The sequence below is a fragment of the Pseudomonas sp. Nvir genome (assembly GCF_963778085.1).
Classification (GTDB): domain Bacteria; phylum Pseudomonadota; class Gammaproteobacteria; order Pseudomonadales; family Pseudomonadaceae; genus Aquipseudomonas; species Aquipseudomonas juntendi.
In genome coordinates, this window is sequence record NZ_OY970405.1 from 4,551,288 (window position 1) to 4,608,141 (window position 56,854).

50 protein-coding genes (1 of these 50 running past the window's edge) are annotated in these 56,854 nt (G+C 63.2%); 34 read left to right on the forward strand and 16 right to left on the reverse strand.

Annotated features, from left to right (window positions below; all coding sequences use genetic code 11):
• Window positions 1-124 carry the end of an LEA type 2 family protein gene (locus tag AACG97_RS21950; RefSeq protein WP_009684591.1) on the forward strand. It extends 353 nt beyond the left edge of the window, so 124 of the gene's 477 nt are visible here — the last part of the coding sequence; its start codon lies off the left edge, out of view; the stop codon is at window positions 122-124.
• Window positions 125-131: 7 nt separating this feature from the next.
• The gene (locus AACG97_RS21955; RefSeq protein ID WP_009684590.1) at window positions 132-329 is read left to right on the forward strand and encodes an SEC-C metal-binding domain-containing protein; all 198 of its coding nucleotides are present in this window, start codon (window positions 132-134) and stop codon (window positions 327-329) included.
• An 84-nt stretch (window positions 330-413) separates the two neighbouring features.
• Here the strand turns inward: AACG97_RS21955 and AACG97_RS21960 are convergent, their stop codons facing one another.
• From AACG97_RS21960 to AACG97_RS21975, 4 genes are read right to left on the reverse strand one after another with little or no spacing between them, the layout of a single operon-like run.
• On the reverse strand, window positions 414-1,316 hold the full coding sequence (locus tag AACG97_RS21960) for a pyridoxal-phosphate dependent enzyme (RefSeq protein WP_029886591.1): 903 nt from the start codon (window positions 1,314-1,316) through the stop codon (window positions 414-416).
• Window positions 1,313-2,524 carry an MFS transporter gene (locus AACG97_RS21965; protein WP_009684587.1) on the reverse strand — a complete coding sequence of 404 codons (1,212 nt, stop codon included), beginning with the start codon at window positions 2,522-2,524 and terminating at the stop codon, window positions 1,313-1,315. Before AACG97_RS21965 ends, AACG97_RS21960 begins: the two co-directional genes overlap by 4 nt.
• Window positions 2,521-3,309 (reverse strand): alanyl-tRNA editing protein, encoded by a 789-nt coding sequence (locus AACG97_RS21970; RefSeq protein WP_029886592.1) that lies wholly within the window; start codon window positions 3,307-3,309, stop codon window positions 2,521-2,523. The genes AACG97_RS21965 and AACG97_RS21970 overlap by 4 nt, the downstream gene beginning before the upstream one ends.
• Window positions 3,306-4,010: a serine O-acetyltransferase gene (locus tag AACG97_RS21975; RefSeq protein WP_009684584.1), complete on the reverse strand. Its 705-nt coding sequence runs from the start codon at window positions 4,008-4,010 to the stop codon at window positions 3,306-3,308. Before AACG97_RS21975 ends, AACG97_RS21970 begins: the two co-directional genes overlap by 4 nt.
• A 180-nt stretch (window positions 4,011-4,190) precedes the next feature.
• On the opposite strand from AACG97_RS21975, the gene AACG97_RS21980 reads away from it, so the two are divergent.
• The 7 genes from AACG97_RS21980 to pdeM all read left to right on the forward strand — a co-directional run bounded on the left by AACG97_RS21980 (window position 4,191) and on the right by pdeM (window position 15,299).
• Window positions 4,191-5,531, forward strand: coding sequence for an aminotransferase-like domain-containing protein (locus AACG97_RS21980; protein WP_009684583.1), 1,341 nt, complete (start codon window positions 4,191-4,193; stop codon window positions 5,529-5,531).
• 103 nt (window positions 5,532-5,634) lie between these two features.
• A complete protein-coding gene (locus tag AACG97_RS21985; RefSeq protein ID WP_054881157.1) occupies window positions 5,635-8,076 on the forward strand; it encodes a penicillin acylase family protein in 2,442 nt (813 codons plus the stop codon).
• Between the two features lie 108 nt (window positions 8,077-8,184).
• A complete protein-coding gene (locus tag AACG97_RS21990; protein WP_009684579.1) occupies window positions 8,185-9,201 on the forward strand; it encodes a ligase-associated DNA damage response exonuclease in 1,017 nt (338 codons plus the stop codon).
• A complete protein-coding gene (locus AACG97_RS21995) occupies window positions 9,198-10,856 on the forward strand; it encodes an ATP-dependent DNA ligase (protein WP_009684578.1) in 1,659 nt (552 codons plus the stop codon). The genes AACG97_RS21990 and AACG97_RS21995 overlap by 4 nt, the downstream gene beginning before the upstream one ends.
• Before the next feature lie 159 nt (window positions 10,857-11,015).
• Window positions 11,016-12,131 (forward strand): succinylglutamate desuccinylase/aspartoacylase family protein, encoded by a 1,116-nt coding sequence (locus tag AACG97_RS22000; protein ID WP_009684577.1) that lies wholly within the window; start codon window positions 11,016-11,018, stop codon window positions 12,129-12,131.
• Between the two features lie 67 nt (window positions 12,132-12,198).
• Entirely contained in the window at window positions 12,199-14,646 is a 2,448-nt protein-coding gene (locus AACG97_RS22005) for a ligase-associated DNA damage response DEXH box helicase (protein ID WP_054881158.1), read from the forward strand.
• Entirely contained in the window at window positions 14,643-15,299 is a 657-nt protein-coding gene (pdeM, locus tag AACG97_RS22010) for a ligase-associated DNA damage response endonuclease PdeM (RefSeq protein ID WP_047149549.1), read from the forward strand. Before AACG97_RS22005 ends, pdeM begins: the two co-directional genes overlap by 4 nt.
• A 7-nt stretch (window positions 15,300-15,306) precedes the next feature.
• Here the strand turns inward: pdeM and AACG97_RS22015 are convergent, their stop codons facing one another.
• Together AACG97_RS22015 and dcd are read right to left on the reverse strand one after the other, a co-directional pair.
• Window positions 15,307-15,534: a hypothetical protein gene (locus tag AACG97_RS22015; protein ID WP_009684572.1), complete on the reverse strand. Its 228-nt coding sequence runs from the start codon at window positions 15,532-15,534 to the stop codon at window positions 15,307-15,309.
• Window positions 15,535-15,626: 92 nt separating this feature from the next.
• A complete protein-coding gene (dcd, locus tag AACG97_RS22020) occupies window positions 15,627-16,193 on the reverse strand; it encodes a dCTP deaminase (RefSeq protein WP_009684571.1) in 567 nt (188 codons plus the stop codon).
• Window positions 16,194-16,520: 327 nt separating this feature from the next.
• Here dcd and AACG97_RS22025 point away from each other — a divergent pair, with 327 nt between their 5' ends.
• Window positions 16,521-16,730, forward strand: a complete 210-nt coding sequence (locus AACG97_RS22025) for a cold-shock protein (RefSeq protein WP_003254922.1) — start codon at window positions 16,521-16,523, stop codon at window positions 16,728-16,730.
• A gap of 181 nt (window positions 16,731-16,911) precedes the next feature.
• Here the strand turns inward: AACG97_RS22025 and apbC are convergent, their stop codons facing one another.
• Window positions 16,912-18,006 (reverse strand): iron-sulfur cluster carrier protein ApbC, encoded by a 1,095-nt coding sequence (apbC, locus tag AACG97_RS22030; protein ID WP_009684570.1) that lies wholly within the window; start codon window positions 18,004-18,006, stop codon window positions 16,912-16,914.
• Between the two features lie 157 nt (window positions 18,007-18,163).
• Between apbC and metG the strand changes: the two genes are divergently transcribed.
• The 3 genes from metG (at window position 18,164) to AACG97_RS22045 (ending at window position 21,216) form a co-directional block, all read left to right on the forward strand.
• On the forward strand, window positions 18,164-20,203 hold the full coding sequence (gene metG, locus AACG97_RS22035) for a methionine--tRNA ligase (protein WP_009684569.1): 2,040 nt from the start codon (window positions 18,164-18,166) through the stop codon (window positions 20,201-20,203).
• 93 nt (window positions 20,204-20,296) lie between these two features.
• Window positions 20,297-20,935: an endonuclease III gene (nth, locus tag AACG97_RS22040; protein WP_009684568.1), complete on the forward strand. Its 639-nt coding sequence runs from the start codon at window positions 20,297-20,299 to the stop codon at window positions 20,933-20,935.
• A 104-nt stretch (window positions 20,936-21,039) separates the two neighbouring features.
• Window positions 21,040-21,216, forward strand: coding sequence for a PA3496 family putative envelope integrity protein (locus AACG97_RS22045; protein ID WP_009684567.1), 177 nt, complete (start codon window positions 21,040-21,042; stop codon window positions 21,214-21,216).
• A gap of 46 nt (window positions 21,217-21,262) precedes the next feature.
• Here the strand turns inward: AACG97_RS22045 and AACG97_RS22050 are convergent, their stop codons facing one another.
• Window positions 21,263-21,886, reverse strand: a complete 624-nt coding sequence (locus tag AACG97_RS22050) for a response regulator transcription factor (protein WP_009684566.1) — start codon at window positions 21,884-21,886, stop codon at window positions 21,263-21,265.
• Window positions 21,887-22,250: 364 nt separating this feature from the next.
• Between AACG97_RS22050 and AACG97_RS22055 the strand changes: the two genes are divergently transcribed.
• Window positions 22,251-22,724: a hypothetical protein gene (locus AACG97_RS22055; RefSeq protein WP_009684565.1), complete on the forward strand. Its 474-nt coding sequence runs from the start codon at window positions 22,251-22,253 to the stop codon at window positions 22,722-22,724.
• A 247-nt stretch (window positions 22,725-22,971) separates the two neighbouring features.
• Here the strand turns inward: AACG97_RS22055 and AACG97_RS22060 are convergent, their stop codons facing one another.
• Both AACG97_RS22060 and AACG97_RS22065 read right to left on the reverse strand, forming a co-directional pair.
• Window positions 22,972-24,189: an argininosuccinate synthase gene (locus AACG97_RS22060; RefSeq protein ID WP_009684564.1), complete on the reverse strand. Its 1,218-nt coding sequence runs from the start codon at window positions 24,187-24,189 to the stop codon at window positions 22,972-22,974.
• Between the two features lie 171 nt (window positions 24,190-24,360).
• Window positions 24,361-25,290 (reverse strand): flagellar protein MotY, encoded by a 930-nt coding sequence (locus tag AACG97_RS22065; RefSeq protein ID WP_009684563.1) that lies wholly within the window; start codon window positions 25,288-25,290, stop codon window positions 24,361-24,363.
• 129 nt (window positions 25,291-25,419) lie between these two features.
• On the opposite strand from AACG97_RS22065, the gene pyrC reads away from it, so the two are divergent.
• Together pyrC and rnt are read left to right on the forward strand one after the other, a co-directional pair.
• Window positions 25,420-26,466: a dihydroorotase gene (gene pyrC, locus AACG97_RS22070; RefSeq protein WP_009684562.1), complete on the forward strand. Its 1,047-nt coding sequence runs from the start codon at window positions 25,420-25,422 to the stop codon at window positions 26,464-26,466.
• Window positions 26,467-26,525: 59 nt separating this feature from the next.
• Window positions 26,526-27,137, forward strand: coding sequence for a ribonuclease T (gene rnt / locus AACG97_RS22075; RefSeq protein WP_232108621.1), 612 nt, complete (start codon window positions 26,526-26,528; stop codon window positions 27,135-27,137).
• 101 nt (window positions 27,138-27,238) lie between these two features.
• Here the strand turns inward: rnt and AACG97_RS22080 are convergent, their stop codons facing one another.
• Entirely contained in the window at window positions 27,239-27,841 is a 603-nt protein-coding gene (locus AACG97_RS22080; protein ID WP_009684560.1) for a peroxiredoxin, read from the reverse strand.
• Window positions 27,842-28,064: 223 nt separating this feature from the next.
• Here AACG97_RS22080 and AACG97_RS22085 point away from each other — a divergent pair, with 223 nt between their 5' ends.
• Window positions 28,065-28,283, forward strand: coding sequence for a bacterioferritin-associated ferredoxin (locus AACG97_RS22085; RefSeq protein WP_009684559.1), 219 nt, complete (start codon window positions 28,065-28,067; stop codon window positions 28,281-28,283).
• 199 nt (window positions 28,284-28,482) lie between these two features.
• Window positions 28,483-28,956: a bacterioferritin gene (gene bfr, locus AACG97_RS22090; RefSeq protein WP_009684558.1), complete on the forward strand. Its 474-nt coding sequence runs from the start codon at window positions 28,483-28,485 to the stop codon at window positions 28,954-28,956.
• Between the two features lie 55 nt (window positions 28,957-29,011).
• Here bfr and grxD read toward each other — a convergent pair whose 3' ends face one another.
• Together grxD and AACG97_RS22100 are read right to left on the reverse strand one after the other, a co-directional pair.
• Complete coding sequence (gene grxD / locus AACG97_RS22095) at window positions 29,012-29,347, reverse strand: Grx4 family monothiol glutaredoxin (protein WP_009684557.1); 336 nt, start codon at window positions 29,345-29,347, stop codon at window positions 29,012-29,014.
• A gap of 91 nt (window positions 29,348-29,438) precedes the next feature.
• The gene (locus AACG97_RS22100) at window positions 29,439-31,547 is read right to left on the reverse strand and encodes a molybdopterin oxidoreductase family protein (RefSeq protein ID WP_009684556.1); all 2,109 of its coding nucleotides are present in this window, start codon (window positions 31,545-31,547) and stop codon (window positions 29,439-29,441) included.
• A 382-nt stretch (window positions 31,548-31,929) separates the two neighbouring features.
• Between AACG97_RS22100 and argF the strand changes: the two genes are divergently transcribed.
• Together argF and AACG97_RS22110 are read left to right on the forward strand one after the other, a co-directional pair.
• Complete coding sequence (gene argF / locus AACG97_RS22105) at window positions 31,930-32,850, forward strand: ornithine carbamoyltransferase (protein WP_009684553.1); 921 nt, start codon at window positions 31,930-31,932, stop codon at window positions 32,848-32,850.
• Window positions 32,847-33,956 carry an ABC transporter ATP-binding protein gene (locus AACG97_RS22110; protein ID WP_009684552.1) on the forward strand — a complete coding sequence of 370 codons (1,110 nt, stop codon included), beginning with the start codon at window positions 32,847-32,849 and terminating at the stop codon, window positions 33,954-33,956. The genes argF and AACG97_RS22110 overlap by 4 nt, the downstream gene beginning before the upstream one ends.
• A 36-nt stretch (window positions 33,957-33,992) precedes the next feature.
• On the opposite strand, the gene ybaK is transcribed toward AACG97_RS22110, so the two are convergent.
• Window positions 33,993-34,463, reverse strand: a complete 471-nt coding sequence (gene ybaK / locus AACG97_RS22115) for a Cys-tRNA(Pro) deacylase (protein WP_009684551.1) — start codon at window positions 34,461-34,463, stop codon at window positions 33,993-33,995.
• Window positions 34,464-34,761: 298 nt separating this feature from the next.
• Here ybaK and AACG97_RS22120 point away from each other — a divergent pair, with 298 nt between their 5' ends.
• The 4 genes from AACG97_RS22120 (at window position 34,762) to glpD (ending at window position 39,835) form a co-directional block, all read left to right on the forward strand.
• Window positions 34,762-35,613: an MIP/aquaporin family protein gene (locus AACG97_RS22120; RefSeq protein ID WP_009684550.1), complete on the forward strand. Its 852-nt coding sequence runs from the start codon at window positions 34,762-34,764 to the stop codon at window positions 35,611-35,613.
• Between the two features lie 51 nt (window positions 35,614-35,664).
• The gene (gene glpK / locus AACG97_RS22125; protein WP_009684549.1) at window positions 35,665-37,164 is read left to right on the forward strand and encodes a glycerol kinase GlpK; all 1,500 of its coding nucleotides are present in this window, start codon (window positions 35,665-35,667) and stop codon (window positions 37,162-37,164) included.
• A 144-nt stretch (window positions 37,165-37,308) separates the two neighbouring features.
• On the forward strand, window positions 37,309-38,064 hold the full coding sequence (gene glpR, locus AACG97_RS22130) for a DNA-binding transcriptional repressor GlpR (RefSeq protein ID WP_009684548.1): 756 nt from the start codon (window positions 37,309-37,311) through the stop codon (window positions 38,062-38,064).
• A 232-nt stretch (window positions 38,065-38,296) separates the two neighbouring features.
• Window positions 38,297-39,835 (forward strand): glycerol-3-phosphate dehydrogenase, encoded by a 1,539-nt coding sequence (gene glpD / locus AACG97_RS22135; protein ID WP_009684547.1) that lies wholly within the window; start codon window positions 38,297-38,299, stop codon window positions 39,833-39,835.
• A 20-nt stretch (window positions 39,836-39,855) separates the two neighbouring features.
• Here glpD and AACG97_RS22140 read toward each other — a convergent pair whose 3' ends face one another.
• A complete protein-coding gene (locus AACG97_RS22140) occupies window positions 39,856-40,737 on the reverse strand; it encodes an NEL-type E3 ubiquitin ligase domain-containing protein (protein ID WP_009684546.1) in 882 nt (293 codons plus the stop codon).
• Window positions 40,738-41,019: 282 nt separating this feature from the next.
• Between AACG97_RS22140 and AACG97_RS22145 the strand changes: the two genes are divergently transcribed.
• The 7 genes from AACG97_RS22145 (at window position 41,020) to metR (ending at window position 48,614) form a co-directional block, all read left to right on the forward strand.
• Complete coding sequence (locus AACG97_RS22145) at window positions 41,020-41,937, forward strand: glutamate/aspartate ABC transporter substrate-binding protein (protein WP_009684545.1); 918 nt, start codon at window positions 41,020-41,022, stop codon at window positions 41,935-41,937.
• A 143-nt stretch (window positions 41,938-42,080) separates the two neighbouring features.
• Window positions 42,081-42,827, forward strand: coding sequence for an amino acid ABC transporter permease (locus AACG97_RS22150; protein WP_009684544.1), 747 nt, complete (start codon window positions 42,081-42,083; stop codon window positions 42,825-42,827).
• Window positions 42,828-43,499, forward strand: a complete 672-nt coding sequence (locus AACG97_RS22155) for an amino acid ABC transporter permease (protein WP_009684543.1) — start codon at window positions 42,828-42,830, stop codon at window positions 43,497-43,499.
• Window positions 43,496-44,230: an amino acid ABC transporter ATP-binding protein gene (locus AACG97_RS22160; RefSeq protein WP_009684542.1), complete on the forward strand. Its 735-nt coding sequence runs from the start codon at window positions 43,496-43,498 to the stop codon at window positions 44,228-44,230. The genes AACG97_RS22155 and AACG97_RS22160 overlap by 4 nt, the downstream gene beginning before the upstream one ends.
• A gap of 73 nt (window positions 44,231-44,303) precedes the next feature.
• The gene (locus tag AACG97_RS22165) at window positions 44,304-46,208 is read left to right on the forward strand and encodes a sensor histidine kinase (RefSeq protein ID WP_009684541.1); all 1,905 of its coding nucleotides are present in this window, start codon (window positions 44,304-44,306) and stop codon (window positions 46,206-46,208) included.
• On the forward strand, window positions 46,205-47,533 hold the full coding sequence (locus tag AACG97_RS22170; protein ID WP_009684540.1) for a sigma-54-dependent transcriptional regulator: 1,329 nt from the start codon (window positions 46,205-46,207) through the stop codon (window positions 47,531-47,533). The genes AACG97_RS22165 and AACG97_RS22170 overlap by 4 nt, the downstream gene beginning before the upstream one ends.
• Window positions 47,534-47,696: 163 nt before the next feature.
• On the forward strand, window positions 47,697-48,614 hold the full coding sequence (gene metR / locus AACG97_RS22175) for a transcriptional regulator MetR (RefSeq protein WP_009684539.1): 918 nt from the start codon (window positions 47,697-47,699) through the stop codon (window positions 48,612-48,614).
• On the opposite strand, the gene AACG97_RS22180 is transcribed toward metR, so the two are convergent.
• A complete protein-coding gene (locus AACG97_RS22180; RefSeq protein ID WP_047149550.1) occupies window positions 48,598-49,011 on the reverse strand; it encodes an NUDIX hydrolase in 414 nt (137 codons plus the stop codon). The genes metR and AACG97_RS22180 overlap by 17 nt on opposite strands.
• 133 nt (window positions 49,012-49,144) lie before the next feature.
• On the opposite strand from AACG97_RS22180, the gene AACG97_RS22185 reads away from it, so the two are divergent.
• From AACG97_RS22185 to AACG97_RS22195, 3 genes are all read left to right on the forward strand, one after another.
• Window positions 49,145-53,419, forward strand: coding sequence for a DEAD/DEAH box helicase (locus tag AACG97_RS22185; RefSeq protein ID WP_047149551.1), 4,275 nt, complete (start codon window positions 49,145-49,147; stop codon window positions 53,417-53,419).
• Between the two features lie 160 nt (window positions 53,420-53,579).
• A complete protein-coding gene (locus AACG97_RS22190; RefSeq protein WP_047149552.1) occupies window positions 53,580-55,199 on the forward strand; it encodes an FMN-binding glutamate synthase family protein in 1,620 nt (539 codons plus the stop codon).
• A 200-nt stretch (window positions 55,200-55,399) separates the two neighbouring features.
• Window positions 55,400-56,772 (forward strand): IS3 family transposase gene (locus AACG97_RS22195; protein WP_115294863.1). Its coding sequence is split into 2 segments (ribosomal slippage): window positions 55,400-55,873 and window positions 55,876-56,772, totalling 1,371 coding nucleotides; the frame shifts between segments, so codons are not numbered across the junction.
• Window positions 56,773-56,854 lie beyond the last annotated feature (82 nt).

A 56,854-nucleotide genomic window follows, 5' to 3' on the forward strand; every position in this document is an offset into this window, starting at 1 on the left:
GAAAAGTGGGCAGCCGCTGCATTACACCCTGCAGGGCGACCTGGCCACTGGCCTGCTGATTCACCGGGACCTGCACTTATCGCGCAGTGGTGAGATAATCCCCGGCGATCACATCCCGGAGTAACCCTGCAATGTCCCAACAACCCCACGTTCATGGCCCTGACTGCAACCACGACCATGACCATCACCACGACCACGGCCATGTCCACGGCCCACACTGCAACCACGGCCATCAGGAGCCGGTACGCAACGCCCTGAAGGACGTTGGCCGTAACGACCCGTGCCCGTGCGGCAGCGAGAAAAAATTCAAGAAGTGCCACGGCGCCTGATCTAGCGCGTCTGTGGGGGTATGGCCCGCCGCGCCTGCTTCGCGCACCATGCCCCCGGTCCAGCACTGCCCGCCGTGCCTGGCGCTACGCGGCCTTGCGCCGGTTCGCCCCCAGCAAGTCCTGGTACCACAGGCCGGCGTCATAGGCGATTGTCACCAAGGTGGTCCCCGCATAGCGCGGCTGCTGGGCCATGCGCTGGGCAACCGCTAGGCAGGCGGCGGCAGTGTTACCGACGAAGACCCCGCTTTGCATATAGAACCAACGTTGCGCTGCCAACATTTCGGCATGCTGCACCTGCGCCCGTTCGTCCACCAGCGACCAGTCCAGAAATGGCGGGCTGACGCCTACCGCCATGCCTTCGAAGCGGTGATCGGTGAATACGCCAGCCTTGGAGTCACAGCCGTTGGGGTCGACCAGCACTGTCGACACCTCGAAACCGTGATCCTTCAGCCCCAGGGTAATGCCTGTGAAACTGGCGCCCGTGCCCGCGCAGCCAACGAACAGGATGTCCTTGCCGGCGCCCGCGTTGGTCAGTTGCAGCGCCAGTTCACTGGCTGTCTGGTAGCGGTGCGCTTCGATACCCACCGGGTTGTTGAACTGGTCGGTATAGAAGTATGACTTGCCCAGCGCGGCCTGGTTTTCCAGGTGGTGCATCACCACGTCCTTGGGCGTGGCACCGGCCATCAGCATTTCCTTGCCAATCAGCCGGGCGCCGAAGCATTCCAGCAAGTCCCGTTTGGTCTGGCTGAAACTCAGCCCAACCGCCAGCTCGACGGCCACCTGATACGCGTGGCATGCCGCCAGCAAGCCGAAGCCAAAACTGCCGCCGGTTTTTTCGATGACCGTGGTCACCCCTGGGATGATGTCGCCGTTGCGCACGGCGTGCTCAACGATGCGCCGGGCGGCGCGGTACTTGTGGCTGCCACCGGGGTTGTTCATTTCCAGCTTGGTGTAGATGCGCTCGCTGACGTTGATGAGTTCGCTCATTTTCGGCTCCCTTCCATGGAAGTCTGCAGGCAGGCCTTGTTCTGCAACAGGCCAACGGTGGCGATCAGCAGGCCGATGCACAGGGCCATGCAGATGGCGTTGGTGCCGTCCCAGCCCACTGTGCTCAACAGCAGCGCGGGGCTGAACGCACCGATGGTGGCGCAGATGGCAATGCCCAGATCGTTCTTGCCCTGCATCTGCATCGCTGCCGGGCTGTTTTGCAGCGACTGCGCCAACAAGGCTCCGCCACCGACGTAGGTCAGGTTCCAGCCCAGCCCCAGGGCGATCAGCGCCACGGTCATCATGCTGTAGCTGTGCGACCAGATATTCAGCGCCGAGCAGCCGATCAACAGGGCCAGGCCCGCGCAGATGGTAGTCCGGATGCCCAGGCGCTGGATGATCGCCCCGGTGAAGAATGACGGGGCGAACATGGCGATCACGTGCCACTGGATGGCCAGGCGCACGTCGGTAAAGTCTTCGTGCATATGCTTCATGTGCATCGAGGCCTGGATCATCAGCAGGTTCATGATGCCGTAGCCCAGCGCCGCGACCGCCATTGCCACCAACACGCTGGGGCTCAAAGGCTCGCTGCGGCTGCTGGCCGACGTGGCAGCGCTGCCGGTTGCAGCGGCCAGGCCGGTGTCGTTGGGCAGGCACACTGCAATCAACAAAGACAACAGCGCCAGGCCGATGAACGCGGCATAACACAGCGAGAACAGTGGGTAGCCACCCACGTCGCGCAGCCACTCGGTGAGCGTCGGGCCCACCACGGCGGCAATCACGCCCCCGGCCACGACCAGCGACAGGGCTTTTGGCTTGAGGGCCTGGGAAAGGTTGTCGGTGGCGGCAAAACGGTTGAAGTTGGCGAAGGCGATGTAAACACCCAGCGCCGAGTGGCTGAGTACCAGCGTGGCAAAATGCTGGTGCTCCACCGCCAGAAAGCCGCTGACACCAGACACCGCCAGCGGAATGGCCCCCAGCATGAAGGCCTTCTTGCGGCCGATACGGCTCATCAACCTGGAAACCGGGTAGGTTGCCAGCATCAGGCACAGGAACTGGAACCCATACGGCACCGTCGACCATGCGGCGTCGGGGGCCAGTGCGGCGCCAACGATGGCCGCCATGGTCACCGACATCACGGCGGTGGTCAGGTTGATCGACTGGGCGGTGAAGTACAGGTAGGTGCGCCGCGGCAGGGTAGTGTTCATAAGGCATGCTCGTGGTAGGCGCCAAGGTCGATTTCGGCATCCGGGAACACGCAGATCAGGCGTTCCTTGCCTTTGCCCAGCCGTTTGCGCTTCACGCTCAGGCGCCCTATGCGCCTTGGCGAATCGAGGTGGGTGCCACCACACGGAATCTCGATGCCGTTGTAGGTCCACAAGCGTGCGTCTTCCAGCCCCTCGACGGCGTAATGCTCGATGGGCGCGTCGCCACCGATCAGTTCGTTGGCGCGCCGTTCTATCTCGATCACCTCCTCAGCGGTGAAGGCGTCCTCGACCAGAAAGTCGAACCGAGCCGTGTCCTCCTTGATGTGGCAGCCGATGGTCCACTGCTTCAGTTCCTCACGCAGGCCGATGGCAGCGGCATACAGGAAGTGGCTGGCACTGTGAGAGAGTGTTAGCCGCTCGCGCCGTTGAATATCGATGCTCACACGGGCAGGCATATCGACAGTCACTTCATCGAGCAAGTGCAAGTCGTCCGGGTGCACGGTGTGAATGATGATGCCGCCCAGTTTCCCGCCTTTGAAACCTTCCAGGCGAATAGGGCTGCCATAGAGTTTCTTGACCCAGACAAAACGCACCTTGCCGATCGGAAGTTCAATGATTCCATAATCAGCTTCCTGGCCACCGCCTTCTGGATAAGCCACGGTACTTTGCAACTCGATACCGTCGCTGTGCACACGCGTTACTTGCGTATTGGCAGCGGCCAGGTATTGATCCTTGTAATACAGTTTTTCGGTATTGCGCAGAACTTCGTAATTCAGAGCATTCATGACTCGAGTACCACCTGCAATGATGTTTTGACCTGCACCCGGGCGGCGGCAGGGATGTCTTTGGTAACGATGCAGCCCGGCCCGATGAAGGCGCCGTCACCAATGTGGATAGCCCCTAGCACGCTGGCGAACGCGCCGACCTGAACCCGGTCGCCCAGCGTCGGGTGGCGGGGGCTGGAAGGGTTGCCGCTGATGCCGCGGGCCCCCAGGGTGACGCCGCCGAGCACGTAGCAGTCGTCACCGATGGTCGCGGTTTCACCAATGACGGTGCCCATGCCGTGGTCGATGATGAAGCGCGCGCCAATACGGCTGCGGAAGTGGATCTCTGCGCCCGACAGCATCTTGCCGCGGCGCGAGATCATGGCGGCCAGGCACTGCCCACCGGCGCCATATACCGATGCGCCATGGCGGTACACCCAGTGTGCAAGCCGATAATGCAAAACCGCCGAATAGGAAGTATAAGTTCGGGCAATGAATACCAGGTCGCGGCCGGCGGCAGGGTCTTTGCTGGCGAATGCCAACAAGTCGTCATGGGCCTGTTCCGCCACCCGTTCAATAACATCGGTTTGTTTCAGCGCTTCGAATTCTTCAATTGAACAGCACTCCAGTAACGCCGAGGTCACAAGGTTTTTTACAACGTTGAATGACTCCAGTTCTTCAGGCACAGGAAGCCTGGCAATGACGGCTGATTGCATGTCCATAGGGTGCACGGCTCTATATCCAGTTGTCTGGTGTTTACAGACGTTAAACGGGCTGCCAGGGCTGGCAGCCGAAAGTTCCGACGAGGGAATAGTGGCAGGTAATGGCCATGTGCAAACGAACAGTCGACAAGCATTTCCGTTAACTGTTAGGCTTTTTTTTCTAACGGTTGGGAACCTGCCATGAGCACCTGCAGCCTTCATCAATTGCTCAAGCAACGCCTGGATGCAGGGGAATGGTTGCCTGGGCAGCGCATGCCCTCCATTCGCAAGCTCACGGCGGCGGTCGATTTCAGTTACCACAATGTGGTCTCGACCTATGCCCAGCTGGTCAGCGAAGGGGTACTGACCGCCTCGCCAGGGCGCGGCTACTTCGTCGCCAACCGCAGCCGGCAGGCGAACGTGATCCACGAACCCGAGTGCATGGCCGGCGACCCGCTGTTCCGGCTGCTGCAGGGCGGCCAGCACTACACCAAACTTGGCAGCGGCTGGCTGCCCCCGGCGTGGCGCGACACCGAGCTGCTGGCCAAGGCGATTCGGCGCACGGCGCGGCTGGAGCAAAGCTCCCTGGCCGAGTACGGCGATATCCAGGGCTACCTGCCCATGCGCAAACAGCTGTGCGTGCACATGAAACGCCTGACCCGGGTTGAAGTGCGCCCCAACCAGTTGCTGACCACGCTTGGCGCCACCCAGGGCCTGGACCTGGTCGCCCGGTTGCTGATCAAGCCGGGTGACCATGTGTTCGTCGACGAGCCGGGCAACGGCAACCTGATCAAGCTGATACAACTGGCCGGCGGCCAGGTGGTCGGCATCCGCCGAACCCAGGACGGGCCAGACGTAGAAGAAATGCGCAGCTACCTGGCCAGGCACAAGGTCAAGGCGTTTTTCTGCAACAGCACTTTCCACAACCCCACTGGCAGCAACATCAGCCCGCACAACGCCTTCAGCGTGCTGCGCCTGGCCGTGGAACACGAGTTCTACGTGGTGGAGGATGACGTGTATGGCGACTTCAGCCCGGCCGTGCGCCAGACGTTTGCCGAACTGGACAACCTGGACCGGGTCATCTACATCGGCAGCTTTTCCAAATGCCTGTCGGCGTCGTTACGGGTAGGTTTCATCGCCTGCTCGCAAGACCTGATCGAGCCGCTGACCCGCCTCAAGCTGCTGACCTGCGTGGCGGTGCCGGCGTTTTGCGAGCGTTTCGTCAACACCATCCTGTCGGACGGCACCTACGCCCGGCACATGAAAGATGTGCAGCAGCGGCTGATCCGCCAGCAAGTACAGACACAGCGTTTGCTGCTCGAGCGCGGCTGGCAGTTCGAGATCGCGCCGCAGGGTGGCATGTTCCTCTGGGTCTACCACCCGCAACTGCCTGACCTGCAGCCGTTGATGCGCAAGCTGGAACAACACAAGATCCTGCTGATGCCCGGCTCGGCGTTCGCTGTCAGCCGTGATTACCGGCGTTACGCCCGCATCAATTGCACGCATTTTTCCGATGCCCTGGCAGGGCACTTCGAGGTTTGACCCGCCACCGGCAAATAAACCGACCTGGGACCTTGCATGGCGCCTGCGCGCTCACTACCTTAGCGCCTTTGCAAACTCGCCTCGCCCTGCAGGAGCCCTTGCCATGGCCGCCGCCGCCTTTCCTCATTTCCGCCCGCGGTTCACCACCGCTGCCACGCTGCTCGGCCTGCTTGGGCTGGCCGGCTGCCAGACCGGCGGCTACCAGGGCAGCGTGCCACCCGCCAGCGGCGTGCAGCCGCTCAAGGGCCTGGCACAGAACGTCTCGGTGCGGCGCAATGCCATGGGCGCACCGCTGATCGAAAGCAGCAGTTTCCATGACGCCCTTTTCAGCCTGGGCTATGTGCATGCCGGCGACCGCATCGAACAGATGGTCGCCATGCGCTTGCTGGCCCAAGGCCGCCTGGCGGAACTGGCCGGCAGCGACGCGCTCGACATCGACCGCCTGATGCGCGCCGCCAACCTCAAGCAAAGCGCCGCCCAGCAATACGCCGACGCATCGCCACGGCTCAAGCGCTTTTTCGAGGTGTACGCACGCGGGGTCAATGCCTACCTGTTCCGCTACCGCGATAAGCTGCCAGCGGATTTGGCCAACAGTGGCTATCGCCCCGAATATTGGAAGCCTGAAGATTCGGCGCTGCTTTTCTGCCTGTATGCGTTCAGCCAGTCGGTGAACCTGCAGGAAGAACTCAGCGCCCTGACCCTGGCGCAGAAAGTCGGCAGCGACAAACTGGCCTGGCTGCTGCCCGGTGCACCGGACGAGCCCTTGGCCACAAGCGAAGTCGACAAGCTCAAGGGCCTCAACCTGGCCAGCCAGTTGCCAGGGCTGCCGGCGCTGGCGGCCGCCAGCCAGAAGCTGGCCGACCTCGACCTGCTCGGTAGCCCAGGCTCGGCCAACCTGGCCCTGGGCCCGCAACGCAGCCGCAGCGGCAAAAGCCTGCTGGCCAGTGACAGCCGCGCCGCCTGGGCCCTCAGCCCGGTGCAAATCCACACCAGCAAGTACCAGGTTGCCGGCCTGTCGCTGCCGGGCCTGCCGATCGTGTTGGCCGGCTACAACGGCAAACTGGCCTGGAGCAGCAGCGCAGTCATGGCCGACAACCAGGACCTGTTCCTGGAACAACTGCGCCGCCAGGGCAGCCAGCTGAGCTACCTGGCAGATGGCAAGTGGTTGCCGGCCCGCGCGCGCAGCGAAACCTTCTTCGTGCGCGGCCAGCGGCCACAGCGCGAAGTGATGTATGACACCCGCCACGGCACCCTGCTGGCCCAGCCCGACAACGCCAGCCTGGGCCTGGCCCTGAACTTGCCGCAGTTCAAGGGCGACCGGAGCCTGGATGCGCTCTTCGACCTGACCCGCGCCGGCAACCTCGAGCGCGCCTTCGACAGCACCCGCGAGGTCACTACGGCCGCCCTCAACTTCGTGTTCGCCGAGCCCGAGCACATCGGTTGGCAGGTCAGCGGGCGCTACCCCAACCGCCGCGAAGGCCAGGGCCTGCTGCCCTCCCCTGGTTGGGACGGGCGCTATGACTGGGACGGCTACGCCGACCCGATGCTGCACCCGTACGACCAGGACCCCACTGCTGGCTGGATCGGCCATGCCAACCAGCGCAGCCAGCCACGCGGCTATGGCATGCAGTTGTCCAGCACCTGGTACTACCCTGAGCGTGCCGAGCGCCTGGCCCAGCTGGCTGGCAATGGCCGCCATGACAGCCGCAGCCTGATGGCCCTGCAGAACGACCAGGTCACGCTACTGGCCAATCAGCTCAAGCAGATGTTCGACGCCCCCGGCATGGCCCAGCCGCTGAAGCAGGCAATCGACGCCCTGCCAGGCGCACAACGCGACAAGGCCCGCGAGGCATTGGCGCGGCTCAAGGCATTCGACGGTCGCCTGAGCCCGGTATCGGCAGACGCCGCGCTGTATGAACTGTTCCTGCAGGAAGTCGCCAGGCAGACTTTCCTCGATGACCTCGGCCCTGCGTCCAGCCCTGCCTGGCAGGCCTTCGTAAGCAACGCGCGGTTGTCGTTCTCGGCACAGGCCGATCACCTGCTGGGGCGCGACGACAGCCCGTTCTGGGACGACCGCAACACCCCGCAGAAAGAAGACAAGCCAGCCATTCTGGCCCGCAGCCTGGCGGCAGCCGTGGATGCCGGCACTGCGCAGCTGGGCGCCGACCGCCGCGCCTGGCAATGGGGCAAGCTGCACCAGTACCACTGGCCGGCGCCGGCCTACCATGGCTTGGGCGATGCGCTCAGCCGTGCGCCGCAAGCCGCAGGTGGCGACTTCACTACCCTCGCGCTCACCCCGTACGCCTGGGGCAGTGACTTCACCACCCGCCTGCCCGCCTCCGCGCGCATGATCGTCGACTTCGGCCAGGCCGAACCGCTGCAGGTGCTGACCAGCAGTGGCCAGTCCGGCAACCCGGCCAGCGCCCATTACAGCGATGGGCTGGATGCCTGGTTCAAAGGGCGCTTCATGAGCTTGCCGCTGCAACAGCAGAACTTCGCGCGAGCGTATGGCAACCAGCGCTTGACGCTGGTGCCGGGCAAGTAGCGTACCCGGGCATGGAAGCCTGTGACCCTTTCCCTCGAAGAAATGGTTCGAACTCCCAAGCTGGTTCCGAGCTCCTAACAAGTACTCTCGGTAACCAGCGCCTACGCCATGGACCTCGTCATCGCTCGCCCCGAAGGCCTGTACTGCCCACCCGGTGATTTCTACATCGACCCGTGGCGGCCCGTGGACCGCGCCGTGATCACCCATGGCCACGGCGACCATGCCCGCACCGGTAACGGCCACTACCTGACCGCCAGCCCGGGCGCCGGCATCCTGCGCAGCCGCCTGGGCCAGCACATCGATTTGCAGACCCTGCCCTACGGTGAGCGCCTGCAGCACCACGGCGTGACCCTGAGCCTGCACCCGGCCGGGCATGTGCTGGGTTCGGCGCAGGTGCGCCTGGAGTACCAGGGCGAGGTCTGGGTAGCCTCCGGCGACTACAAGGTCGAGCCTGATGGCACCTGTACCCCCTTCGAGCCGGTGCCCTGCCACACCTTCATCACCGAGTCGACCTTCGGCTTGCCGATCTATCGCTGGCCAAGCCAAAGCGAGATCTTCGCCGGCATCAATGCCTGGTGGCGGGCCAATTGCGAACTGGGCAAGGCCAGCGTGCTGTTCTGCTACGCCTTCGGCAAGGCCCAGCGGATTCTGCACGGCCTGGACGCGAGCATCGGCCCGATCCTGGTGCATGGCGCCGTCGAACCGCTCAACCGGGTGTACCGTGAAGCCGGTGTGCATCTGCCCGATACCCGCTATGCCGGCGATATCGCGCGCAACGACCCCATGCTGCGCCGGGCGTTGGTCCTGGCGCCTCCGTCAGCCGGCGGCAGCAGCTGGATGCGCCGCTTCGGTGACTACAGCGACGCGTTCGCCAGCGGCTGGATGCTGCTGCGCGGCACCCGCAGGCGCCGGGGTGTGGATCGGGGCTTTGTGCTTTCCGACCATGCCGACTGGCCAGGCCTGCTCTGGGCCATCAGCCAGACCGGTGCCGAACGGGTGATGGTGACCCATGGCTCGGTCAATGTATTGGTGCGTTACCTCAACGAACAAGGCCTGGATGCCCGTGCCTTCGTGACCGAGTATGGCGACGAAGACGATGCAGCCACGCCCGAGCCTGCGCCATGAAAGCGTTCGCTGCGTTGTACCTGCGCCTGGACGCGACCACTTCCAGCAATGCCAAGCTCGAAGCGCTGCGTGATTACTTCGCCACCGCGCCCGCCGAAGATGCTGCCTGGGCGGTGTATTTCCTGGCCGGTGGGCGCCCTCGGCAGTTGGTGCCGACGCGCCTGCTGCGCGAACTGGCAACGGCCATGGCCGGCCTGCCGGACTGGCTGTTCGAGGAAAGCTACCAGGCAGTCGGTGACCTGGCCGAAACCATTTCATTGCTGCTGCCGCAGCATGCAGAAGGCAATGACGAAGGCTTGGCAGCCTGGGTTGAAAACCATCTGCTGCCTTTGCGGGGCCTGCCGCCCGAGCAGGTCCGCGAACGCTTGCCAGCGCTGTGGGCGCAACTGGAACGCCCCAGCCTGATGCTGTGCCTGAAGCTGATCACCGGCAGCTTCCGCGTGGGCGTGTCCAAGCTGCTGGTCACCCGTGCGCTGGCGCAACTGGCCGGGCTGGACGCCAAACGCGTGGCCCAGCGGCTGGTTGGGTATACCGACATCAGTCACCGCCCCAGCGCCGCCAGCTACCACAAGCTGATCGCCGAGGAGTCCGCCGATGAACACAGTCAGCGCGGCGGCCAGCCCTACCCCTTCTTCCTGGCCCACCCACTGCAGGTGCCCAGCGAGCAGTTCGACGCCTTGCTCGGCCCGCCGAGTGACTGGCAGATCGAATGGAAGTGGGACGGCATCCGTGCCCAGGTGGTCAAGCGCGAGGGCCAGCTTTGGGTGTGGTCACGCGGCGAAGAGCTGGTCACCGAGCGTTTCCCCGAACTGCATGGCCTGGCGCAGACACTGCCTGATGGGGTGGTGCTGGATGGCGAGATCCTGGTGTGGAAGCCGGGCGAGTCATCGACGGAACTGGCCGTGCAGCCATTCGCGCTGCTGCAGCAGCGCCTTGGCCGCAAAACCTTGGGCAAGAAGCTGCTGGCCGACGCGCCTGTCGTGCTGCAAGCCTACGACTTGCTGGAGTGGCAAGGCGAAGACTGGCGTAGCCGACCGCAGCACGAGCGCCGCACCCAGCTGCAACGCCTGGTGGAAGAACACCCGCTTGCCCCGGTACTGCTGTCGCCGCTGCTCGAAGGCCCGGACTGGGCCGACCTTGCCCGCCAGCGCGAGCAATCCCGCAGCCTTGGCGTCGAGGGCCTGATGCTCAAGCAGCGTGAGGCCCTGTACGGCGTGGGCCGTACCAAGGACATGGGCACCTGGTGGAAGTGGAAGGTCGACCCCTTCAGCGTCGACGCCGTGCTCATTTATGCCCAACGTGGCCATGGCCGCCGGGCCAGCCTGTACAGCGACTACACCTTCGCCGTGTGGGACGCGCCGGCCGGCACGCCTGGGCGGGCACTGGTGCCGTTTGCCAAGGCGTACTCAGGGCTCAGCGACGCGGAGATGCGCAAGGTCGACAGCATCATCCGCAAAACCACCGTGGAAACCTTCGGCCCGGTGCGCAGCGTGACCCCCACCCTGGTGTTCGAGCTAGGCTTCGAGGGCATCGCCCTGTCCCGCCGGCACAAGAGCGGTATCGCCGTGCGCTTCCCGCGCATGCTGCGCTGGCGCCTGGACAAACCGGTGGAAGAGGCCGACGACCTGGCGACGCTGCAGGCCTTGCTGGCCTAGGTTGCTGGCTGGGTGGCCGCGGTGTGGGCGGGCTCGCTCGCGCAGCCCACCCTCACCGAGTTTCGGCAAACCCTATGCAGGCACAACGCCGAAAACTGTGCTTCTATCTGTGTGCCGACCCGTGTCGCAGACCGTTTTCGCCACGCAGCCAGGACCACCATGCACCATTCAACACACGACCTGCTCTCACCCGTTCCGGGCATCACCCGCCAACTGCACAGCTTCCACTTCGGCCCCCGCGGTGGTGGCAAAGTCTATATCCAGGCATCGCTGCACGCCGACGAGCTACCCGGCATGCTGGTCGCCTGGCACCTCAAGCGCCGCCTGGCAGAACTGGAACAACAAGGCCGTCTGCAGCGCGAAATCATCCTGGTGCCGGTGGCCAACCCGGTTGGCCTGGAGCAGGTGCTGCTGGACGCGCCACTGGGGCGCTTCGAGCTACAGAGTGGCGAGAATTTCAACCGTAATTTCGTCGACCTGTCGGACACCATCGGCGACCAGATCGAAGAGCACCTCAGCCAGGACCCTGCCCACAACGTTGCGCTGATCCGCGAGTACCTGCGCCGCGGGCTGGACGCGCACCCGGCGCGTACGCCGCTGCAGGCCCAGCGCCTGATCCTGCAACGGCTGGCCTGCGATGCCGACCTGATACTGGACCTGCACTGCGACTTCGAAGCGGTGGAGCACCTGTACACCACACCCGACGCCTGGCCGCAGATCGAGCCGCTGGCCCGCTACCTGGGTGCACAGGCCAGCCTGCTGGCCACCGATTCGGGCGGGCAGTCGTTCGACGAGTGCTTCAGCCTGGTCTGGTGGCAGTTGCAGCAGCGCTTCGGCAAACGCTTCCCTATCCCGTTGGGCTGTTGCTCGGTCACAGTCGAGTTGCGCGGGCAGGCCGACGTCAGCCACGCACTGGCCAGCAAGGATTGCGGGGCGATTCTCGACTTCCTCACCCATGCCGGCATTATCGAGGGTGCCAAGCCGGCACTCCCCGCCCTGCTGCGCCCGGCTACACCGCTGGCCGCCGTAGAACCGGTGGCGACACCCCTGGGTGGGTTGCTGGTGCACCACGCCAAACCAGGCCAGCAACTGGCGGCAGGCCAACTGATCGCCGAAGTCATCGACCCCCTCAGCGACCGGGTCACTGCCGTGCGCAATAGCCAGGCCGGTCTGTTGTACGCCCGCAGCGTACGGCGCATGGCTACCGCGGGCATGGTCATCGCCCATGTGGCCGGCGAGCAGGTGTGCCGGAGCGGTTACCTGTTGGGCAATTGATCCGGTAAAACCATTGCCGCCGGCGGGTGGTCTGTAGAAGCACAACCTTCGAAGGACCCTGCGCCCCATGCCCACCACCGACCTCGCCAACGCCTGGTTCAGCAAACGTGGCTGGAAACCGTTCGCGTTCCAGCGCCGGGTCTGGGCGGCGGTAGAGCGCGGCGAGTCTGGCCTGCTGCACGCCAGCACCGGTGCCGGCAAAACCTACGCGGTGTGGCTGGCGGCACTGCGCGCATTCAAGGCCCAGGCGCAGGGGCGCCAGGCAGCACCCTTGCAGGTGATATGGATCACGCCCATGCGTGCCCTGGCCGCCGACACTGCGCGCGCCCTGCAAGCGCCCCTCGATGAGCTGGGTTTGCCGTGGAGTGTCGGCGTACGCAGCGGCGACACCAGCAGTGCCGAGCGGGCCCGGCAAGCGCGGCGCCTGCCCAGCGTGCTGGTCACCACCCCGGAAAGCCTGACCCTGCTACTGACGCGTGCCCAGGCCGAAGCCGATTTCGCCACGCTGCGCTTGATAGTGGTCGACGAATGGCACGAGTTGCTGGGTAACAAACGCGGCGTACAACTGCAGCTGGCCTTGGCCCGCCTGCGCCGCTGGCACCCAGGCCTGCCGACCTGGGGTTTGTCTGCCACCTTGGGCAACCTGCAGCATGCACGGGACGTGCTGCTGCCCGAGGGCGGCCTGCTGGTGCAAGGCCGGCAAGACAAAGCACTGCAGGTCGATACCCTGCTGCCCGGGGCCATAGAACGGTTTCCCTGGGCCGGGCACATGGGCCTGAAAATGCTCGACCAGGTTAGCCGCGAGGTCGACGCCAGCGCCAGTTGCCTGGTGTTCACCAATACCCGCGCCCAAGCCGAGCTCTGGTACCAGGCCCTGCTCGAAAGCCGCCCCGACTGGGCCGGCCTGATCGCCTTGCACCATGCCTCACTGGCCCGGGAAACCCGCGACTGGGTCGAACGCAGCCTCAAGCAGGGCAGCCTGAAGGCGGTGATCTGCACCTCCAGCCTGGACCTGGGGGTAGACTTTCTGCCCGTGGAGCGGGTGCTGCAAATCGGCTCGGCCAAGGGCATCGCACGCCTGATGCAACGGGCCGGCCGCTCGGGCCATGCACCCGGGCGGCGCTCCCGGATAACCCTCGTACCTACCCACAGCCTGGAGCTGGTCGAGGCAGCAGCCGCTCGCCAGGCACTGGAAGCCGGGCACATCGAGGCGCGTTTCTCCCCCCGGCTGTGCATGGACGTACTGGTGCAGCACCTGGTCAGCATGGCCTTGGGCAGTGGCTTTCGCGCCGACCAGTTGCTGGCCGAAGTGCGCAGCACCTGGGCGTTCGCCGGCTTGCGCGACAGCCAGTGGCAGTGGGCCCTGGACTTTGTCTGCCACGGCGGCAGTTCACTGACGGCCTACCCCGACTACCAGCGCGTCGAGCGCCATCCCGACGGCGTTTATCGAGTGGCCAGCGAGCGCCTGGCGCGGCGCCATCGCATGGGCATCGGCACCATCGTCAGCGATGCCAGCCTGCAGCTCAAATACTGGAGCAAGGGCGGCGGCGGCAAGACGCTGGGCAGTGTCGAAGAGGCCTTCATCGCCCGCCTGAGGCCCGGCGATACGCTGGTATTTGCCGGGCGGGTACTGGAACTGGTGCGGGTGGAAAACATGACCGCTTACGTACGCCGCAGCACCGCACGCAAGGCTGCCATAGCACGCTGGAACGGCGGGCGCATGCCCTTGTCGAGCGAGCTGGCCGATGCGCTGGTCGAACAGCTCGACGCTGCCGCCCATGAACGTTTTACCGGCCCGGAAATGCGCGCCGTGCGCCCGCTGCTGGCACTGCAAGCCCAATGGTCGGCTCTACCCACCACGGCTACGCTGCTGGCGGAGACCTTCAAGTCGCGCCAGGGCTGGCATCTGTTCCTGTACCCCTTCGCCGGGCGCATGGCCAACCTGGGCTTGGCTAACCTGATTGCCTGGCGGGTGAGCCGCCAGCAACCCCTGTCGGTATCGATTGCCGTAAATGACTATGGCTTCGAGCTGCTCAGCCCTGGCCATGTGGACTGGGCGACGCACTTACCGCAGGCGCTGGGCACCGAGCAACTGCTGGAGGATGTGCTGGCCAGCCTCAACGCGGGTGAAATGGCGCTACGCCGCTTCAGGGAAATTGCCCAGATTGCCGGGCTGGTGTTTGGCGGCTATCCGGCGGCGCAGAAAAGCATGCGGCAGATTCAGGCTTCCAGTGGCCTGTTCTACGAGGTGTTTCGCAAACATGATGCAGGCAACCTGCTGCTCGGCCAGGCCCGCGACGAGGTGCTGAGCGAGGAACTGGAAATTGACCGCCTGCACCGCCAACTGTTGAAGATGGCCGGCCTGCAACTGGACCTGCGAGCATTGAAGCGGCCGGGGCCGCTGGCGTTCGCCTTGCTGGTGGAGGGCATGCGCGAGACGTTGAGCACCGAGAAGCTGGCGGACCGTATTGCGCGAATGGTGGCAGAACTGGAACAGGCGGCGAACAAGGAATGACTCAACAGCATCAGGCCATTGAACATTGCGGCCAGGAGTTATGGCTGCTCCCGGACAAGGCCATCTACTGGCCAGCGCAGCGTGCATTGCTGGTTGCCGACGTGCATATCGGCAAAGCCGCCAGTTATCGCGCATTGCACCAACCGGTGCCGCGCGGCACCACCGAGGCGACCCTGGCGCGGCTGGATGACCTGCTCGCCCACTACGCTTGCGAACAGCTGATCGTACTCGGCGACTTCCTGCACGCGCGCAGCGCGCGCGCACCTGCCACGCTGGCTCGTCTGCAGGCATGGCGCGACCGCCATCCCGGCCTGCACATCGTGCTGATACGCGGCAACCACGATCACAACGCCGGCGATCCCCCCGAAACGCTGGGCATCACAGTGCTGGATGAACCCTGGCTGCTGGGCCCCTTCGCCCTGCAGCACGAACCGCATGCTCACCCGGAACGGCCAGTGCTGGCCGGCCACGTGCACCCGGTCTTCATCCTGCGTGGCAGGGCCAGGCAACGCCTGCGCCTGCCGTGCTTTCTGATCGACGAACAAGTGAGCCTGCTGCCCGCATTCGGTGAGTTCACCGGCGGCTGGGAAATAGCGCCGCTGCCCACCAGCCAGGTCTACCTGGCTGGCGCCGGCCGGGTCTGGCCGCTTTAGCAGCGCATCACGCTACAGGCGCTGGGGGAGGCTCGTCAGGCAAGGTCGGCTCGCCCGGTTCCATGGGTGGGGATTCACCTGGCTGCGCAGGCTGCGGCGTATCGGGGTCAGGCTGATGGGGCACGCCCCCGGCCTGCATGGGCAACGGATGCGCCAGCAAAGCCCAGGGCAACAACCCGATGTGGTTGGGCTGCAGACCTGCCAGCTTGGCACTGATTGCGGGATGGAGTTTCATTGGCTGCTCCTGACGAAACCGATGCACATCATGAACACCGGCGTACTTCGTTGGAGTGGCAAAAGCGCAGGTAATTCCCCGCGCTCGTCGGCTCAGGTCCGCGGCAGGGTCACGCCGCGCTGGCCCTGGTACTTGCCGCCGCGGTCCTTGTACGACACATCGCACGCTTCGTCAGACTGCAGGAACAGCATCTGCGCCACGCCTTCGTTGGCATAGATCTTTGCCGGCAGCGTGGTGGTATTGGAGAATTCCAGGGTAACGTGGCCTTCCCACTCAGGTTCCAGCGGGGTGACATTGACGATGATGCCGCAACGGGCGTAGGTGCTCTTGCCCAGGCAGATGGTCAGCACGTCGCGCGGAATGCGGAAGTACTCGACCGTGCGCGCCAGGGCGAACGAGTTCGGCGGAATGATGCACACGTCGCTCTTGATGTCGACGAAGCTGCCAGCGTCGAAGTTTTTCGGATCGACGGTCGCCGAGTTGATGTTGGTGAACACCTTGAATTCGTCGGCGCAGCGCACGTCGTAGCCGTAGCTGGAAACACCGAAAGAGATGACCCGGCTGTCCTGCTCGCCGCGCACCTGGCGCTCGACGAACGGCTCGATCATGCCGTGTTCCTGCGCCATGCGGCGAATCCACTTGTCCGATTTGATGCTCATGGCGGGGTGTCCTGAAGAGTTGCGTGGTGGAAAACGTGGTGCGCATCTTACCGGTCCCGGCGCCCAGGTTAAAGTTCCATCCCTCACCCCGCGTCGGGCGCGGCTTGCAGCCGCCGTCGATCCGAATTTGCCTAAACCGCATTCAGACCATTGGCAGGTTGCGGAAAGTGGGGTAAGGTGGCGCCACTGTGCTGCACGTGACACCGAGAATCTCTAGTTTGATGCACGATCCTGATCGGCCCATCGCTGAATTTTCTGCTCTCTTTGCGCTCAGTCCCGGTCAGGGTGTTTCCTGACCGTTATCAAATTGTCCAAGGAGACAGAAAAATGTCCAACCGTCAATCCGGTGTTGTTAAGTGGTTCAACGATGAGAAAGGCTACGGCTTCATCACCCCTCAGTCGGGCGACGACCTGTTCGTGCACTTCAAAGCCATCCAAGCTGACGGCTTCAAAACCCTGAAAGAAGGCCAGGCTGTTACTTTCGTCGCTACCCGCGGCCAGAAAGGCATGCAGGCTGAAGAAGTTCAGATCGCCTAAGCCGATCTAGCTTCCTAGCTTTCAAAAAACCCGCCTTCTGGCGGGTTTTTTATGCTTGGTCGAAATTCGGCGCTGGCTTCTTCGCGGGCACGCCCGCTCCCACAGGGATCGCGCAGCTTCAAGTGCTGTGCAGTCCTTGTAGGAGCGGGCATGCCCGCAAAGCAGGCGGCTCGCTCTCAGGTCAATCTTCGCTGATGGTGATGCTCGGCATCGCCGGCGCTGCAGCTTCCTGCAGCACGATCCGCGCCCCTACCTGGCGCGCCAGTTCCTGGTAGACCATGGCAATCTGGCTTTCCGGCTCGGCAATGGCGGTCGGCTTGCCGTTGTCGGCCTGCTCGCGGATGACCATCGAGAGTGGCAGCGAGGCCAGCAGATCGACGCCATACTGGCTGGCCAGTTTCTCGCCACCGCCTTCGCCGAACAGGTGCTCGGCATGGCCGCAGTTGGAACAGATGTGCACGGCCATGTTCTCGACCACGCCCAGTACCGGGATGTTGACCTTACGGAACATTTCCACACCCTTGCGGGCATCGAGCAAGGCCAAGTCCTGTGGTGTGGTAACGATCACCGACCCGGCCACCGGCACCTTCTGGGCCAGGGTCAGCTGGATGTCACCGGTGCCCGGGGGCATGTCGATCACCAGGTAGTCCAGGTCGTCCCACGCAGTCTGGGTCACCAACTGCAGCAGCGCACCCGAGACCATCGGGCCACGCCAGACCATCGGCGTGTTGTCGTCGGTCAGGAACGCCATGGACATCACTTCCACGCCATGCGCCTTGATCGGCACAAACCACTTCTGTTCGCGAATCTGCGGGCGGGTGCCTTCGGCGATACCGAACATAACGCCCTGGCTGGGGCCATAGATGTCGGCATCCAGAATACCCACCCGGGCACCCTCGCGGGCCAGCGCCAGGGCCAGGTTGGCGGCGGTGGTCGACTTGCCCACGCCGCCCTTGCCCGAGGCCACGGCGATGATGTTCTTGACGTTGGCCATGGCCGGCACCTGGGCCTGGGCCTTGTGCGCGGCAACCACGCAGTCGATCGACACCTGGGCGCCGCTGACGCCCTCGAGGTTGCCGATGGCGGTCTGCAGCACCTGGGCCCAGCCGTTCTTGAACAGCCCGGCGGCATAGCCCAACTGCAACTGCACGCTGACATGCCCGCCCTGGATATCGATGGCGCGCACGCAACCGGCGCTGACCGGGTCCTGGTTCAGGTAGGGGTCGGTGTACTGGCGAAGCACGCCTTCGATGGCGGCACGGGTGACGGCACTCATGGAGACTCCCATTGGCAAACTGAATGTAAAACAGGCGCCTATCCTAACCCGTCAATCATCAGCAGATGCGCTTGCGGGGTGAAATATCTTCACCAGCCCTTTATAGTGGCCGATCACCCTCATTTTTACCCCGAGCCAGATAAGTAGCCGAGCCACCATGTCCGAGCCACGCCAGATTCTCGTCACCAGCGCCCTGCCCTATGCCAATGGATCGATCCACCTTGGCCATATGCTGGAGTACATCCAGACGGATATGTGGGTACGCTTCCAGAAGCTGCGCGGGAACCAGTGCATTTACGTCTGCGCCGACGACGCTCACGGCTCGGCCATCATGCTGCGCGCGGAAAAGGAAGGCATCACCCCGGAACAGCTGATTGCCAACGTCCAGGCCGAACACAGCAGCGACTTCGCCGACTTCCTGGTGGACTTCGACAACTTCCACTCCACCCACAGCGAAGAAAACCGTGAGCTGTCGAGCCTCATCTACACGCGCCTGCGTGAGGCCGGGCACATTACCACCCGTTCGGTGACCCAGTACTTCGACCCGGAAAAGGGCATGTTCCTGGCCGACCGCTTCATCAAGGGCACCTGCCCGAAGTGCGCGGCCGAAGACCAGTACGGCGACAACTGCGAGAAATGCGGCGCCACCTACGCACCGACCGAACTGAAGAACCCCAAGTCGGCCATTTCCGGGGCCACCCCGGTATTGCGCGATTCGCAGCACTTTTTCTTCAAGCTGCCCGACTTCCAGGCCATGCTGCAACAGTGGACCCGCAGCGGCACGCTGCAGGACGCAGTCGCCAACAAGCTGGCCGAATGGCTGGACTCCGGCCTGCAGGAATGGGACATCTCCCGTGACGCGCCGTACTTCGGTTTCGAAATTCCGGGTGAGCCGGGCAAATACTTCTATGTCTGGCTCGATGCGCCTATCGGCTACATGGCCAGCTTCAAGAACCTTTGCGCGCGCCGCCCGGAACTGGACTTCGATGCGTTCTGGCGCGAAGGCTCCACGGCCGAGCTGTATCATTTCATCGGCAAGGACATCGTCAACTTCCACGCCCTGTTCTGGCCAGCCATGCTCGAAGGCGCGGGCTTCCGCAAGCCGACCGCCGTCAACGTGCACGGTTACCTGACCGTCAACGGCGCCAAGATGTCGAAGTCGCGGGGTACGTTCATCAAGGCCCGTACCTACCTCGACCACCTGCAGCCAGAGTACCTGCGCTATTACTACGCCGCCAAGCTGGGCCGCGGCGTCGACGACCTAGACCTGAACCTGGAAGACTTCGTGCAGAAGGTCAACTCTGACCTGGTTGGCAAGGTAGTCAACATCGCCAGCCGCTGTGCCGGCTTCATCCACAAGGGTAACCAGGGCGTGATGGTTAGCGGTGATGCCGCGCCTGAACTGACCGAAGCCTTCCTGGCTGCCGCCCCGTCCATTGCCGAGGCCTACGAAGGCCGCGATTTCGGCCGCGCCATGCGCGAAATCATGGCGCTGGCCGACCGTGCCAATGCCTGGATCGCCGACAAGGCGCCGTGGTCCCTGGCCAAGCAGGAGGGCAAGCAGGACGAAGTGCAGGCGATCTGCGCCCAGGGCATCAACCTGTTCCGCCAGTTGGTGATTTTCCTCAAGCCGGTACTGCCGCTGCTGGCTGCCGACGCCGAGGCCTTCCTCAATGTGGCCCCGCTGACCTGGAACGACCACCTGTCGCGCCTGGAAAACCACACGCTGAACCCGTTCAAGGCGCTGATGAGCCGTATCGAGCTGGCCAAGGTCGAAGCCATGGTCGCCGCCAGCAAGGAAGACCTGCTGGCCGCCGAACCCAAGGCCCCGGCAGGCAACGGCGAGCTGGCGAAGGACCCGCTGTCGGCAGAAATCGAGTTCGACACCTTTGCCGCCGTGGACCTGCGTGTGGCACTGATCGTCAAGGCCGAAGCCGTGGCGGGTGCGGACAAGCTGCTGCAGCTGACCCTGGACATCGGGGACGAACGCCGCAATGTGTTCTCCGGCATCAAGTCGGCTTACCCGGACCCATCCAAGCTCGAAGGCCGCCTGACCATGATGGTCGCCAACCTGAAACCGCGGAAAATGCGCTTTGGCGTGTCCGAGGGGATGGTCATGGCGGCAGGCCCTGGTGGTGAAGAAATCTACCTGCTGAGCCCGGACAGCGGCGCCAAGCCAGGCCAGCGCATCAAGTAATTGACCGTGGGGGCTGCCTGGCAGCCCCGTTGGCTTCTGCGGCGGGCCGGGGCAATCCCGGCCTGTGCGCGCCATCAAGGAAAGCTCTGATTCATGAACGCCGCCAAACGCCTGGAGATTTTTCGCAGGCTGCATGAAGACAACCCTGACCCGAAAACCGAACTGGCCTACACCACGCCATTTGAATTGCTGGTGGCAGTGACACTGTCCGCGCAATCGACCGACGTCGGCGTCAACAAGGCTACGGCGCGCCTGTTCCCCGTCGCCAACACCCCCGAGGCCATCTATGCCCTGGGCGTCGAAGGCCTCAGCGAATACATAAAGACCATCGGGCTGTACAACAGCAAGGCCAAGAACGTCATCGAAGCCTGCCGCTTACTGATCGAGCGTCACGGTAGCCAGGTACCCCAGACCCGTGAAGCGCTGGAGGCACTGCCAGGTGTCGGCCGCAAGACGGCGAACGTGGTGCTGAACACGGCGTTCCGCCAGCCGACCATGGCCGTCGATACGCATATTTTCAGGGTCAGCAATCGCACGGGCATAGCGCCGGGCAAGACTGTGCTGGAAGTGGAAAAGAAACTGGTCAAGTTCGTACCCAAGGACTACCTGCTGGACGCCCACCACTGGCTGATTCTCCATGGCCGCTATGTTTGCCAGGCACGCAAGCCAAGGTGCGGCAGTTGCAGGATCGAAGACCTGTGCGAGTACAAGCACAAAACTTCTGACGATTGAGCGGATAGCTGAAAACCACTGCAGGCGATTGAAAAAATCTTTTTTACCAGCGCCTGCTTTCTGGTTATAAGGTCGGCCAACGGCCCCTTGGCTTGGAGCGACTCATGAGTACCGATAAAGACGACCTGTCGATCGAAGATGATTTTGTTGCCGTAGAAGATGACGCGGAGCCCCCGGTGGAATCTGCAAAAACCAACCTCAGCAAACGCCGCACCATCGACAACTTGCTCGAAGAACGGCGCCTGCAGAAACAACTTGCCGATTTCGATTACGACCTGTAGCCCCACCTTGGCAAAGCCTCCTGCCCGGAGGCTTCATGGCCTGTGCTCAGCTCAGGCCTTGCCGTTGCGCCAACTCGATCAGGTCTACCAGCGACCGTGCATTGAGCTTGAGTAGCAGGCGTGACTTGTAGGTACTGACCGTCTTGTTGCTCAGGTACATGCTGTCGGCAATTTCCTTGTTCGAACGCCCGCGCGCCAACTGTTGCAACACGGTCATCTCCCGGGCCGAGAGGCGGTTGACCATGTCCACCTCGCTGCCCGTGCCCCTGCCCCGGGCCGCATGCAGGGCCTGGTTGGGGAAGTAGCTGTAGCCCGAGAGCACTGCCTTGATTGCGCTCAACAGCTCGGTAAGTTCCTGTTGCTTGCATACATAACCCGCCGCCCCCGCCTGCATGCAGCGCATCGAAAAATTGCCGGGTGCCTGCGACGTCAGTACCAGCACCTTGCTGCCTGGGCTGAAGCTGGCCATGCGGGCAATCACCTCCAGGCCATCCAGCTTCGGTATACCGATATCCAGCACCACGATGTCCGGCAGGTGTTGCCGCGTCAGCTGCAATGCAGCCACCCCATTGTCGGTCTCCCCCACGACGTCATACCCATGCCGCTCCATCAGCATGCGCACGGCAAGACGTATGACCGGATGATCATCAACGATAAGCACTTTATTCATGCGACATCCATTCATTCACTGTTGTGGCTTTGGCACGCCAAGATAACTGACAGAACGACCGATGGCGCGGCGATTTGCCGACGAAACTCATGTGCAGACAAAACCTACAATAGTTGCGGAAACTTCCTACACATCGCGACTATGGTTGTAACAAACAAATTCCTTATTACCGATTACAGGCGTGTACCCGGTGGCCAGTTGCACTTTGAGCACAGACTGTCAGGGGCTGAAACACCCCTTCCCGACTTCGGGGTGAAGCGTGGATCAGGGACTTTTCCCGTTGTCGCGCACCGGGAAGCAGTCCAGTCTTTAGTTGCCCGGCGCAGTAAGGCAAAGATGGGCAAAACCGCTGGAGGCAGCCACCATGACCCAAGCACAACCTGTCGCCCCGCTGACGATCATTGCCATCTTCGCCGGGATCATCGAAGCCTCCGCCCTGGCCACACTGCCCTTTCTCAGCGAGTCCAGCCAGAAGCTCTATACCTGGTTCCTGGTGGGCTTTCCGTTCTTCCTGACCGCGCTGTTTTTCCTGACACTCAACTTCAACTACAAGTCGTTCTACAGCCCATTACCCAATAAGGCAGCAGCGGACAGCGCGCGCCCTCCCAGCAATGAGGCCCTCGCTGCCATGCCGCAAGAGGGGTTGCCAGGCGAGCCCGTCACCTTCATGTTTTCTGGCCCGGATGCCTGTCGCCTGATGGAACAGCAGCTGTTGCAAGCGCTTGCGCAACCACCAACGCCGCCCCGCACCTGGCGCTTTTGCAATGTGGATAAAGGCCAATGCGCGCAATTGTCCATCAGCCCACTGGGCAGTGAGGCCGCGAACCCATGCAGCTGAAACTCTTCATTTCGAGCAGGCACAAAAAACCCGGCCGCAGCCTAATGCCAGTCAGTTAAGTAATTTGGGGCCGCTTCGCGACCCTTCGCGGGCACGCCCGCTCCTACAGGGGATAGCGCATCTCTTGCGTTCAGCGCTAAACGTGTGGGAGCGGGCGTGCCCGCGAAGGGCTGCAAAGCAGCCCCAGTAACGCTTAACCGACAGGCATTAGGCCGCAGCCGGGTTCTTTCATGGCACAGGCCAGCAATCAGAGCAGCGAACGGCCCTTGTTGGCGGCAATGCGCATACGCAAGGCGTTGAGCTTGATGAAGCCAGCAGCGTCGGCCTGGTTGTAGGCGCCGCCATCTTCTTCGAAGGTGGCGATGTTGGCATCGAACAGCGAATCATCCGATTTACGGCCAACCACGGTGACATTGCCTTTGTACAGCTTCAGCCGCACCACACCGTTCACGTTGACCTGCGAAGCGTCGATCATCTGCTGCAGCATCACGCGCTCCGGGCTCCACCAGTAACCGGTGTAGATCAGGCTGGCGTACTTGGGCATCAACTCGTCTTTGAGGTGAGCAACTTCACGGTCCAGGGTGATCGACTCGATGGCACGGTGGGCCTTGAGCATGATGGTGCCGCCAGGCGTCTCGTAGCAGCCACGCGACTTCATACCGACATAACGGTTTTCGACGATGTCGAGGCGGCCGATGCCGTTGGCACCGCCGATGCGGTTCAGGTCGGCCAGAACGGTTGCCGGGGTTTTCTCGACACCCTCGATGGCAACGATGTCGCCGTTGCGGTAGGTGAGTTCGATGTAGGTAGCCTGGTCTGGGGCGTTCTCAGGCGAGACACTCCAGCGCCACATGTCCTCTTCGTGCTCGGTCCAGGTGTCTTCCAGGACACCGCCTTCGTAGGAGATGTGCAGCAGGTTGGCGTCCATCGAGTACGGCGACTTCTTCTTGCCGTGGCGCTCGATTGGGATACCGTGCTTTTCGGCGTAGTCCATCAGCTTCTCGCGGGACAGCAGGTCCCACTCACGCCATGGGGCGATGACCTTGACGCCAGGCTTGAGCGCGTAGGCACCCAGCTCGAAACGCACCTGGTCGTTGCCCTTGCCGGTAGCGCCATGGGAAATGGCGTCTGCGCCGGTTTCGTTGGCGATTTCGATGAGGCGCTTGGCGATCAGCGGGCGGGCGATGGAAGTACCCAGCAGGTACTCACCTTCGTAGACGGTGTTGGCGCGGAACATCGGGAACACGAAATCACGCACGAACTCTTCGCGCAGGTCGTCGATGTAGATCTCTTTAACACCCATTGCCTGAGCCTTGGCGCGGGCCGGTTCGACCTCTTCGCCCTGACCCAGGTCAGCGGTGAAAGTCACCACTTCGCAGTTGTAGGTATCCTGCAGCCACTTGAGAATCACCGAAGTATCAAGGCCGCCGGAATACGCCAGTACGACCTTTTTTACGTCCGCCATGCCATCACTCCACGGGGTTGTACGGAAAAGGACCGATTCTAACGGCGTTAACGATAAATTTACAGTGGCGCGACAGCTTCTGACGACAAAGCGACAAGAACTTTCACAGGGGCGACGGACGGTAGTGAGGCAGGCAAGTCAAGGGCCTGCGGTGCGCGCGGCTGTCCAACCTCAAGGTTGCCTGGCCGGCGCAGCAGCAGCAGCAGGGGGGGCTTGCTCGGTCGGTTTCTCCACCGGTTTTTCAGGCACCACCACCCGGTCCAGCTCGATGTTCACCCGCCGATTCCGCGCCCGGTTGGCTGCAGTGTTGTTCTTGGCCACCGGGTAGCGCTCGCCGTGGAAGCGTACGGTGATCTGCTCATCCTTGATGCCATGAGCCTTGAAGTAGTCCGCCACCGCCAGCGCCCGGCGGCGTGACAGGTCGCGGTTGGTCAGGCGATTACCGCTGTTGTCGGAGTGACCGTTGAGCTCGACATGGTTCACCGAAGGGTCGGCCTTCATGTATTCGAGAATCACATCCAGCCTGGCCTTGGCCGCGTCATCCAGTTCGATGCCGCCGCCCGGGAAACCGACCTGGGTCTGGCGCACCTGGTCGTAGTTCATGGGGAGCAGCTTGGCGGCACACACCTGGTAATCGCTGTAGGCCTTGGCAAAGCTCACCGGCAGTACCCGCACTTCCATGGGCCGGCCAGCTTCGCCCGCAAAGCTGCGCACCACCGTGCTGCGCCCGTCGAGCAAGCCATTGATCAGGCGGCTGGCCTGGCCTTGCGACGAACTGAACAACACGCCGGTACGGGCCATGCGCACGCTACCCAGGTTGATATCACCACGACCGGGTTGCCACGGCGCCGCCGCCGCCAGCAGGCTGGCAGTGCCGGCCCCCAGTATGTTGCTGGCCGAGCGCAGTTGGAACACTGCCTGCTCGCCCGCCCGGCGTACGAACTCACCACTGCCAAAGCCATCGATCGGCTGGATCAGCCGGCACTCGAACGGGTCACCCTCGACCTTCCAGGCAATGTTCTCCATGCGCGTCTGAAAAGTCAGCGCGGCAGCCGGCAGGCTGGCGAACAGGGTCAACAGGGTCAGGTAACGCTGGCGCACGGGCGGCTCCACAATTTCAACGGCTTACCTGCAGGCTATCGGACGCCAACCGGAAAACTTGATAGCCGTGCTCGGCCCAGGGTTTTCCGGTAGCATTGGGGCTTGAGTTCGACCCGCCTGGAATCCCCAATGTCCGATCGCCTGACCCTCCTGCGCCCCGACGACTGGCACATCCATCTGCGTGATGGTGCCGTCCTGCCCCACACCGTTGGCGATGTGGCGCGTACTTTCGCCCGCGCCATCATCATGCCCAACCTGGTTCCGCCGGTGCGCAACGCCGCCGAGGCCGGTGCCTACCGTGAACGCATCCTCGCTGCCCGCCCGGCAGGCAGCCGCTTCGAGCCGCTGATGGTCCTGTACCTCACCGACCGTACCAGCCCCGAAGATGTGCGTGCCGCCAAGGCCAGCGGTATCGTGTATGCCGCCAAGCTGTACCCGGCGGGCGCCACCACCAATTCCGACTCGGGCGTGACCAGCATCGACAATATCTTCCCGGCCATCGAGGCATTGGCGGAGGTCGGCATGCCGCTGCTGGTGCACGGCGAAGTGACCCGCAGCGAAATCGACGTGTTCGACCGCGAGAAGCGCTTCATCGACGAGCACATGCGCCGCCTGGTCGAGCGCTTCCCGGCCTTGAAAGTGGTGTTCGAACACATTACCACCAGCGATGCCGCGCAGTTCGTCACCGAAGCACCGGCCAATGTTGGCGCGACCATCACCGCGCAACACCTGCTGTACAACCGCAACCACATGCTGGTCGGTGGCATTCGCCCGCACTTCTACTGCCTGCCGATCCTCAAGCGCAACACCCACCAGGTGGCCCTGCTGGATGCAGCCATCAGCGGCAACCCGAAGTTCTTCCTCGGTACCGACTCGGCCCCGCACGCCCGTCACGCCAAGGAAGCGGCTTGCGGCTGCGCCGGCTGCTACACCGCCTACGCGGCTATCGAGCTGTACGCCGAAGCGTTCGAGCAACGCAACGCGCTGGACAAGCTGGAAGGTTTCGCCAGCCTGCACGGCCCAGCTTTCTATGGCCTGCCGGCGAATACCGACACCATCACCCTGGTCCGCGAAGAATGGACCGCCCCGCAGAGCCTGCCATTCGGCGAGCAAACCGTGGTGCCGCTGCGCGCTGGCGAGAAATTGCGCTGGCGCCTGCTGGAGGAAAACGCGTGAGCGAAGACCTCTACGAAGACGACCTGGAAAGCCAAGGCAACAGCGGGTCGCGCCATCCAATGGCCGAGCGCTTCCGCGGTTACCTGCCGGTTGTAGTGGACGTGGAAACGGGCGGCTTCAACAGCGCCACCGATGCCTTGCTGGAAATTGCTGCAGTGACCATCGGCATGGACGAGAAAGGCTTCCTGTTCCCCGAGCACACGTACTTTCACCGGGTGGAGCCGTTCGAAGGCGCGAACATCGAGGCGGCCGCGCTGGAGTTCACCGGCATCAAGCTCGACCACCCGCTGCGCATGGCTGTCAGCGAGGAAACCGCGCTGACCGATATTTTCCGCGGTGTGCGCAAGGCCCTGAAGGCCAATGGCTGCAAGCGGGCGATTCTGGTCGGCCATAACAGCAGCTTCGACCTCGGCTTCCTCAACGCGGCCGTGGCGCGCAATGACGTGAAGCGTAACCCGTTCCACCCGTTTTCCAGCTTCGACACGGCCACCCTGGCCGGCCTGGCCTATGGCCAGACCGTACTGGCGCGGGCTTGCCAAAGCGCCGACATCGACTTCGATGGGCGTGAAGCGCACTCGGCGCGGTACGACACCGAGAAAACGGCGGAGCTGTTCTGCGGCATCGTCAACCGCTGGAAGGACCTGGGCGGCTGGCGCGACTTCAACGATTGACCTGGGGGCCGCCTGGCGGCCCTTTCGCAACACAAGCCCGCAGCCACCACCCAGGCACAAAAAAACCGGCCACCAGGGCCGGTTTTTCATGCGCGCCGCAATTACAGCTTGCCGGCGTTCTCGCTCAGGTAGGCGGCTACGCCTTCTGGCGAAGCATTCATGCCTTTGTCGCCTTTTTTCCAGTTGGCCGGGCAGACTTCGCCGTGCTCTTCGTGGAATTGCAGGGCGTCGACCAGGCGCAGCAGTTCGTCCATGTTACGGCCCAGTGGCAGGTCGTTGACGATCTGCGAACGAACAACACCGTTGGTGTCGATCAGGAAGGCACCACGGAAGGCCACGCCACCTTCGGACTCAACGTCGTAGGCTTTGCAGATTTCGTGGGTCATGTCGGCAGCCAGGGTGTACTTCACCTGGCCGATGCCGCCGTTGTTGACCGGGGTGTTGCGCCAGGCGTTGTGAGTGAAGTGCGAGTCGATGGACACGCCGATCACTTCCACGTTGCGCGCCTGGAAATCAGGGATGCGGTGGTCCAGGGCGATCAGCTCGGACGGGCAGACGAAGGTGAAGTCCAGCGGGTAGAAGAACACCAGGCCGTACTTGCCCTTGATGGCCGAAGCCAGGTTGAAGCTGTCGACGATCTCGCCATTGCCCAGCACGGCCGGTACGGTGAAATCGGGGGCTTTCTTACCAACGAGTACGCTCATTGTAATCTCCTGATGAGGGTGTAGAACCGTTTGCCGGGCCAGACGGGCCTGCCCGACATCCAACAAAGGCGACCATCATACACGGCTTCTGATGACAGGCCGAATCCAACGAGCAGGCAACCGCCGGTCGCTCAAGCACAGGCCTTGCAGAAAGTGCTTTGACAAGCATTCTCATTAACATTAAGCTCCAACCCATCGACTCAACCAGCGATGGTCAGCCCTTATGTATGTGTGTCTTTGTGTCGGCGTTACTGACGGACAGATCCGCGACGCGATCTATGAAGGATGCTGCAGTTACAAGGATGTGCGAGCCGCGACCAATGTCGCCAGCCAGTGTGGCAAATGTGCCTGCCTGGCCAAGCAAGTAGTTCGCGAGACCCTGACCGAGCTGCAGGTCAGCCAGGCCGCGCTGCCCTACCCGGTAGAATTCACCACCGCCTGAAACCAGAATTTCCAAGAACCGGACCTAGTGTCCGGTTTTTTTATGCCTACATATCAATAAGTTAGGCCACCAACGCGGTTCACAAACATTCTTATTCCTATTAATTTTCATTTATTATTCAATCACTTAGGTTTGACACACTTGCGCATCGGGCTCAAACTTCCTGCTATTGGCACACTTCTACAGGGCAGGAACCCAAATGAAAGGCGACGTAAGCGTCATCCAGCATCTCAACAAGATCCTCGGAAACGAGCTGGTCGCGATCAACCAGTATTTCCTGCACGCACGCATGTACGAAGATTGGGGCCTGAACAAACTCGGCAAGCACGAGTACAAGGAATCGATCGACGAGATGAAGCACGCTGACAAGTTGATCAAGCGTATTCTCTTCCTCGAAGGCATCCCTAACGTTCAGGACCTGGGCAAGCTGTTGATCGGCGAGCACACCAAGGAAATGCTCGAGTGCGACCTTAAGCTCGAACACAAGGGCCTGGCCGATCTCAAAGCCGCCATCGCCCACTGCGAAACCGCGGGTGACTTCGGCTCGCGTGACATGCTGGAAGATATCCTCGAGTCCGAGGAAGAACATATCGACTGGCTGGAAACCCAGCTGGGGCTGATCGACAAGATCGGTATCGAAAACTACCTGCAATCGCAGATGGGCGAAGAGTAATTACCCGCTGCATAAAAAAACCCGCGATCAGCGGGTTTTTTCATGCTTGCCGAAATCAGGCTTCGGCAGCTTTGGCCTTGGCGGCGGCGTCCTTGATCAGGGCCTGCAGCTCACCCTTTTCGAACATTTCCAGCATGATGTCGCTACCGCCGACCAGCTCACCGGCCACCCACAGCTGCGGGAAAGTCGGCCAGTTGGCGTACTTTGGCAGGTTGGCGCGGATTTCCGGGTTCTGCAGGATGTCGACGTAGGCGAACTTCTCGCCACACCCCATCACAGCCTGCGATGCCTTGGCCGAGAACCCGCACTGCGGGGCATTCGGCGAACCTTTCATGTAAAGCAGAATGGTGTTGTTGGCAATCTGCTCTTTGATCGTATCGATGATATCCATCTAGCACCTCAGCTGAACTTTCCGACGCAATCGTCGGCACGGTGAGGCATTGTAACGGAAAGCCGAGCAGCATGCTCGGCCTTGCCATCGCTCAAGCGGCCTCGACCTGCACGGGTACGCCATTGAGCGCCGCATTGCCCGACACCGGGTCACGCAAGCGCTCGTCGGTAAGGTCATTGGCACTCACGCCAGGCTGCGCCTGGGCGACCTGCAGGTGTACGCCCTGTCGGCCATGACCGAACCCATGGGGCAAGCTGACCACACCGGGCATCATGTCCTCGCAAGCCAGTACCTCGACTTCCAGGGCACCGGTGCGCGAGCGAATCCGCACCCGCTGGCCATCCTGCAGTTGCCGCTGCTGCAGATCGTGGGGGTGCATCAACAACTGGTGCCGGGGCTTGCCTTTGACCAGCCGATGAAAGTTGTGCATCCATGAGTTGTTGCTGCGCACGTGGCGGCGCCCGATCAACAACAATTCGTTCGGCGCTGGCGGTGCTTGCCGGGCCAGCCGCTGCAAATCGTCCAGCAGCACCTGGGGCGCCGCTTCGATCGCCTTGCTGGCAGTGGCCAGGCGCGCCTCGAGGTTGGCGCGCAACGGGCCAAGGTCCAGGCCATGCGGGTGCTCATCGAGCTTGGCCAGGGAAAGCTGCCAGGCGGTTGCCTCGCCGTAGCGGCCTTTGCGCAGGGCCAGGTCGATCATCTGTGCGGGCGCCACGGTTGGCTTGATCTCCAGCCCGGCACGCCTGGCATAGGCCTGCGCCAGCCCGACGAAGATTTCCCAGTCATGCAAGGCGCCCTGCGGCTTGGCCAGGATCGCCCGGTTGAAGCGCGTGATGTTGCGCACGGCCAACAGGTTGAATGTGCTGTCGTAGTGATCATTTTCCAACGCCGAGGTCGAGGGCAGGATCAAGTCGGCATGGCGTGTGGTCTCGTTGATGTAGAGGTCGATGCTGAGCATGAACTGCAACCCCTCCAGCGCAGCGTCCAGCTGGCGGCCGTTGGGCGTGGACAGCACAGGGTTGCCGGCCACCGTCACCAGGGCATGCACCTGCCCCTCGCCGGGCGTCAGCATTTCTTCGGCGAGGGCCGCCACCGGCAGCTCACCGCCGTATTCGGGCAACCCCGATACCCGGCTTTGCCAGGCATTGAAATGCCCACCCGAGGTGGTTGCGACCAGGTCCACGGCCGGCTCCGTACACAACGCCCCACCGGCACGGTCGAGGTTGCCGGTCACCAGGTTGATCAGTTGCACCAGCCAATGGCACAGGGTGCCGAAGGTTTGCGTCGACACGCCCATGCGCCCATAGCACACCGCCTTGTCGGCGGCGGCGAAATCCCGTGCCAACTGCCGGATCTCGGCCGCCTCGATGCCACACAGCGCGCTCATGGCCTCGGCGCTGAGAGGCGCCAGTGCCGCACGAACCTGCTGCAGACCATTGACCGGCACGTGCGAGCGCCGCGTCAGGCCCTCGTCGAACAGCGTGCCGAGCACGCCGCACAACAGCGCCGCATCGCCCCCGGGGCGAATGAACAGATGGCGGTCGGCCATGGCCGCCGTTTCGCTGCGCCGCGGGTCCACCACCACCAGGCGCCCACCGCGCGCGCGCAGGGCCTTGAGCCGCTTCTCCACGTCGGGCACCGTCATGATGCTGCCGTTGGAGGCCAGCGGGTTGCCGCCGAGAATCAACATGAAATCGGTATGGTCGATATCCGGGATCGGCAATAGCAAGCCATGCCCGTACATCAGGTGGCTGACCAGGTGCTGCGGCAACTGGTCCACCGATGTGGCAGAGAAACGGTTGCGGGTTTTCAGCAGGCCGAGGAAATAGTTGCTGTGGGTCATCAACCCGTAGTTGTGCACGCTGGGATTGCCCTGGTACACGGCCACGGCATTGCGCCCATGGGCCTGCTGGATCGCCCACAGCCTGTCGGCGGCCAGGGTAAACGCTTCATCCCACTCAATCGCCTGCCAGTGCTCCCCTACCCGTTTATGGGGCTGGCGCAAACGGTCCGGGTCATTCTGAATATCCTGCAACGCTACCGCCTTGGGGCAGACATGGCCGCGGCTGAACGGGTCGTGGGGGTCGCCCTTGATCGAGCTGATCTGCGCCCGCCCCGCGTCGTCATGGCTGATTTCGATGTTGAGCCCGCAGATCGCTTCGCACAGGTGACACGCACGGTGATGCAGGGTCTTGGTCATGGCCGCCTCTGCCTTGTTGTTGGGTAGTGAACGAGCTGAAACTATGCGCCCCGCACCCTACCCCGGCCAGCGCGCTTCGCCGCGTGAATCCACCGACATCAGTGGCACGATTTGCGACAGCCATTTGCCAAATTGCCAGCAAGCCGTGTACAACCTGCTGTAGCAAATAAAAAACAGCACAGCCCAATGGGTAGAGACACGCCTTGCAACTTCTTTGCAGGCGGGCTGCTGTTTCCCCTCTTGGCTTTAGGCGACATTTACTTATAGTATTGCGCCTTTCCCTTTTTCGTCCGCCCCCGTGCGGCTTACGCCGCAGGTCACTCCCGTTGTCAAAAAAACCATACGGTCGACCTGCATACTGTTGCAGATAAGGTAGTCAATCATGAGCGCTAGGCACTTTCTCTCCCTGCTGGACTTCACCACCGACGAATTGCTCGGGGTGATCCGCCGCGGCATCGAGCTGAAGGACCTGCGCAAACGAGGCGTGCTGTTCGAGCCGCTGAAAAACCGCGTGCTGGGCATGATTTTCGAGAAGTCCTCGACCCGTACCCGTGTGTCGTTCGAAGCTGGCATGATCCAACTCGGCGGTCAGGCCATTTTCCTGTCGCCGCGCGATACCCAGCTGGGCCGTGGCGAGCCGATTGGCGACAGCGCCATCGTGTTGTCGAGCATGCTCGACGTGGTCATGATCCGCACCCATGCCCACAGCACCCTCACCGAATTCGCCGCCAACTCGCGCGTGCCGGTGATCAACGCGCTGTCCGACGAGTCGCACCCGTGCCAGTTGCTGGCCGACATGCAAACCTTCCTCGAACACCGCGGCACCATTCAAGGCAAGACCGTGGCCTGGATCGGCGACGGCTTCAACATGTGCAACTCCTACATCGAGGCCGCCAGGCAGTTTGACTTCCAGTTGCGTATCGCTTGCCCGGAAGGTTACGAGCCTGACCCACGCTTCATGGCCATTGGCGGTGACCACGTGCAAATCGTGCGCGACCCCAAGCAAGCCGTAAGCGGTGCCCACCTGGTGACCACGGACGTCTGGACTTCCATGGGCCAGGAGGAGGAAACTGCACGGCGCCTGGCGCACTTTGCGCCTTACCAGGTCACCCGCGAACTGCTCGACCTGGCGGCACCCGACGCCCTGTTCATGCACTGCCTGCCTGCCCACCGTGGCGAGGAAATCAGCCATGACCTGCTCGACGACCCGCGGTCCGTCGCCTGGGACCAGGCTGAAAATCGCCTGCATGCACAGAAGGCCCTCCTCGAATTCCTTGTCGAACCGGCTTACCACCACGCATGAGTCAACCCTTACTGCTCAACCTGCGCAACCTCGCCTGCGGCTACGGCGACCAGCGCATCGTCCAGAACCTCAACCTGCACCTGAACGCAGGCGACATCGGTTGCCTGCTGGGTTCATCGGGTTGCGGCAAAACCACCACCCTGCGCGCCATCGCCGGCTTCGAGCCGGTGCACGACGGCGAGGTCCAGCTGGCGGGCGAGGTAATTTCCCGAGCCGGTTTCACCCTGGCGCCGGAAAAGCGCCGCATCGGCATGGTATTCCAGGACTACGCGCTGTTCCCGCACCTGACCGTGGCGCAGAACATAGCCTTCGGCATTGCCAAGCACCCCCGCCAGGCGGCAGTCATCGAAGAAATGCTCGAGCTGGTCAAGCTGGCTGGCCTGGGCGGGCGTTACCCGCATGAGCTGTCTGGCGGCCAGCAGCAGCGGGTAGCGCTGGCCCGTGCACTGGCCCCCGAGCCACAGCTGCTACTGCTCGACGAGCCGTTCTCCAACCTCGACGTGGAACTGCGCCGGCGGCTGAGCCATGAGGTGCGTGACATTCTCAAAAGCCGCGGCACCAGTGCCGTTCTGGTGACCCATGACCAGGAGGAAGCGTTTGCCGTCAGCGACCAGGTCGGGGTGTTCAAGGAGGGCCGCCTGGAACAGTGGGACACACCCTACAATCTGTACCACGAGCCACAGACACCGTTCGTTGCCAGCTTCATCGGCCAGGGCTATTTCATTCGTGGCCAGATGGTCAGCCACGAAGCGGTCAGCACCGAACTGGGCGAGTTGCGGGGTAACCGCGCCTACATCATGGCCGCGGGCAGCTCGGTGGATGTGCTGCTACGCCCGGACGATATCGTGCATGCACCAGGCAGCCCCCTGCAGGCCAGAATAGTCGGCAAGAGCTTCCTCGGCGCCTCGACCCTGTACCGCCTGCAGTTGCCGACCGGCAGCCAGCTGGAAGCGATATTCCCCAGCCATGACGATCAGCAGGTAGGTGACGATGTCGGCATTGCGGTAAAGGCCGACCACCTGGTGCTGTTCCCGGCACCCGGTAGCGTTGCGGCGCAGTTGTCGCCCCTTGAGAATGGGGTTCGTCGCTACAGCTCGGCGACCTGATACAGGGTGCTGGGGCTGCACGGCAGCCCCAGCTTCTCAGCCTCTGCCAATGCCGGCAAATTTGCCCTGGGTATGCTCGGCCAGCACTGCGGCCGCCAACTCCACCTCGAGCCCTCGCCGTCCGGCACTGACATGGATGGTTGCAAAGTTCTGCGCCGAATCATCGATGAAGGTGCGCAAGCGTTTCTTTTGCCCCAGCGGGCTGATTCCACCCACCAGGTAGCCCGTAGCGCGCTGCGCCGCCGCCGGGTCGGCCATCTCGCACTTCTTCACCCCGGCAGCATGGGCCAGGGCCTTGAGGTCCAGGGTGCCTCCCACTGGCACCACCGCCACCAGCAACTCGCCTTTCTCGCTGCTCGCCAGCAACGTCTTGAATACCTGCTGCGGGTCCAGCCCAAGCTTCTCTGCCGCCTCCAGCCCATACGACGCCGACTTGGGGTCGTGTTCGTAACTGTGCACGCGATGCTCGGCACGATGCTTCTTCAACAGGTCTAGGGCGGGGGTCATGCTGGGGCTCCGGTCTGGGACGGCTCGGCGGCTACTTTAGGACAATTCCCACATGGCAGCCAGCGCACCGCAATCGCGCAGCTCTGGCACGGGCATCCGAAACCGATTTTAGCGGCCATTTCGTGACTGGTCGTTCACTTTCGACCTTTGACATCAGCGTTTCTTGTCTATATTTTTTCGTTTCTGAATACGTGGTGCACGTTAAAGGTGCACTTCCCTGCTCGGTGTCAATGGGGATGGACACCGAGCTTTGCTGTCGAGCGCCAAGCGCCTCACAACAAAAACAACGAGGTCATACATGACGACTGCTCTACGCCAGCCCACACTGTCCAGCCAATGCCTGGCCGAATTTCTCGGCACGGGCTTGCTGATATTCTTCGGCACCGGCTGCGTTGCCGCCCTCAAAGTCGCGGGCGCCAGCTTCGGCCTGTGGGAAATCAGTATCATCTGGGGTGTCGGGGTAAGCATGGCCATCTACCTCACCGCCGGCATTTCCGGCGCGCACCTGAACCCGGCCGTGAGCATCGCCCTCACCCTGTTCGCCGGTTTCGACAAGCGCAAGCTGCCCTTCTACATGCTGGCCCAGGTGTGCGGCGCATTCTGTGGTGCAGCACTGGTCTACACCCTGTACAGCAACCTGTTCTTCGATTTCGAACAGGCGCACGCCATGCTACGCGGAAGCGAAGCCAGCCTGGAGCTGGCGTCGGTGTTCTCCACTTACCCGCACCCCTCGCTCTCCACCGGCCAGGCCTTCCTGGTCGAAGTGGTGATCACCGCTATCCTGATGGCTGTGATCATGGCCCTGACCGACGACAACAATGGCCTGCCGCGCGGCGCCGTGGCGCCGCTGCTGATCGGCCTGCTGATCGCCGTGATTGGCAGCGCCATGGGCCCGCTGACCGGGTTCGCGATGAACCCGGCACGTGATTTCGGTCCAAAGCTCATGACATTCCTGGCGGGCTGGGGCGAAATTGCCTTTACCGGTGGGCGCAGCGTTCCTTACTTCCTGGTGCCGATCTTCGCGCCGATCGTTGGCGCCTGCGTGGGCGCCGCGGCCTATCGCGGCCTGATCGCCCGCAACCTGCCTGTTGCAACTGCCGAGCACCCTGAGACAAATGACAACCGCCAGGGCGATACTCAAGCCAGTTGATCGCGGCATCACACACAGCCCTGACCCCCTATTCTTGCAAGGCCTACGACCATGACAGACACCCAGGACAAGAACTACATCATCGCCCTGGACCAGGGCACCACCAGTTCGCGAGCGATCATTTTCGATCGTGACGCCAACGTGGTGGGTACCTCCCAGCGCGAGTTCGCCCAGCACTACCCGCAGGCGGGCTGGGTCGAACACGACCCGATGGAGATCTTCGCCACCCAAAGCGCGACCATGGTCGAAGCCTTGGCCCAAGCGGGCATCAGCCATGCGCAGGTTGCCGCGCTGGGCATCACCAACCAGCGCGAGACCACTGTTGTATGGGACAAGGAGACCGGGCGCCCGGTATACAACGCCATCGTCTGGCAGTGCCGCCGCAGCACCGAGATCTGCGCCCAGCTCAAGCGCGATGGCCATGAAGACTACATTCGCGAAGCCACGGGCCTGGTCACCGACCCGTACTTTTCCGGCACCAAGCTGAAATGGATCCTCGACAACGTTGAAGGCGCCCGTGAACGGGCCGAACGTGGCGAATTGCTGTTCGGCACCATCGATACCTGGCTGATCTGGAAATTTTCCGGTGGCAAGGTCCATGTCACCGACTACACCAATGCCTCGCGCACGCTGATGTTCAACATCCACAGCCTGCAGTGGGACGACAAACTGCTGGAGATCCTGGGCATCCCGCGGCAGATGCTGCCTAAGGTGCGGCCGTCGTCGGAAGTGTACGGCCACACCAAGAGCGGCATCGCCATCGCCGGTATCGCCGGTGACCAGCAGTCGGCCCTGTTCGGCCAGATGTGTGTGGCACCGGGCCAGGCCAAGAACACCTACGGCACCGGCTGCTTCCTGCTGATGAACACCGGCAGCCAGGCCGTGAAGTCTTCCCATGGCCTGCTCACCACCATTGCCTGCGGCCCACGGGGCGAAGTGGCCTATGCATTGGAAGGCGCCGTGTTCAATGGCGGCTCCACCGTGCAGTGGCTGCGTGACGAGCTGAAGATCGTCAACGACGCACTGGATACCGAGTACTTCGCCAGCAAGGTCAAGGACAGCAATGGCGTGTACCTGGTGCCGGCGTTTACCGGCCTGGGTGCACCGTACTGGGATCCCTATGCCCGTGGCGCGCTGTTTGGCCTGACCCGCGGCGTGAAGGTGGACCACATCATTCGTGCAGCCCTCGAGTCGATCGCCTACCAGACCCGCGACGTGCTCGACGCCATGCAACAGGACTGCGGCCAGCGCCTGTCCGAACTGCGCGTAGACGGTGGCGCAGTGGCCAACAACTTCCTCATGCAGTTCCAGGCAGACATCCTCGGCACCTGCGTGGAACGCCCGAAGATGCGTGAAACCACAGCCCTCGGCGCAGCATACCTGGCGGGCCTGGCCTGTGGCTTCTGGTGCGGCCTGGACGAGTTGCGCGACAAGGCCATCATCGAACGCGAGTTCAGCCCGCAACTGGATGAAGCGCAGAAAGAAAAGCTGTATGCCGGCTGGAAGAAGGCCGTCGATCGCACCCGCGATTGGGAAGATCACGACGCCTGAGGCACCCTCAGCGATGCCGCGGTCCCGCCATGGGATCGCGGATCGCGGTTCGCAGCCCGGGCCGATGCGTCATAGCCCACTGGCCGTAGTCTCCGTCCTACGGCATCATTGCAGAATTTGTCCGGCAGCCCCAAAGGACCGCCCATGAATCTGCCCCCACGCCAACAACAAATCCTAGAACTGGTGCGAGAGCGCGGTTATGTCAGTATCGAGGAAATGGCGCAGCTGTTCGTCGTGACGCCACAAACCATCCGCCGTGACATCAACCAGTTAGCCGAACTCAACCTGCTGCGCCGCTACCACGGGGGTGCCGCTTACGATTCGAGCGTCGAAAATACCGCCTACGCCATGCGTGCCGACCAGATGCGCGACGAGAAGCAACGCATCGCCGAGGCCGTGGCCAGGCAAATACCCGACCATGCCTCGGTGTTCATCAACATAGGTACCACCACCGAATCCATCGCCCGGGCCCTGCTCAATCACAACCACCTGAAAGTCATCACCAACAACCTGCATGTGGCCGCCATTCTCGCGGCCAAGGATGATTTCGAGGTGCTGGTGGCAGGCGGCACGGTGCGCCGCGATGGCGGCGTGGTCGGCCAGGCCAGCGTCGATTTCATCAACCAGTTCAAGGTCGATTTCGCCCTGGTAGGGATCAGTGGCATTGACGAGGACGGCAGCCTGCTCGACTTCGACTACCAGGAAGTGCGGGTATCCCAGGCCATCATCACCAATGCCCGCCAGGTCATCCTCGCCGCCGACTCCAGCAAGTTCGGGCGCAACGCCATGGTGCGCCTGGGTTCGATCAGCCTGGTGGATTGCCTGGTGACCGACCAGGCCCCCGCCCCCGCCCTGACTCAACTGCTCAACCAGTACAAGATCCGCATCGAAGTGGTGTAAACGCCCCACCGGCCGTCGGGCTGTAACGCCCTCAGATCGAGCGCTGCGCGATCTGCGGGCGGCTCGGTGCGCGAAGGGTTCAAGCGCATTTTCGTTAATGTTCATTTACTTGCCATGTGATCAGTTTTTTCTATGAAAACTGACTGGCAAGCGCCCTCCTGTTGCGCTAGTATTTTCGGAAACGAACATTAATGTTCATATTCGATATGAACAGTTTCAGGAGGCCTTGCCCGTGTCCCAGCCCGTTTCGTCCCAGCCAGCACTCGCCGACTGCTACGACATTGCCGTAATCGGCGGTGGCATCAATGGTGTCGGCATTGCCGCCGATGCCGCTGGCCGGGGCCTCAAGGTGTTCCTGTGCGAAAGGGACGACCTGGCCCAGCACACCTCATCGGCCAGCAGCAAACTGATCCACGGCGGCCTGCGCTACCTTGAGCACTACGAGTTTCGCCTGGTACGCGAAGCGCTGGCTGAACGTGAAGTGCTGCTGGCCAAGGCGCCACACATCGTCAAGCCCATGCGTTTCGTGCTGCCACACCGCCCGCACCTGCGCCCGGCCTGGATGATCCGCGCTGGCCTGTTCCTGTATGACCACCTGGGCAAGCGCAAGCGCCTGGGCGCCTCGCGCAGCCTGCGCTTTGGCCCGGGCTACCCGCTCAAACCGCAGATCACCCGCGGTTTCGAGTACGCCGACTGTGCAGTCGACGATGCCCGCCTGGTGGTGCTCAATGCCATGGCTGCCCGTGAACACGGCGCTCACATTCTGACCCGCACCCGCTGCCTGCGCGCCGAGCGTGTAGATGGCCTGTGGCAGGTAGACCTGCTGCATGCCGACGGCAAGCAACAGCGCATTCGGGCACGCGCCCTGGTCAATGCTGCCGGCCCTTGGGTGGCCAGTTTCATCAAGGACGACCTCAAGCTCGATGCGCCCTATGGCATTCGCCTGATCCAGGGCAGCCACCTGATCGTGCCGCGCCTGTATGAAGGCGAACACGCCTATATCCTGCAGAACGAAGACCAGCGCATTGTCTTCTGCATACCTTACCTGGAGCGCTTTACCCTGATCGGCACCACCGACCGGGAGTACAGCGGCGACCCGGCGAAAGTCGCCATTACCGACCAGGAAACCCAGTACCTGCTCAACGTGGTCAACGCCCATTTCAACCATCAGCTGAGCCAGGCCGACATCCTCAACACCTATTCCGGGGTACGTCCGCTGTGCAACGACGAGTCGGACAACCCGTCGGCCGTCACCCGCGACTACACGCTGGCGCTGTCGGCAGAGGTCGGTCAGGCCCCGCTGCTGTCAGTATTCGGCGGCAAACTGACTACCTACCGCAAGCTGGCCGAATCGGCGATGGCCGAGCTCAAGCCCTTCTTCAGCCAGATGCGCGGCAGCTGGACGGCCACCGCGCCCCTGCCGGGTGGCGAACACATGACCACCGCACAAGCGCTGCTGGAGCAACTGTTGGCCCGCCATGGCTGGCTGCCGGTGGATATCGCCAAACGCTGGGCGAACACCTATGGCAACCGTGTCTGGCAACTGCTCGACGGCGTGACTGGCCCGGATGACCTCGGCCAGGCCATTGGCGGTGGGCTATTCGCTCGCGAAGTCGACTACCTTTGCGAGGCTGAGTGGGCGACGACCGCCGACGACATCCTGTGGCGCCGCACCAAATTGGGCCTGTTCACTCATGCAGCAGAACGCCTGGCCCTGGAAAACTACCTGCAACAAACCCGAGTTGGGCTTGCCCAGGGCAACGCCGCGTGATGCGGCGCTGCTGCGCAGGCTCAAAGCCTGCTGTGCAGCTCCTGCGCCAGGGTTAGCAGCAAGCGTCGCTCGGCCTGCTCGTATTCGTACTTGAGGGCCTTGCAACGCAGGGCGAAGGTCCAGTCGTCGATCTGCCCCTGGCTTACCTGTCCTTCGAGGCTCTCCATCCGAACATTGAGCGGTTGCAGTACGTGCTCGAAGCGCGCCGGGTGGCGCTCGCGGGCATGGACCTCCCAGAACGGCCGCTGCGCCAGGGAGCCGATCACTTGCTCAGGTGTTTCGTTTGCCAGTATCTGGTCGCGAGCACGCAGCAGGTCGCTGCTGGTGACATGGGCAAACCCTGGGTAGTGCATCTCATCGTCCTCAAGGGGCAGGTCCAGGGGGCCACTCAGCTTGAGCCGGTAATATAGCCGCGTCTCGACCTCATACACGCCGACCGTACGCTGCGCACGCAGGCGCTCGATATGGCGCACGGCAAGCCGGTCGACTTCGTCCAGGCGCCAAAGCGAACGCCCCAGACGCCATAAACGCCCCTCCAGCCCCGCCGGCTCACCGCCTACCGCGCGCTCCACCATTACACTCAGTTCAAGCTGCTCCAACGTCAACAGCAGCCGGTCTTCACACGTCCTTGGGCCACCGGCTTCAGCGAACAGGCGCACACGCACAGCCTCATGTTGCTCGCAGAACTCCAGAATGCGCCAGATACGCGCGCGGTAACGCGCCGGCGCCAGGTCGAAATCTTCCGCCCCCGCGAAGTCCGCCAGAAACCGAAACAGGTCGGCGGCGCCACGCTCTGCGCCTAACGCGTCGTAGATGACGCGCCAGCGCATCCGTTGTTGTGCCTCGGCCGTACCGGCCAAGCGCTCGAACAAGGCGTCGGCCAGAGGCTGAGGTACACCCATAGCCCCAACCTGGGTTCCTGCAGCGAGCCCGCCCGGGCAAACAATCGGTTTTCCGACCGTAGCAACCAGGATAGTTCGGAAAACCGAACGAAAGCCCGAGGTAGACGCACTCCGCCAGGGCCCCGAGCGCCCGGACGATCAGGTTTTTTGCTCGTCAAACCCGTTTGGCACGACTCATGCTCTACACTCTTCAATCGAATGCACAGCGCTTCGCTGTATTCGTTGAACGAAAGAGTCCGCCAACGGCTCCATAAAAAAAACAAACACGTCGAGGAAAATTTGATGCGTATCGTTCGTCATCTGTTGGGCGCCACCATTGCCGCTGCGATCATTGCTTCGCCAGCCATGGCCGAAGAACTGACCGGCACCCTCAAGAAGATCAAGGACTCGGGCACCATCACCCTGGGCCACCGCGACTCTTCCATTCCATTTTCCTACCTGGCCGGCAAACCCGAGCCCGTGGGCTACTCGCATGACATTCAGCTGGCTGTCGTCGATGCCCTGAAAAAACAACTGGGTACGGACATCAAGGTCCGCTACAACCTGGTCACCTCGCAGACCCGTATCCCGCTGGTGCAAAACGGCACCGTCGACCTGGAATGCGGCTCCACCACCAACAACGTCGAGCGCCAGCAGCAAGTCGGCTTCTCGGTCGGCATCTTCGAAGTCGGTACCCGCCTGCTGACCAAGGTCAAGGACGGTCAACCTGCATACAAGGACTTCCCGGACCTGGCTGGCAAGAACGTGGTGACCACCGCTGGCACCACCTCTGAGCGCATTCTCAAGGCGATGAACGCCGACAAGCAGATGAAGATGAACGTGATTTCCGCCAAGGACCACGGTGAAGCCTTCAACATGCTAGAAAGCGGCCGCGCCGTAGCCTTCATGATGGACGACGCCCTGCTCGCCGGTGAAATGGCCAAGGCGCGCAAGCCGGCAGACTGGGTCATCACCGGTACCCCGCAGTCCTATGAAATCTACGGCTGCATGGTGCGCAAGGGTGACGAGGCGTTCAAGAAAGCGGTCGACGATGCCATCGTTGCCTATTTCAAGTCGGGCGAAGTCAACAAGAGCTACGACAAGTGGTTCCAGCAACCGATCCCGCCAAAAGGCCTGAACCTGCAGTTCCCGATGAGCGATGAGCTGAAGAAACTGATCGCCGAGCCTACCGACAAGGCCGCGGACGAGAAGAAGTCCTGATCCTCAGATAACGGCCTGGTGCTCGACAGCACGAATCAAACCCTGCAGGCCACTCATTAGTGTCTAACCTTTCATCCGAGGGCGCCCAGCGCCCCCGGATGTTCCAAGGTGCCCGTGAAACAACCGTCTGAGGGGAAATCCCGATGAATTACAACTGGGACTGGGGCGTGTTCTTCAAGTCCACCGGCGTGGGCAGCGAGACCTATCTCGACTGGTACATCACCGGCCTGGGCTGGACCATCGCCATCGCCATCTCCGCCTGGATCATCGCCTTGCTGCTGGGCTCGGTGCTCGGCGTCATGCGCACCGTGCCGAACCGCCTGGTATCGGGCATCGCCACCATCTACGTGGAGCTGTTCCGCAATGTGCCGCTGCTGGTGCAGCTGTTCATCTGGTACTTCCTGGTGCCAGACCTGCTGCCCGAAGGCCTGCAGGAATGGTTCAAGCAAGACCTCAACCCGACCACCTCGGCGCTGATCAGTGTGGTCATCTGCCTGGGCCTGTTCACTGCCGCCCGTGTCTGCGAGCAAGTGCGCACCGGCATCCAGGCGCTGCCGCGCGGCCAGGAATCCGCGGCCCGCGCCATGGGTTTCAGCCTGCCGCAGATCTACACCAACGTGCTGCTGCCCCAGGCCTACCGGATCATCATTCCGCCGCTCACCTCCGAATTTCTCAACGTGTTCAAGAATTCCTCGGTGGCATCGCTGATCGGCCTGATGGAGCTGCTGGCGCAAACCAAACAGACCGCCGAATTTTCCGCCAACCTGTTCGAGGCGTTCACCCTGGCCACGCTGATCTACTTCACCCTGAACATGGGGCTGATGCTGCTGATGCGCATGGTCGAGAAGAAAGTCGCCGTGCCTGGCCTGATTTCCGTGGGGGGCAAGTAAATGGACATGGATTTCAGCGAAATCATCCCGGCCCTGCCCGCCCTGTGGGAAGGCATGCTCATGACCTTGCAACTGATGGTCATGGGCGTGGTGGGCGGTATCGTGCTGGGCACCATCCTGGCGCTCATGCGGCTGTCATCGAGCAAGCTGCTGTCGCGGCTGGCCGGGGCCTACGTCAACTATTTCCGCTCGATCCCGCTGCTGCTGGTGATCACCTGGTTCTACCTGGCGGTACCGTTCGTACTGCGCTGGATCACCGGCGAGGACACCCCGGTGGGTGCCTTCACCTCGTGCGTGGTGGCGTTCATGATGTTCGAAGCCGCCTACTTCTGTGAAATCGTCCGCGCCGGTGTGCAGTCGATCTCCAAGGGCCAGATGGGCGCCGCCCAGGCCCTGGGCATGACCTACAGCCAGACCATGCGCCTGATCATCCTGCCGCAGGCGTTTCGCAAGATGACCCCGCTGTTGCTGCAGCAGAGCATCATCCTGTTCCAGGATACCTCGCTGGTCTACACCGTGGGCCTGGTGGACTTCCTCAACTCGGCACGCTCCAACGGCGACATCATTGGGCGCTCCCATGAGTTCCTGATCTTCGCCGGGGTCGTGTACTTCCTCATCAGCTTCTCCGCTTCGTGGCTGGTCAAGCGCCTGCAAAAAAGGATCACCGTATGATTTCCATCAAGAACGTCAACAAGTGGTACGGGGACTTCCAGGTACTGACCGACTGCAGCACCGAGGTCAAGAAAGGTGAAGTGGTGGTGGTGTGCGGCCCTTCGGGTTCGGGCAAGTCCACCCTGATCAAGTGCGTCAATGCCCTGGAGCCGTTCCAGAAGGGCGATATCGTGGTCGATGGCACCTCGATCGCCGACCCCAAGACCAACCTGCCGAAGCTGCGTTCGCGGGTGGGCATGGTGTTCCAGCACTTCGAACTGTTCCCCCACCTGAGCATCACCGAAAACCTGACCATCGCCCAGCGCAAGGTACTGGGCCGCAGTGAGGCGGAGGCCACCAAGAAAGGCCTGGCCCTGCTCGACCGCGTCGGCCTTGGCGCCCATGCCAAGAAGCACCCGGGCCAGCTGTCGGGTGGCCAGCAACAGCGCGTGGCCATTGCCCGTGCACTGTCGATGGACCCGATCGTCATGCTGTTCGACGAGCCGACCTCGGCGCTGGACCCGGAGATGGTCAACGAAGTACTGGACGTGATGGTGGAGCTTGCCCACGAGGGCATGACCATGATGTGCGTGACCCACGAAATGGGCTTCGCCCGCAAAGTGGCCAACCGCGTGATCTTCATGGACAAAGGCCACATCATCGAAGACTGCCAGAAGGAGGCGTTCTTCGGCGACCCGACTGCCCGCCACGAACGCACCCAGCACTTCCTCAGCAAGATCCTGCAACACTGATTTTGCTTCATTGAACCGGTCGGCGCCGCTGCCCAATCGGGCAGCAGGCGCTGGTCGTGACAAGGCCACTGTGATGAAATGCGATCCTTCGCTTCTTCTCCCTGCCAAGCCTGCCGTGAAATCCCGCCTGCTCCGCCAATTGCTGTTGCCACCACTGATCATTTTGCTGATGGTCGGCCTGGGTATGGCTGGCTACCTGATCAGCGAGAGCAACGGTATTCGCACCCTCAGCGAAAACGGTGAACGCCAGCTGGAGCTGCACGCGCGCACGGTCGAAAGCGAGATCAGCAAATACACCTACCTGCCGAGCCTGCTGGAGCTGGAAGACAGCGTCTCGCACCTGCTCACCGACCCGGATGGCGGTTCGCGCCAGGCGGTCAACGAATACCTCGAAGGCCTGAACCGGCGCAGCCGCAGCCGGGCAATTTTCGTGCTCGATACCAATGGCCGGGTCCAGGCCACCAGCAACTGGCGCGATGCCGATTCGTTCCTGGGCGAAGACCTGTCGTTCCGCGCCTATTTCCAGACTGCCGTACGCGGCGAACCTGGGCGCTTCTACGGCATCGGCAGCACCACGGGCGAGGCTGGCTACTACCTGGCCCACGGGCTCGAGGAACACGGCAAGATCATTGGCGTGGCGGTGATCAAGGTACGCCTGGATACCCTGGAAGAACGTTGGCAGCGGGCGCGCCTGGAGGCATTCGTCAGCGACGAGAACGGCATCATCATCCTTTCCAGCGACCCTGCCAGGCGCCTGAAGTCGGTACGCCCGCTGACCGCGCAAACCAAGGAACGGCTGGCGCGCAGCCTGCAGTATTACTGGTGGCCGTTGAACGAGTTGCAGCCCCTGGCCCGCGAGACCCTGGCCGATGGCGTGGAAAAACTGACCTTCCCCGCCAACAGCGAGACTGCCCACGGCGAGCCCCACGAAGTGGCCTACCTGGCCCAGACCCGCCGGCTGGTCGACACGCCCTGGCATTTCACCCTGCTCACCCCGCTGCAGGACCTGCGCCGCGAATCCATGGTCCAGGGCATTCTGGTGGGGGTCGCCTTCGCCCTGCTGGCCATCCTCGGCATCGCCTGGAACGAGCGGCGCAAAGTCATCGCCACCCGCCTGGCCGCACGCGAGGCGCTGGAGGAAGCCAACAGCCAGCTGGAGCGACGGATTACCGAACGCACCGCCGACCTGCGTGCCAGCAACGAACGCCTGAAAGGCCAGATTCGCGAGCGCCGGCACGCCGAACAAACGCTGCGCCACGCCCAGGACGAGCTGGTGCAGGCCGGCAAGCTGGCAGCCATCGGGCAGATGTCCACCAGCATCGCCCACGAGCTGAACCAGCCGCTGGCTGCCTTGCGTACGCTGTCTGGCAACACGGTGCGCTTCCTCGAACGCGGGGCGCTGGAAACCGCCAGCACCAACCTGCGCACCATGAACGACCTGATTGACCGCATGGGCCGCATCACTGCCAGCCTGCGCTCGTTCGCCCGGCGCAGCGACGACAGTGGCCAGGCTTCCCTGGCCAAGGCGATAGAAGCCACCTTGCAAGTACTGGGCAACCGCATCAGCGCCTGCCAATTGCAGCTGCACAACCACTACGAGGACCAGCAACTGGCCATCGACCAGACCCGCCTGGAGCAAATCCTGGTCAACCTGATCGGCAATGCCCTCGATGCCATGGCTGCGCAGCCACAGCCCGAACTGTGGCTGGAGGGCGAAGTGCAGGGCGACAAATACCGTTTGCAGGTGCGTGACAATGGCCACGGCATCGACGCCGAGGCGCGCAAGCACCTGTTTGAACCGTTCTTCACCACCAAACCGGGCGAACACGGCCTGGGCCTGGGCCTGACCCTGTCGGCGAGCCTTGCGGCTGCGGCCAAGGGCAGCCTCAACGTCGAGCACCCCGTCACCGGCGGGAGCGCCTTCGTCCTGGCCCTGCCCCTGGTTTCGCCCCCTAACGAATCGGCAGAGCACCCATGAACCAAGCGCCTCTTACCGTCCTGATCGTCGAAGACGACCCGCATGTGCTGCTCGGCTGCCAGCAGGCACTGGCCCTGGAGGACATCGCCTGCGAAGGTGTGGGCAGTGCCGAGCAGGCGCTGGAGCGCATCGGCGACGATTTCGCTGGTATCGTCGTCAGCGATATCCGCCTGCCCGGCATCGACGGCCTGGAGCTGCTCAACCGCCTCAAGGCCCGCGACCGCAGCCTGCCTGTGGTACTGATCACCGGCCACGGTGACATCGACATGGCCGTAGGCGCCATGCGCAATGGTGCCTACGACTTCATGGAGAAGCCGTTCTCCCCGGAACGCCTGGTCGACGTGGTGCGCCGCGCCCTGGAGCAACGGGGGCTGTCGCGCGAAGTGGTTGCCTTGCGCCGCCAGCTGGCCGAACAGAGCAGCCTGGAAGGCCGTATCATCGGCCGCTCGCCGGCCATGGAGCACCTGCGCGAGCTGATTGCCAATGTGGCCGACACCTCGGCCAACGTGCTCATCGAGGGCGAGACCGGCACCGGCAAGGAACTGGTCGCACGCTGCCTGCATGACTTCAGCCGTCGCCAGGGCCAGCCCTTCGTGGCGCTGAACTGTGGCGGCCTGCCGGAAAACCTGTTCGAGACCGAGATTTTTGGCCACGAGGCCAACGCCTTCACCGGTGCCGGCAAGCGCCGTATCGGCAAGATCGAACACGCCAATGGCGGCACGCTGTTCCTCGACGAGGTGGAGAGCATGCCGATCAACCTGCAGATCAAGCTGCTGCGCGTCTTGCAGGAGCGCACCCTGGAACGGTTGGGGTCGAACCAGAGCATTGCCGTGGATTGCCGGGTGATTGCGGCAACCAAGGCCGACCTCGATAGCCTGGGCCAGAGCGGTCAGTTCCGCAGCGACCTGTACTACCGGTTGAACGTGGTGACCCTGGAGCTGCCACCGCTGCGCGAGCGCCGCGAAGACATCTTGCAATTGTTCGAGCACTTCCTGCAGCAATCGGCCCTGCGCTTCGATCGGGAAACACCGACCCTGGACAGCCAGACCTTGTCCCGCCTCCTCGCCCACGACTGGCCAGGCAATGTGCGGGAACTGCGCAACGTGGCCGAACGCTACGCCCTGGGCCTGCCGGCGTTCAAGAAAGGGCCCAGCGGGGGGGCCAGCCAAGGCCTGGGCTTTGCCGAGGCGGTGGAGGCGTTCGAACGCAACCTGCTCAGCGATGCACTGCAACGCACCGGCGGCAACCTCAGCCAGGCCAGCCAGGAGCTGGGCATGGCCAAGACCACGCTGTTCGACAAGGTCAAAAAATACGGCCTCGGTTGACCTCAACAACGGTGTGAAGCGCCTACGGCGCGATTATTCGGGCCCCAGTGGGTGTGGGGCCAGCCGCAGGCGGTGCGGCGCTACGCCCAGTCGACAGCGTTGCCAACATGAGCGAAACTCAACTCATTGCTTCGTTCACCCCATTCACACCCCGGAGTCAGCAGTGCTGGAGATCCGCCACCTGAAAACCCTTCATGCCTTGCGCGAGGCCGACAGCCTTGTGGAAGCCGCCGAGCGCCTGCATCTGACCCAGTCGGCGCTGTCTCACCAGTTCAAGGAGCTGGAAGAACGCCTGGGCCTGCCGCTGTTCGTACGCAAGAGCAAGCCGATACGCTTTACCAGCGCCGGGCTGCGCCTGCTGCAACTGGCCGATGCCACCTTGCCGTTGCTACGGGGTGCCGAACGCGACATCGCACGCTTGGCCGGCGGTACCGCCGGGCGCCTGCACATGGCAATCGAATGCCACAGCTGTTTCCAGTGGCTGATGCCGACCATAGACCAGTTCCGCGATGCCTGGCCGGAAGTCGAGCTGGACCTGGCCTCCGGCTTCGCCTTTGCACCCTTGCCAGCCCTGGCCCGTGGTGACCTTGACCTGGTGGTGACCTCCGACCCGGTGGACCTGGCCGGCATCACCTACGTGCCGCTGTTCACCTACGAAGCCATGCTGGCGGTCGCCAACCAGCATGCGCTGGCCAGCAAGCCGTATATCGTGCCCCAGGACCTGCTCGACCAGACCCTGATCACCTACCCGGTGGAGCGCGACCGCCTGGACATCTTCACCCGCTTCCTGGAGCCGGCCGACGTCGAGCCGGCCGCCGTGCGCACCTCGGAGCTGACCGTGATGATGATGCAGCTGGTCGCCAGCGGCCGGGGGGTGTGCGGCATGCCGCACTGGGCTTTGCATGAGTACAGCGCGCGGGGTTATGTGAAAGGCAAGCGCCTGGGCGAGAAAGGCCTGTTTGCCACGCTTTACGCCGCTGTGCGCACCGACATGCTCGATGCGCCGTACATGCGCGACTTTCTGCTGACCGCCAAGGACACCTCCTTCGCCACCCTCGACGGCGTCAGCGCGGTGCGTTGAACAACTGGCGGTACAGCGGCAGGATCAGGTCGCGGGTCAAGGGCGCCAGTGGCTGGTCTGGCGCCTGATCTGCAGCCAGCCATACCACCTCCTCGATTTCTGCCGCCGGGACCACGGCAGCGGCGCTGTAGACTCGAAACAGCTCGGCTTGCACCTCGAAGCCGGGCTCATTGGCGGCCGTGGCACTGAACTGGCCCAGGTACACGGCCTGGGCCGGGTCGATGTGCAGGCCCAATTCCTCGTGCAGTTCGCGCACCAGTGCCTGCAGCGCCGTTTCACCCGCATCGATCTTGCCCCCCGGCTGCATGAAGGCTTCGGTGCCACGCTTGCGCACCAGCAAGGTGCGCCCCTGCGGGTCGAGCAACAGGGCGGCGGCGATGCGAATGGTATTGGGCATGGGCTGAACTCGCTGGCAACAATGGCCGGGGAGGATCCCACGGGCTCGCTTGGGCTGACAAGGCCATTGTCGGGTGTGCCGGCCAGACGAACGGCCCCTTGCCAAAGCGCCCATGCCCCTCCATAACCAACCCATGAACCTGCCCGCCCAACAGCACCCGGTGCTCGAACTGTTCCACCCCGCCGTACGCACCTGGTTCGGCCGCCACTTCGCAACCGTTACCGATGCCCAGGCCCAGGCCTGGCCCTTGGTCCATGGCGGCCAGTCGATGCTGTTGGCCGCACCCACCGGCTCGGGCAAGACCCTGAGCGCGTTCCTGGCCGTGCTCGATGAACTGTTCTGCCAGGGCCTGGCGCAGCAGGGTCAGCTGCCGGCGCAGACCCAGGTGGTCTATGTTTCGCCGCTCAAGGCGCTGTCCAATGACATCCGCGTCAACCTGCAAGCCCCGCTTGAGGGTATCAGCCAGGCCCTGGCAGAACAGGGCCTGGCTGCACCCCGCATCACTACCGCCGTGCGCACCGGCGATACCCCGCAAAAAGAACGCGCCGCCATGCGCAAGCTGGCACCGCACATTCTGGTCACGACCCCTGAATCCCTGTATGTACTGATGGGTTCGGCGTCTGGTCGTGAAGGCCTGCGCAACGTGCATACGGTAATCGTCGACGAGATCCACGCCTTGGCCGGCAACAAGCGCGGGGCGCATCTGGCACTGACCCTGGAACGTCTGCAGGCCTTGGCAGGCCGGCCCTTGCGCCGTATTGGCCTGTCTGCCACACAGCGCCCGGTGGCGCGGGTGGCGCAGTTTCTGGTCGGGAGCGGCCGGCCCTGCGCGGTTGTCGATATTGGCCATGCCCGGCCACGCGACTTGGCCATCGAGCTGCCGCCGGTACCGTTGGCGGCGGTCATGGCCACCGATGTCTGGGGCCTGGTCTACGACCGCCTGGCAGCCCTGGCCCGCGAGCATCGCACCACCCTGGTATTCGTCAACACCCGGCGCCTGGCTGAGCGCATCACCCGCCACCTCAGCGACCGCCTGGGCAAGGATGCCGTGGCCGCGCACCATGGCAGCCTGGCCAAGGAGCTGCGCCTGAGCGCCGAGCAACGGCTCAAGCACGGCCAGTTGCAGGTACTGGTGGCCACCGCTTCACTGGAGCTGGGCATCGACATTGGCGACATCGACCTGGTCTGCCAGGTTGCCTCGCCGGGTTCGATTGCCGCCTTCCTGCAACGGGTTGGCCGCGCCAGCCACCAGGTCGATGGCGTGCCGAAAGGGCGCTTGTTCCCGACATCGCGTGACGACCTGATCGAGTGCGTGGCCCTGCTCGACTGCGTACGCCGGGGGGAACTGGAGGCGCTGCACATACCCCGGGCGCCCCTGGACGTGCTGGCCCAGCAGATCGTCGCCGAAGCCTGCAACCAGCCGTGGCACGAACAGGCGTTGTTCGACTGCCTGCGCCAGGCCACACCTTATGCCCACCTCGACCAGCAGCACTACCAGGCCCTGCTGCGCATGCTTGCCGAGGGCTACAACGGCCGCCAGGGCGTACGCAGTGCCTACCTGCACCGCGATGCGGTAAGCGGCACATTGCGGGGCCGCCGCGGCAGCCAGCTGACCGCGCTGACCAGCGGTGGCACCCTTCCGGACAACGCCGATTACAGCGTATTGCTGGAGCCGCAGGCGCTGAACATTGGCAGCGTCAATGAAGACTTCGCGGTGGAGAGCATCGCAGGCGACATCTTCCAGCTGGGCAATGCCTCGTACCGCATCCTGCGCGTCGAGTCGGGCCGGGTTCGGGTGGAGGATGCCCAAGGGCTGCCGCCCACCATTCCGTTCTGGCTCGGCGAGGCGCCTGGCCGCAGCGACGAACTGTCCGCGGCCGTGGCCAGGCTGCAGGCACAGCTTGACCAGCAGCTGACGCTGGCCGACGGCGATACCCGCGCGGTGTCGGCATGGTTGCAGGGTACGTTCGAGCTGGGCGAAGACTGCGCCGAGCAGTTGCTCGACTACCTGGCCCGTACCCGCGACGTGCTCGGTGCCCTGCCCTCGCAGGAAACGTTGGTGATGGAGCGTTTCTTCGATGCCTCCGGCGGCACCCAGCTGATCATCCATTCGCCCTACGGCAGCCGCATCAATCGCGCCTGGGGCCTGGCCTTGCGCAAACGCTTCTGTCGCACCTTCAATTTCGAACTGCAGGCGGCCGCCAGCGAGGACGCCATCGTGCTGTCGCTGTCCACCAGCCACAGTTTCGACCTCGACGAGGTCTGGCGTTACCTGAAAAGCGGCACCGCAGAAGCCCTCCTCATACAGGCCGTGCTCGAAGCGCCACTGTTCGGTGTGCGCTGGCGCTGGAACGCCAGTGTCGCCATGGCCCTGCCGCGCTTCGTGGGCGGGCGCAAAGTAGCGCCGCAAATCCAGCGCATGAAAAGCGAAGACCTGGTTGCCGCGGTGTTTCCCGACCAGATCGCCTGCCTGGAAAATATCGCCGGCGAGCGGCAGATACCCGAGCACCCGCTGGTCGAGCAGACCCTCGACGACTGCCTGCACGAGGCCCTGGATTGCACGGGCTGGCTGGCCCTGTTGAGGCGCATGGAAAGCGGGGCGGTACGCCTGCTGTGCCGCGACCTGCCTGCGCCATCGCCGCTGGCATCGGCCATTCTCAATGCCCGCCCTTATACATTCCTCGACGACGCACCGCTGGAAGAGCGCCGTACCCAGGCGGTGCTCAACCGGCGCTGGAACGAGGTGCACAGCAGTGACGACCTGGGCGCACTGGACGCCGACGCCATCGCTGCCGTGGCCGCCGAGGCCTGGCCGCAGCCGCGCAATAGCGACGAAATGCACGAAACCTTGATGAGCCTGGGCGCCATCAGCCAGGCGCAGGTCAGCGCCAACCCTGGTTGGAACCTGTTCCTCAGGCAACTGGCCAAGGCCGGCCGCGCCTTGCGCCTGCCCCGCGAGCAGTTGTGGCTGGCCCGCGAGCGCCTGAACCTGCTGCAGGCGATCTACCCGGCGACGCCCCTCGAACCGGCGCTGGAACAGTTGCCTGGCTTCGACCAGCCCATCGAGCCCGACAATGCCCTGGGCGAACTGCTGCGTGGCCGCCTGAGCGCCCATGGCCCACAGACGCTGGTACAGATCGCCGCGCCGTTGGGCATGCCGCCGCAGGCAGTCGAACAGGCCCTGGCCCGCCTGGAAGCCGAAGGTTATGTGCTGCGCGGCTATTTCAGCCCGGCCGCCAACGAGCTGCAATGGTGCGAACGCCATTTGCTGGCGCGCATCCACCGCTACACGGTCAAGCGCTTGCGTCGCGAAATCGAGCCGGTCAGCCTGCAGGACTTCATGCGTTTTCTGTTCGACTGGCAGCACCTGGCACCTGACACGCGCCTGCGTGGCCCGCAGGCTGTAGCCGAAGTGCTTGGGCAGTTGCAGGGCTTCCCCAGTGCAGCCGCAGCCTGGGAGGCCGAACTGCTGCCCGCACGGATCCACGACTACAGCCCCCACTGGCTCGATGATGCGTGCCGCAGCGGGCAATTCGCCTGGAGCCGGTTGGCCGCGAGCCGCTCAGGCAGCACCTTGTCGAGCACCCCGCTGGTGTTGCTGCCTCGGGAGCACCTGGGGCTGTGGCGCAGCCTGGCGCCCGCGCCTGCCGTACAGAGCCTTGGCGCACGGGCGCAGCGGGTACATGAGGTGCTGCAGGCTCAGGGCGCGTTGTTCTTCGACGAACTGATCCACGATGCCCGCCTGCTGCCCAGCGAACTGGAAACAGCGTTGCAGGAACTGGTGGGTGCCGGCCTGGTAGGTGCCGACAGCTTCACTGGCCTGCGCAGCCTGATCGCCCCGGCGGCGAAACGCGCTTCACGCACCCGCCGGCGCGGCCATGCACCGTTGTCCAGCAGCATGTCCCATGCCGGGCGCTGGGCATTGCTGCGCCAAGGCACGGCGGATGACAGCCAGCGCCTGGAGCACATCGCCCACGCCCTGCTAAGGCGCTATGGCGTGGTGTGCTGGCGGCTGCTGGAGCGCGAGAGCGATGTACTGCCACCGTGGCGGGAACTGCTGCGCTGCTACCACCGGCTGGAGGCACGCGGCGAGATCCGCGGGGGGCGCTTCATTGCCGGGTTGGCCGGTGAACAATTTGCCTTGCCGGAGGCGGTCGGGTTGCTGCGCCAGGTACGCCGGCGCGAGGCGGACGGCGCACTGCAGGTGGTCAGTGCCAGTGACCCGCTGAACCTGATCGGCTCGTTGCTGCCGGGGGTGAAGGTGCCGGCGGTGAGCGGCAACCGCCTGCTGTACCGCGACGGCGTGCCAGTGGCCAAGCGCGTGGCCGGGCGCCCTGTGTACCTGAGCGAGGCGCCCGCGCACGAGCAGGAAAGCTGGCGACAGAAGCTGCTGCGCGGGGCACCGTAAACAGCCTGCCTTGCCGAGCATGGGCCAGGGCTGCTGAGGCTTGGCGTGGCGAGAATGATTTTCGCTACCCCGATTTTAATTTGCAGCGCCCGGCAACTTGGCTATGGTCGGGGTTTGCCCCCAGGCCCTGAGCCTGACCGCGCCATCGCAAGGACCCCGTATGAGCCTGTCACTTCTCAGCCGCTATGCCTTCTTCGCCGCCTGTGTCCTGTTCACCTTGGCGAGCCTGCCCTTCAGCCAGCATGAATGGCTGTGGCCCTTCACCCTGACCGCCGGCGTTCTCAGCCTGATCGGGCTGTTCGACCTGCTGCAGCAGCGCCACGCCGTGCGCCGCAACTACCCCATCCTGGGCAACATCCGCTACCTGGTAGAGGCCATCCGCCCGGAGATCCGCCAGTACCTGCTGGAGTCCGACAGCGACGCACTGCCGTTCTCCCGTGCGCAGCGCTCGCTGGTGTATGCCCGGGCCAAGAACGAAGCTTCCGACAAACCGTTCGGCACCTTGATCGATGTGTACCAGTCCGGCTTCGAGTTCATTGGCCACTCCATGCGCCCGGCGCCGTTGGCCGACCCGGCCAGCTTCCGCATCATCATTGGTGGGCCGCAGTGCAGCCAGCCGTATTCGGCCTCGATTTTCAACATCTCGGCCATGAGCTTCGGCTCGCTCAGCGCCAACGCTATCCGCGCGCTCAACCAGGGCGCCAAACTGGGCAACTTCCACCATGACACTGGCGAAGGCAGCATCAGCCCGTACCACCGTGAACACGGTGGTGACCTGGTATGGGAACTGGGCAGCGGCTACTTTGGCTGCCGCACCGCGGACGGGCGTTTCGACCCTGAGCGCTTCGCCGCACAAGCCCGTAGCCCGCAGGTGCGCATGATCGAAGTGAAGATGAGCCAGGGCGCCAAGCCTGGCCATGGCGGCATCCTGCCCAAGCACAAGGTCACCGAGGAAATTGCCGAGACCCGTGGCGTGCTGATGGGCGAAGACTGCATTTCGCCATCACGGCACAGCGCCTTTTCCACCCCCATCGAGATGATGCAGTTCATCGCCCAGCTACGCGAACTGTCCGGCGGCAAGCCGGTGGGTTTCAAGTTCTGCCTGGGCCACCCGTGGGAGTTCATGGGCATCGCCAAGGCCATGCTGGAGACCGGTATCCTGCCGGATTTCATCGTTGTCGATGGCAAGGAAGGCGGCACCGGCGCGGCGCCGGTGGAATTCACCGATCACATTGGCGTGCCCCTGCGTGAGGGGTTGCTGTTCGTGCACAACACCTTGGTCGGGCTGAACCTGCGCGACAAGATCAAGCTGGGCGCCAGCGGCAAGATCGTCAGCGCCTTCGACATCGCCAGTGTACTGGCCATTGGCGCCGACTGGGCCAATTCGGCGCGCGGCTTCATGTTCGCCATTGGCTGCATCCAGTCGCAAAGCTGCCACACCAACAAATGCCCCACTGGCGTGGCCACGCAAGACCCGCTGCGCCAACGCGCACTGGTAGTGCCGGACAAGGCCCAGCGGGTGTTGAACTTCCACCACAACACCTTGCGCGCGCTGGCAGAAATGCTGGCGGCGGCTGGCCTGGAGCACCCGGCACAGCTGGAGGCCAAGCACTTGGTGCGCCGCATCTCGGCCACCGAGATCAAGCTGTTCTCGCAGATGCATGTGTTCCTCAAGCCGGGCGAGCTGCTCACCGGCGAGGTGGATGGCCAGTTCTACTCGCGCATGTGGCAGCTGGCCAGGGCCGACAGCTTCGAGCCGCACAGTGAGGTCGCGGCCTGACGCGCCCCGGGGGCTGCTTGGCAGCCCTGCTGCGATCCCTGTGGGAGATTCTATGGTTCCTGGCAAGGGTAGCCGGAGCATCTTCAGCGCCTGTGAGATCGAGCGCCGCCCGCGCGGCGCAATCGCGAGCTGCGCTCGCTCCTACGTTTTGAACTGCGCCCCTGACGTTGGACAAAAATCCAACCTCAGGGGCCTTTCATATGAGCAAGTACACCAGACAGTTCAAGCTTTCCGCCATCCAGGCTTTTCTGCAACGTGGCATTGGCTACCGTTTCATAGCCGCACAGTTCCAGATGGATCCCTCCTTACTGCGCCGCTGGGTACAGGCCTACCGCATCCATGGCGAGGCCAGCCTGTCCAGACACGCGCAGACTTTCAGCCCTGAGTTCAAGCTCTCGGTGCTTGAGCGAAAATGGCGCGACAAGTTGTCGTTGCGCGAAACGGCGGCTGTTTTCAACCTGACGCATTCCAGCCAGATAGGCATATGGGAAGCGCAGTACTACAGTGGCGGTATCAAAGCTCTGATAGCAGGGAAAAAAGGACCGCGTAACGTCATGATCAAACCATCCGTCCCACCCGCCAGCACCTCGCCCAAGTCCGAGGAAGAACTCTCGTACGCCGAACTGCTGGCCAAGCTGCGTCACGCCGAGATGGAGATCGCCTACCTAAAAAAGTTAAAAGAACTGCGCGAGGAGAAGGCGAGACAGAAGAGGGCCGGGAAGAAAAAGTCCTGATCATCTCGGCCCTGCGCACCCGCTTCCCGCTCGACGGCCTGCTCAAGCTGGCCGGACTGGCGCGCAGTACGTATTACTACCAGCGCAAGTTGATGGCTGCCGGTGACAAGCTGGCTGCGCTCAAAGACCGTATCCGTGAGATTCAGCAGCGGCATAAAGGTCGCTACGGCTATCGGCGCATGACAGCGACATTGCACAGCGTCGGCCACGCAGTTAACAGTAAGGTCGTGCGGCGACTGATGGCCGAACTCGACCTCAAATGCACGGTGCGCGTGAAGAAGTACAAGTCCTATCGTGGCGAGCCCGGACGCATCGCTCCCAACAAGATGGAGCGCAAGTTTACGGCAGAGGAGCCAAACAGGAGGTGGGTAACGGACGTGACCGAATTCAAGGTGGCGGGTGAAAAGCTGTATCTCTCTCCGGTGCTGGACCTGTTCAATGGTGAGATCGTGGCGCACCAGATCGACACCTCGCCGCACTATCCATTGGTCGGTCAGATGCTCGAGCAGGCGTTGTCACGGCTACCGGAAGGGGCCAGGCCTATGCTGCACTCCGACCAGGGCTGGCAGTATCAGTACTACCGCTACCGGAATCGACTAGAGGAGATGGGACTGGAGCAGAGCATGTCACGCAAAGGCAACTGCCTGGACAATGCGCGAATGGAGAGTTTCTTCGGCACACTGAAGACCGAGATGTATCATGGTCAGCGTTTCGCCAGCATCGAGGATCTGAGCGCTGCAATCGATGAATACATCGATTACTACAACCATGACCGAATCAAGATGGGGCTGGCCGGCCTGAGTCCCGTGGCATACAGGAATCAGGCCGCAGCAGCCTAATCAAAGATTGTCCAACAAATGGGGCGCACCTCATTTGTTTCGGGCCAGTAACCCCTGTGCCAGATGCGCGCGGCCGCCTTGT

What these genes read in the sequence shown, in the direction of transcription:
- AACG97_RS22170 (WP_009684540.1), top strand. Translation starts at nt 46,205, where the DNA reads ATGAACCAAGCGCCTCTTACCGTCCTGATCGTCGAAGACGACCCGCAT.
- AACG97_RS22085 (WP_009684559.1), top strand. Translation starts at nt 28,065, where the DNA reads ATGTATGTGTGTCTTTGTGTCGGCGTTACTGACGGACAGATCCGCGAC.
- AACG97_RS22180 (WP_047149550.1), bottom strand. Translation starts at nt 49,011, where the DNA reads ATGCCCAATACCATTCGCATCGCCGCCGCCCTGTTGCTCGACCCGCAG.
- apbC (WP_009684570.1), bottom strand. Translation starts at nt 18,006, where the DNA reads ATGAGTGCCGTCACCCGTGCCGCCATCGAAGGCGTGCTTCGCCAGTAC.
- AACG97_RS22025 (WP_003254922.1), top strand. Translation starts at nt 16,521, where the DNA reads ATGTCCAACCGTCAATCCGGTGTTGTTAAGTGGTTCAACGATGAGAAA.
- AACG97_RS22055 (WP_009684565.1), top strand. Translation starts at nt 22,251, where the DNA reads ATGACCCAAGCACAACCTGTCGCCCCGCTGACGATCATTGCCATCTTC.
- bfr (WP_009684558.1), top strand. Translation starts at nt 28,483, where the DNA reads ATGAAAGGCGACGTAAGCGTCATCCAGCATCTCAACAAGATCCTCGGA.
- AACG97_RS22110 (WP_009684552.1), top strand. Translation starts at nt 32,847, where the DNA reads ATGAGTCAACCCTTACTGCTCAACCTGCGCAACCTCGCCTGCGGCTAC.
- grxD (WP_009684557.1), bottom strand. Translation starts at nt 29,347, where the DNA reads ATGGATATCATCGATACGATCAAAGAGCAGATTGCCAACAACACCATT.
- AACG97_RS21960 (WP_029886591.1), bottom strand. Translation starts at nt 1,316, where the DNA reads ATGAGCGAACTCATCAACGTCAGCGAGCGCATCTACACCAAGCTGGAA.
- AACG97_RS22060 (WP_009684564.1), bottom strand. Translation starts at nt 24,189, where the DNA reads ATGGCGGACGTAAAAAAGGTCGTACTGGCGTATTCCGGCGGCCTTGAT.
- dcd (WP_009684571.1), bottom strand. Translation starts at nt 16,193, where the DNA reads ATGAGCATCAAATCGGACAAGTGGATTCGCCGCATGGCGCAGGAACAC.
- pyrC (WP_009684562.1), top strand. Translation starts at nt 25,420, where the DNA reads ATGTCCGATCGCCTGACCCTCCTGCGCCCCGACGACTGGCACATCCAT.
- AACG97_RS22150 (WP_009684544.1), top strand. Translation starts at nt 42,081, where the DNA reads ATGAATTACAACTGGGACTGGGGCGTGTTCTTCAAGTCCACCGGCGTG.
- argF (WP_009684553.1), top strand. Translation starts at nt 31,930, where the DNA reads ATGAGCGCTAGGCACTTTCTCTCCCTGCTGGACTTCACCACCGACGAA.
- pdeM (WP_047149549.1), top strand. Translation starts at nt 14,643, where the DNA reads ATGACTCAACAGCATCAGGCCATTGAACATTGCGGCCAGGAGTTATGG.
- AACG97_RS22100 (WP_009684556.1), bottom strand. Translation starts at nt 31,547, where the DNA reads ATGACCAAGACCCTGCATCACCGTGCGTGTCACCTGTGCGAAGCGATC.
- AACG97_RS21975 (WP_009684584.1), bottom strand. Translation starts at nt 4,010, where the DNA reads ATGGACATGCAATCAGCCGTCATTGCCAGGCTTCCTGTGCCTGAAGAA.
- AACG97_RS22005 (WP_054881158.1), top strand. Translation starts at nt 12,199, where the DNA reads ATGCCCACCACCGACCTCGCCAACGCCTGGTTCAGCAAACGTGGCTGG.
- metG (WP_009684569.1), top strand. Translation starts at nt 18,164, where the DNA reads ATGTCCGAGCCACGCCAGATTCTCGTCACCAGCGCCCTGCCCTATGCC.
- AACG97_RS21980 (WP_009684583.1), top strand. Translation starts at nt 4,191, where the DNA reads ATGAGCACCTGCAGCCTTCATCAATTGCTCAAGCAACGCCTGGATGCA.
- AACG97_RS21995 (WP_009684578.1), top strand. Translation starts at nt 9,198, where the DNA reads ATGAAAGCGTTCGCTGCGTTGTACCTGCGCCTGGACGCGACCACTTCC.
- AACG97_RS22015 (WP_009684572.1), bottom strand. Translation starts at nt 15,534, where the DNA reads ATGAAACTCCATCCCGCAATCAGTGCCAAGCTGGCAGGTCTGCAGCCC.
- AACG97_RS22160 (WP_009684542.1), top strand. Translation starts at nt 43,496, where the DNA reads ATGATTTCCATCAAGAACGTCAACAAGTGGTACGGGGACTTCCAGGTA.
- AACG97_RS22190 (WP_047149552.1), top strand. Translation starts at nt 53,580, where the DNA reads ATGAGCCTGTCACTTCTCAGCCGCTATGCCTTCTTCGCCGCCTGTGTC.
- glpK (WP_009684549.1), top strand. Translation starts at nt 35,665, where the DNA reads ATGACAGACACCCAGGACAAGAACTACATCATCGCCCTGGACCAGGGC.
- AACG97_RS21965 (WP_009684587.1), bottom strand. Translation starts at nt 2,524, where the DNA reads ATGAACACTACCCTGCCGCGGCGCACCTACCTGTACTTCACCGCCCAG.
- nth (WP_009684568.1), top strand. Translation starts at nt 20,297, where the DNA reads ATGAACGCCGCCAAACGCCTGGAGATTTTTCGCAGGCTGCATGAAGAC.
- AACG97_RS21970 (WP_029886592.1), bottom strand. Translation starts at nt 3,309, where the DNA reads ATGAATGCTCTGAATTACGAAGTTCTGCGCAATACCGAAAAACTGTAT.
- AACG97_RS22165 (WP_009684541.1), top strand. Translation starts at nt 44,304, where the DNA reads ATGAAATGCGATCCTTCGCTTCTTCTCCCTGCCAAGCCTGCCGTGAAA.
- AACG97_RS21990 (WP_009684579.1), top strand. Translation starts at nt 8,185, where the DNA reads ATGGACCTCGTCATCGCTCGCCCCGAAGGCCTGTACTGCCCACCCGGT.
- AACG97_RS22050 (WP_009684566.1), bottom strand. Translation starts at nt 21,886, where the DNA reads ATGAATAAAGTGCTTATCGTTGATGATCATCCGGTCATACGTCTTGCC.
- AACG97_RS21985 (WP_054881157.1), top strand. Translation starts at nt 5,635, where the DNA reads ATGGCCGCCGCCGCCTTTCCTCATTTCCGCCCGCGGTTCACCACCGCT.
- AACG97_RS22185 (WP_047149551.1), top strand. Translation starts at nt 49,145, where the DNA reads ATGAACCTGCCCGCCCAACAGCACCCGGTGCTCGAACTGTTCCACCCC.
- AACG97_RS22120 (WP_009684550.1), top strand. Translation starts at nt 34,762, where the DNA reads ATGACGACTGCTCTACGCCAGCCCACACTGTCCAGCCAATGCCTGGCC.
- AACG97_RS22080 (WP_009684560.1), bottom strand. Translation starts at nt 27,841, where the DNA reads ATGAGCGTACTCGTTGGTAAGAAAGCCCCCGATTTCACCGTACCGGCC.
- rnt (WP_232108621.1), top strand. Translation starts at nt 26,526, where the DNA reads ATGGCCGAGCGCTTCCGCGGTTACCTGCCGGTTGTAGTGGACGTGGAA.
- AACG97_RS21955 (WP_009684590.1), top strand. Translation starts at nt 132, where the DNA reads ATGTCCCAACAACCCCACGTTCATGGCCCTGACTGCAACCACGACCAT.
- AACG97_RS22140 (WP_009684546.1), bottom strand. Translation starts at nt 40,737, where the DNA reads ATGGGTGTACCTCAGCCTCTGGCCGACGCCTTGTTCGAGCGCTTGGCC.
- AACG97_RS22155 (WP_009684543.1), top strand. Translation starts at nt 42,828, where the DNA reads ATGGACATGGATTTCAGCGAAATCATCCCGGCCCTGCCCGCCCTGTGG.
- glpR (WP_009684548.1), top strand. Translation starts at nt 37,309, where the DNA reads ATGAATCTGCCCCCACGCCAACAACAAATCCTAGAACTGGTGCGAGAG.
- AACG97_RS22145 (WP_009684545.1), top strand. Translation starts at nt 41,020, where the DNA reads ATGCGTATCGTTCGTCATCTGTTGGGCGCCACCATTGCCGCTGCGATC.
- ybaK (WP_009684551.1), bottom strand. Translation starts at nt 34,463, where the DNA reads ATGACCCCCGCCCTAGACCTGTTGAAGAAGCATCGTGCCGAGCATCGC.
- AACG97_RS22045 (WP_009684567.1), top strand. Translation starts at nt 21,040, where the DNA reads ATGAGTACCGATAAAGACGACCTGTCGATCGAAGATGATTTTGTTGCC.
- AACG97_RS22000 (WP_009684577.1), top strand. Translation starts at nt 11,016, where the DNA reads ATGCACCATTCAACACACGACCTGCTCTCACCCGTTCCGGGCATCACC.